37 protein-coding genes and 3 tRNA genes are annotated in these 43,401 nt (G+C 72.2%); 24 read left to right on the forward strand and 16 right to left on the reverse strand.

All coding sequences use genetic code 11. The annotated features are described in order from the left end of the window. The first annotated feature begins 122 nt into the window (after positions 1-122). Complete coding sequence (locus IG54_RS0134220) at positions 123-905, forward strand: sulfite exporter TauE/SafE family protein (RefSeq protein ID WP_030793977.1); 783 nt, start codon at positions 123-125, stop codon at positions 903-905. An 18-nt stretch (positions 906-923) separates the two neighbouring features. On the opposite strand, the gene IG54_RS0134225 is transcribed toward IG54_RS0134220, so the two are convergent. The 4 genes from IG54_RS0134225 to soxR form a co-directional block, all read right to left on the reverse strand. Further along, the gene (locus IG54_RS0134225) at positions 924-1,568 is read right to left on the reverse strand and encodes a class F sortase (protein ID WP_030793980.1); all 645 of its coding nucleotides are present in this window, start codon (positions 1,566-1,568) and stop codon (positions 924-926) included. A gap of 120 nt (positions 1,569-1,688) precedes the next feature. After that, positions 1,689-2,246 (reverse strand): hypothetical protein, encoded by a 558-nt coding sequence (locus IG54_RS0134230; protein ID WP_030793983.1) that lies wholly within the window; start codon positions 2,244-2,246, stop codon positions 1,689-1,691. Between the two features lie 284 nt (positions 2,247-2,530). Continuing rightward, positions 2,531-3,328 carry an aminotransferase class IV gene (locus tag IG54_RS0134235; protein ID WP_030793986.1) on the reverse strand — a complete coding sequence of 266 codons (798 nt, stop codon included), beginning with the start codon at positions 3,326-3,328 and terminating at the stop codon, positions 2,531-2,533. Positions 3,329-3,337: 9 nt separating this feature from the next. Continuing rightward, the gene (gene soxR, locus IG54_RS0134240; protein WP_030793989.1) at positions 3,338-3,856 is read right to left on the reverse strand and encodes a redox-sensitive transcriptional activator SoxR; all 519 of its coding nucleotides are present in this window, start codon (positions 3,854-3,856) and stop codon (positions 3,338-3,340) included. Between the two features lie 63 nt (positions 3,857-3,919). On the opposite strand from soxR, the gene IG54_RS0134245 reads away from it, so the two are divergent. Continuing rightward, positions 3,920-4,555, forward strand: coding sequence for an NADPH-dependent FMN reductase (locus IG54_RS0134245; protein WP_030793993.1), 636 nt, complete (start codon positions 3,920-3,922; stop codon positions 4,553-4,555). A 14-nt stretch (positions 4,556-4,569) separates the two neighbouring features. Here IG54_RS0134245 and IG54_RS0134250 read toward each other — a convergent pair whose 3' ends face one another. Next, on the reverse strand, positions 4,570-5,913 hold the full coding sequence (locus IG54_RS0134250) for an ATP-binding protein (protein ID WP_063756299.1): 1,344 nt from the start codon (positions 5,911-5,913) through the stop codon (positions 4,570-4,572). Beyond that, a complete protein-coding gene (locus IG54_RS0134255) occupies positions 5,913-6,635 on the reverse strand; it encodes a hypothetical protein (protein ID WP_030793999.1) in 723 nt (240 codons plus the stop codon). Before IG54_RS0134255 ends, IG54_RS0134250 begins: the two co-directional genes overlap by 1 nt. Before the next feature lie 230 nt (positions 6,636-6,865). Here IG54_RS0134255 and cutA point away from each other — a divergent pair, with 230 nt between their 5' ends. After that, positions 6,866-7,204, forward strand: coding sequence for a divalent-cation tolerance protein CutA (gene cutA, locus IG54_RS0134260; protein ID WP_030794010.1), 339 nt, complete (start codon positions 6,866-6,868; stop codon positions 7,202-7,204). Beyond that, on the forward strand, positions 7,201-7,644 hold the full coding sequence (locus IG54_RS0134265; RefSeq protein WP_030794013.1) for a gamma-glutamylcyclotransferase family protein: 444 nt from the start codon (positions 7,201-7,203) through the stop codon (positions 7,642-7,644). The genes cutA and IG54_RS0134265 overlap by 4 nt, the downstream gene beginning before the upstream one ends. Before the next feature lie 52 nt (positions 7,645-7,696). Here the strand turns inward: IG54_RS0134265 and IG54_RS0134270 are convergent, their stop codons facing one another. Further along, positions 7,697-9,910, reverse strand: coding sequence for a molybdopterin oxidoreductase family protein (locus IG54_RS0134270; RefSeq protein WP_051820331.1), 2,214 nt, complete (start codon positions 9,908-9,910; stop codon positions 7,697-7,699). A 192-nt stretch (positions 9,911-10,102) separates the two neighbouring features. Next, a complete protein-coding gene (locus IG54_RS0134275; protein ID WP_234336452.1) occupies positions 10,103-10,819 on the reverse strand; it encodes a SanA/YdcF family protein in 717 nt (238 codons plus the stop codon). A 397-nt stretch (positions 10,820-11,216) separates the two neighbouring features. On the opposite strand from IG54_RS0134275, the gene IG54_RS38585 reads away from it, so the two are divergent. The 5 genes from IG54_RS38585 to IG54_RS0134305 all read left to right on the forward strand — a co-directional run bounded on the left by IG54_RS38585 (position 11,217) and on the right by IG54_RS0134305 (position 18,396). Next, positions 11,217-12,068: a sirohydrochlorin chelatase gene (locus IG54_RS38585; protein WP_078594851.1), complete on the forward strand. Its 852-nt coding sequence runs from the start codon at positions 11,217-11,219 to the stop codon at positions 12,066-12,068. Between the two features lie 48 nt (positions 12,069-12,116). After that, a complete protein-coding gene (locus IG54_RS0134290; RefSeq protein WP_051820332.1) occupies positions 12,117-13,472 on the forward strand; it encodes a deoxyguanosinetriphosphate triphosphohydrolase in 1,356 nt (451 codons plus the stop codon). A 166-nt stretch (positions 13,473-13,638) separates the two neighbouring features. Further along, a complete protein-coding gene (locus IG54_RS0134295; RefSeq protein WP_030794028.1) occupies positions 13,639-14,901 on the forward strand; it encodes an NAD(P)/FAD-dependent oxidoreductase in 1,263 nt (420 codons plus the stop codon). A gap of 78 nt (positions 14,902-14,979) precedes the next feature. Continuing rightward, positions 14,980-16,962, forward strand: coding sequence for a DNA primase (dnaG, locus tag IG54_RS0134300; protein ID WP_078594853.1), 1,983 nt, complete (start codon positions 14,980-14,982; stop codon positions 16,960-16,962). 105 nt (positions 16,963-17,067) lie between these two features. Further along, complete coding sequence (locus IG54_RS0134305; protein WP_030794033.1) at positions 17,068-18,396, forward strand: RNA polymerase sigma factor; 1,329 nt, start codon at positions 17,068-17,070, stop codon at positions 18,394-18,396. Between the two features lie 218 nt (positions 18,397-18,614). On the opposite strand, the gene IG54_RS0134310 is transcribed toward IG54_RS0134305, so the two are convergent. From IG54_RS0134310 to IG54_RS0134325, 4 genes are all read right to left on the reverse strand, one after another. Further along, positions 18,615-20,525, reverse strand: a complete 1,911-nt coding sequence (locus IG54_RS0134310; RefSeq protein WP_030794035.1) for an ABC transporter ATP-binding protein — start codon at positions 20,523-20,525, stop codon at positions 18,615-18,617. 11 nt (positions 20,526-20,536) lie between these two features. Continuing rightward, complete coding sequence (locus IG54_RS0134315; RefSeq protein WP_030794036.1) at positions 20,537-22,270, reverse strand: ABC transporter ATP-binding protein; 1,734 nt, start codon at positions 22,268-22,270, stop codon at positions 20,537-20,539. Between the two features lie 202 nt (positions 22,271-22,472). Next, complete coding sequence (locus IG54_RS0134320) at positions 22,473-23,900, reverse strand: FGGY family carbohydrate kinase (protein ID WP_030794039.1); 1,428 nt, start codon at positions 23,898-23,900, stop codon at positions 22,473-22,475. An 84-nt stretch (positions 23,901-23,984) separates the two neighbouring features. Continuing rightward, the gene (locus tag IG54_RS0134325) at positions 23,985-24,287 is read right to left on the reverse strand and encodes a YtxH domain-containing protein (RefSeq protein WP_030794042.1); all 303 of its coding nucleotides are present in this window, start codon (positions 24,285-24,287) and stop codon (positions 23,985-23,987) included. A gap of 161 nt (positions 24,288-24,448) precedes the next feature. Between IG54_RS0134325 and IG54_RS0134330 the strand changes: the two genes are divergently transcribed. From IG54_RS0134330 to IG54_RS0134340, 3 genes are all read left to right on the forward strand, one after another. Next, positions 24,449-24,521, forward strand: a tRNA-Asn gene (locus IG54_RS0134330). A 5-nt stretch (positions 24,522-24,526) separates the two neighbouring features. After that, positions 24,527-24,599, forward strand: a tRNA-Asn gene (locus tag IG54_RS0134335). A 176-nt stretch (positions 24,600-24,775) separates the two neighbouring features. Continuing rightward, a tRNA-Ile gene (locus IG54_RS0134340) sits at positions 24,776-24,852 on the forward strand. Between the two features lie 33 nt (positions 24,853-24,885). Here the strand turns inward: IG54_RS0134340 and IG54_RS0134345 are convergent. Further along, a complete protein-coding gene (locus IG54_RS0134345) occupies positions 24,886-26,124 on the reverse strand; it encodes an MFS transporter (protein WP_051820334.1) in 1,239 nt (412 codons plus the stop codon). A 278-nt stretch (positions 26,125-26,402) separates the two neighbouring features. Here IG54_RS0134345 and IG54_RS0134350 point away from each other — a divergent pair, with 278 nt between their 5' ends. From IG54_RS0134350 to IG54_RS0134390, 9 genes are read left to right on the forward strand one after another with little or no spacing between them, the layout of a single operon-like run. Next, positions 26,403-27,977: an amino acid adenylation domain-containing protein gene (locus IG54_RS0134350; protein WP_037898280.1), complete on the forward strand. Its 1,575-nt coding sequence runs from the start codon at positions 26,403-26,405 to the stop codon at positions 27,975-27,977. A gap of 57 nt (positions 27,978-28,034) precedes the next feature. Further along, positions 28,035-29,432 carry a citrate/2-methylcitrate synthase gene (locus IG54_RS38590; protein WP_030794051.1) on the forward strand — a complete coding sequence of 466 codons (1,398 nt, stop codon included), beginning with the start codon at positions 28,035-28,037 and terminating at the stop codon, positions 29,430-29,432. Next, positions 29,429-31,981, forward strand: coding sequence for an aconitate hydratase AcnA (gene acnA / locus IG54_RS0134360; RefSeq protein ID WP_030794053.1), 2,553 nt, complete (start codon positions 29,429-29,431; stop codon positions 31,979-31,981). The genes IG54_RS38590 and acnA overlap by 4 nt, the downstream gene beginning before the upstream one ends. Further along, positions 31,978-33,360: a DUF6025 family protein gene (locus tag IG54_RS0134365; protein WP_030794056.1), complete on the forward strand. Its 1,383-nt coding sequence runs from the start codon at positions 31,978-31,980 to the stop codon at positions 33,358-33,360. Before acnA ends, IG54_RS0134365 begins: the two co-directional genes overlap by 4 nt. Continuing rightward, positions 33,357-34,400 (forward strand): mandelate racemase/muconate lactonizing enzyme family protein, encoded by a 1,044-nt coding sequence (locus IG54_RS38595; protein ID WP_051820336.1) that lies wholly within the window; start codon positions 33,357-33,359, stop codon positions 34,398-34,400. The genes IG54_RS0134365 and IG54_RS38595 overlap by 4 nt, the downstream gene beginning before the upstream one ends. 1 nt (position 34,401) lies before the next feature. Continuing rightward, on the forward strand, positions 34,402-35,361 hold the full coding sequence (locus IG54_RS0134375) for a D-2-hydroxyacid dehydrogenase family protein (RefSeq protein WP_030794062.1): 960 nt from the start codon (positions 34,402-34,404) through the stop codon (positions 35,359-35,361). A 38-nt stretch (positions 35,362-35,399) separates the two neighbouring features. Then, on the forward strand, positions 35,400-36,752 hold the full coding sequence (locus IG54_RS0134380; protein ID WP_030794065.1) for an LLM class flavin-dependent oxidoreductase: 1,353 nt from the start codon (positions 35,400-35,402) through the stop codon (positions 36,750-36,752). Then, positions 36,749-37,246 carry a flavin reductase family protein gene (locus tag IG54_RS0134385; protein ID WP_030794068.1) on the forward strand — a complete coding sequence of 166 codons (498 nt, stop codon included), beginning with the start codon at positions 36,749-36,751 and terminating at the stop codon, positions 37,244-37,246. The genes IG54_RS0134380 and IG54_RS0134385 overlap by 4 nt, the downstream gene beginning before the upstream one ends. A gap of 4 nt (positions 37,247-37,250) precedes the next feature. Next, a complete protein-coding gene (locus tag IG54_RS0134390) occupies positions 37,251-38,504 on the forward strand; it encodes an ATP-grasp domain-containing protein (protein ID WP_030794071.1) in 1,254 nt (417 codons plus the stop codon). Here IG54_RS0134390 and IG54_RS0134395 read toward each other — a convergent pair. The 3 genes from IG54_RS0134395 to IG54_RS0134405 all read right to left on the reverse strand — a co-directional run bounded on the left by IG54_RS0134395 (position 38,489) and on the right by IG54_RS0134405 (position 41,021). Beyond that, a complete protein-coding gene (locus tag IG54_RS0134395; RefSeq protein WP_030794075.1) occupies positions 38,489-39,157 on the reverse strand; it encodes a response regulator transcription factor in 669 nt (222 codons plus the stop codon). The genes IG54_RS0134390 and IG54_RS0134395 overlap by 16 nt on opposite strands. After that, a complete protein-coding gene (locus tag IG54_RS0134400) occupies positions 39,154-39,693 on the reverse strand; it encodes a sensor histidine kinase (protein WP_158708982.1) in 540 nt (179 codons plus the stop codon). The genes IG54_RS0134395 and IG54_RS0134400 overlap by 4 nt, the downstream gene beginning before the upstream one ends. Positions 39,694-39,980: 287 nt before the next feature. Continuing rightward, positions 39,981-41,021 carry a YihY/virulence factor BrkB family protein gene (locus IG54_RS0134405; protein WP_030794082.1) on the reverse strand — a complete coding sequence of 347 codons (1,041 nt, stop codon included), beginning with the start codon at positions 41,019-41,021 and terminating at the stop codon, positions 39,981-39,983. 149 nt (positions 41,022-41,170) lie between these two features. Here IG54_RS0134405 and IG54_RS0134410 point away from each other — a divergent pair, with 149 nt between their 5' ends. The 3 genes from IG54_RS0134410 to IG54_RS0134420 all read left to right on the forward strand — a co-directional run. Beyond that, complete coding sequence (locus IG54_RS0134410) at positions 41,171-41,569, forward strand: TOBE domain-containing protein (RefSeq protein ID WP_030794085.1); 399 nt, start codon at positions 41,171-41,173, stop codon at positions 41,567-41,569. Between the two features lie 15 nt (positions 41,570-41,584). After that, complete coding sequence (gene modA / locus IG54_RS0134415; protein WP_078594856.1) at positions 41,585-42,439, forward strand: molybdate ABC transporter substrate-binding protein; 855 nt, start codon at positions 41,585-41,587, stop codon at positions 42,437-42,439. A 133-nt stretch (positions 42,440-42,572) separates the two neighbouring features. Beyond that, on the forward strand, positions 42,573-43,401 hold an 829-nt coding region (locus IG54_RS0134420), incomplete at its 3' end, for an ABC transporter permease (RefSeq protein WP_063756300.1).

Below are 43,401 nucleotides of genomic sequence, written 5' to 3' on the forward strand. Positions count from 1 at the left end.
CGTCTGCCCCGCGCCGAGATGTTGCCGTAGGGACCTCGCCCCCCCCGCCCCCGGACAGGCCTCCGAGGCCCCGATGCCGGCCGCCCGCTGACCCGCGTCCTGCGCGGCATAGGGTCGCGATCATGCCTGACATACCCCTGACCACGGTCGTCGTCCTCTGCCTCGCAGCTCTCGCGGCCGGCTGGATCGACGCCGTGGTCGGCGGCGGCGGACTGCTGCTGCTCCCCGCCCTGCTGCTCGGCCTGCCGGGCGGCACGCCGGCCGCGCACGCCCTCGGCACCAACAAGGCGGTGGCGATCGTCGGAACGACCGGCGCCGCGGTGACGTACGTACGGAAGACCCCCGTCGACGTGCCCACCGCCGTCCGGGTCGGCCTCGCCGCGCTCGCGGGGTCGATGGGCGGCGCCTTCTTCGCGGCGGGGATGAGCACCGACGTACTGAAGCCCGTGATCATGGTGGTGCTCGTCGCCGTCGGCGCCTTCGTGATCCTGCGGCCCGCCTTCGGCGCCGCGCCCCCCGCCGTGCCCGCCTCGCCGCGGCGGATCCTCGCCGCGATCGGGTTCGCGGGCCTCGGCATCGGCTTCTACGACGGTCTCATCGGCCCCGGCACGGGCACCTTCCTCGTGCTCGCCCTGACCGCCGTGCTCCACCTCGACCTGGTCGCCGCCTCGGCCACCGCCAAGATCGTCAACTGCTGCACCAACGCCGGCGCCCTCGCGATGTTCGCCTGGCAGGGCGCGGTCTTGTGGCAACTGGCCGCGCTGATGGCCGTCTTCAATCTCACCGGCGGGATGTTCGGCGCGCGCACGGCGCTGAAGAGGGGCAGCGGTTTCGTCCGGGTCGTGCTCCTGGTCACCGTCTTCGGGCTGGTGACCAAGATGGCGTACGAGCAGTGGGTGGCCTGACCCCGTGCGCGCCGCGGCTCAGCGCACCGCCGTCAGATGCGCGAAGACCACCACATTGCCCTGGTAGCCGGTCCGCTCCGAGTACTTCCCGCCGCAGGTGATCACCCGCAGCTCCGGGCGGGAGGCGGCGCCGTACACCTTCTCGTCGGGGAAGTCCTTCGCGTCGTACACCTCGTTCGCGTCGACCGTGAAGACGGCCACGCTGCCGTCCCTGCGCTCGACCTCGATCGTGCGGCCCTTGCGCAACGCGCCCAGCTCGTAGAAGACGGCCGGGCCCTCCTTGTTGTCGACGTGGCCCGCCACGATCGCGGTGCCCCGCTCGCCGGGCGTGGTGCCCGCCTCGTACCAGCCCGCGAGGTTCTTCCGCTCGGACGGCGGCACGTCGAGGCTGCCCTGCCGGGTCAGGCCGAGCCCCATCAGGGGCGCGTCGACCCCGATCGCCGGGATGCGCACCCGGTCGGGCGGCGACGGCGGCAGCGGTGCGGTGCCGGGGTCGGGGCGCGGGGCGCCGGGCCGGGTCGGCGCGGCCTGCGCGGAGGAGGGCTGCGGAGGCGGGTGCGCGGCGGTGCCGCTGCTCAGCAGCCAGGCACCGGTGCAGAGCGCCACGGCGGTGACGGTCGCTATGACGGCGTTGCCGGTCCTCTTGGAGCCTGTCTCGCGCATACGGCGTCCCCCTCGGGGTCGGTCGGGCCGGGGGTCCCTCGTCCCCCTCCCGGCCCACGAGGGGACACGGGCCGGGAGGGGGCGGGGGCGGCGGTACCGGTGGACAGCGGAGGGTGTCCGTCAGATCCTGTCGCCTCTCGCCCGGCGATGCAGGAGCCAGGTACCGCCCGCGGCGGCGACGGCCAGGGCCGCCACTCCCGCCGCGGTCTGCACGGGGTCGGGGCCGAGTGCGCCGCCGACCCCCGTCTTCACATGTCCCCGCGGATGCGGGCGCGGCTGTTCCGCGGCGGCCGCCGTGGAGGTGATGGTCACCACCAGATCGCCCGCGACCTGCTTGTTCCGCACCGCCGCGCCGCCGGAACCGGAGCACTTCGCGACGATCTCGTACGTGCCGGGCTGCGCGGAGGGCGGCACCTCGAACCGCCCGGCCACATCCTCGGGCCGCGCGCCCGGCGCCAGGGTGAACGTCCCGGCCCCGACCGCGCTCGCGTCACCGGTCGCGGTCCCTCCGGAGCCGCAGGCGGTGGTGCGCACGGTGACGGTGGAGCCGGGAGTGACGGTCGAGGGCTGGACCTCCAGGCCTCCGGCGGGCGCGGCGGAGGCAGGGGCGGGGGCGGCCAGGACGCCCGCCGCCGCTACGGCGAGCGCGGTACCGGACAGCAGGCGGGCGTTGCGCATGGTGCTTGTTCCTCCGAGGCCTTCGCGGGACACGGCCCGCGGCACCCCCAAGTGCCGCTGCGTCGGTCGGACCCCGCTCTACCGAGGTAAGTGGCACTCGGCAGCCCACGCCTCCTGATGAGCCATCAGAAAGCCGCCGAACGAGCGGCTTCCGGCTCCGGTGAGGTGAGCGTTCCAGCAGGTCACCGGCTTTTCGACGAGAAGACTCCGAAGAGCGGGCGCGGCGGCTGTGAATGGGTGACTCCGCCGCGCGGCGCGCTCGGATCAGGTCCCGGAGCACATGGTCAGACCGCGTCCCAGGGCACCGCCTCGTAGACCCCGGCCACGGTCGCCATCAGCTTCTCGTCGACGTCGTACGTCACGTCGTCGATGCGGCGCACCGGGCTGACCCCCCACGCGTTGGTGACGAAGGCCGCCGAGTACGACGGCAGGTCCGCGAGGGTGACGGGGGCGTGCGAGGTGGGCAGCCCGGCGGCCGGCAGCCGCGCCTCGATCAGCCGCATCGTGACCCCGGCCAGATGAGGCGCGTCGGGCCACACGACCCGCGTGCCGTCGAAGAAGGCGATGTTCGTGACGGCGCCCTCGCTGATCTCCCCGCCGGGACCGGTGAGCAGCGCGTCGTCGAAGCCGGCGGCCCGCGCCAGCTCACGGTGGCGGGCCTGGCCGAAGCCGCCCAGATGCTTGATGTGGGCGAAGGGCCGCTGGTAGGGCACGGACGTCAGCGCCTGCGCGCGCGCCGCCAGGCCGGTGGGCAGCTCGACGGGCTCCCGCACGGTGACCATGAGGGACGGCTCCCCGTCGGGCGCGTGGACGTATACGCGTACGGACGCGTCGTCGATGTCGTCCCGCAGGATGTGCCGGACCGCGCCGCGCACCCGCTCCCCGTCGAGGTCCCGCCCGAACAGCTCGCGCGTGGCCGCGTCGAGCCGGGCCAGATGGAGGTCGATGCCCCGCACCTTGCCGCCCCTGACCTGCATCGCGGTGAAGTGCCCCGTGGTGACGAGGGCCGGCCAGAGCAGGCTTCCCGCGGTGGCCGGCTGTCCGTCGATCTCGATTCGCTGCACCAGCTCCGTGGTTGTCATGCGGCCACGCTACGAGACCGCCCCCGCCCGGCCCCTCGGCGGGCACAGGCTGCCGGCGGCGCGCGGCTCCTCCGCCTCCACCAGGCGGCGCGCCCCGGGGCCGCGCTCGCCCAGCTCGTCCGACGGGTTGGTCAGCGCGCACGTGGCGAGCGAGAGGCAGCCGCAGCCGATGCAGTCGGTGAGGTTGTCGCGCAGCCGCCGCAGGGCGCGGAGCCGGGCGTCGAGGTCGGCCCGCCAGCACTCGGAGATCCGCGCCCAGTCCTCGCGGGTCGGCGTGCGGTCCTCGGGAAGCAGGCCGAGCACCTCGCGGATGGTGGCCAGCGGAATGCCGAGCCGCTGCGAGGTGCGGATGAAGGCGACCCTGCGCAGGGTGTCGCGGCTGTAGCGGCGCTGATTGCCCGCGGTGCGGCGGGATGTGATGAGCCCCTCGCGCTCGTAGAACCGCAGGGCGGAGGGGGAGACCCCGCTGCGCGCGGAGAGTTCCCCGACGGTGGCTTCCTTGGCGTCCGGTGCGAGATGCGCGCTCATGCCGTCAGATTAACGAGAGTTCCCGCTTGACCTGAACCAAGGTTTAACTACGAGGCTTGCCCCATGACTGAAACCACCTCTCCCCAGTCCGCCTCCGCCGCCCCCGCCCTCGACGGCGGTGACACGCCGCTGCGCGTCGCCGTCATCGTCGGCAGCAACCGCGAGGGCCGCTTCGGGCCGATCGTCGCCGAGTGGCTGCTCGCCCGGGTCCGCGAGCGCTCCGACTTCGTCGTCGACGTCGTCGATCTGGCCGAGTCCGACCTGCCGACCTCCCTCTCCTTCTCCCCGTCCGCCGCCGCCTCCGCCGAACTCGCCAAGGTCACACCCAAGTTGGCCGCGGCCGACGCGTTCATCGTCCTCACCCCCGAGTACAACCACTCCTACCCGGCGTCCCTGAAGGCCCTCATCGACTGGCACAAGGACGAATGGGAGGCCAAGCCCGTCGCCTTCGTCGCGTACGGCGGTCTCTCCGGCGGCCTGCGCGCCGTCGAGCACCTGCGCCCGGTCTTCGCGGAGCTGCACACCGTGACCATCCGCGACACCGTCTCCTTCCACAACGCGGGCGCCCTCTTCGACGACGAGGGAAACCACCGCGACCCATCGGCCGCCGACGCCGCCGCCAAGGGCATGCTCGACCAGCTGGCGTGGTGGGGCTGGGCGCTGCGCGGCGCCAAGTCCGTACGCCCGTACGGAAGTTGATGCCCCCCTGGCATCTATGCGCGCGGCAGGCCGACCACCGCCACCGCGCCGCCGTCCGCCGCGTTGGCCAGGTCCACGCTCGCGCCGATCACCTGGGCCTGGCCGAACGCGATGGTCAGGCCGAGGCCGGTGCCCTGGCCGCGTTCGCACGCGCCGGTTCTGAAGCGCCGCGGGCCGTCCTCCAGGAGGTGCTCGGGGAAGCCCGGGCCGTGGTCGCGGACCGTGACCTCGGTGCCCTCGACCCGCACCTCGACCGGTTCGCCGCCGTGCCTGCGGGCGTTGGCGACGAGGTTCGTCAGGATCCGTTCCAGCCGGCGCGCGTCCGTGCGTACGAACGTGTCGTACGCGGCGTCCGTCCCCCGCGCCGTGAAACCGGCCGCCGAGCCGCCCGCGCGCTCGGCGATCGTCTCGACGAGCGGCCCCAGCGGATGCACATCCAGGTCCGGCCGCTCCACCTCCGCGTCCAGGCGTGCCACCTCCAGCAGGTCCTCCGTGAGGGTGCGCAGCGCGTGCACGCGGTCGCGCACCAGCTCGGCGGGGCGGCAGGGCGGCAGCAGCTCGGCCGCCGTGTGCAGCCCGGTCAGCGGGGTGCGCAGCTCGTGCGCGACATCGGCGGTGAAGCGCTGCTCGGCCTCCAGGCGCCGCTGGAGGGACGCTGCCATCGTGTCGACGGCGGCCGCCAGTTCGGCCACCTCGTCCTTGCCGTGGTGCGCGCCCGGCGGCCGGGGGTGGTCGATGCGGGCGTCGAGGTCACCCCGGCTGATGCGGCGCGCGATCGCCGCGGCGGTGCGCAGTTCACGGCTGAGCCTGCTGGCCAGCCCCGCGCCGCCGAGCGCGGCCAGGCCGACGACCACGGCTCCCGAGATCATCAGACGCCGGTCGAACTCGGCGACTTCCCCGGCCTGTTCGCGCAGCGACGCGCGGACGGACAGGACGTGGGGCTCGCGGCCGCCGACCGGCCTCGCCGCCCAGACGCACGGATCGTCCGCCGCCATGTCGAGGTAGGTGGTCCGCCGCCCGGCCAGCGCGGCCCGCCGCAACGGCTCGGGCAGGTCCGGGGCGTCGAGCGCCGCGTCCATGTCGCTCCTGTCGACCTCTCCCGTCAGCTCGTACAACTGGCGTACGCGGACGAGTTGCGCGGTGGCGTTGGACCGGGCGCTACCGGCGACCTGGTCGAGCCGGGCGTGGTGGATGAGCAGCCCGATGGCGACGGCGACCACGGCACAGCCGCCCGCGAGCAGCGCGGCGATCTTCCAGCGGAGGCCGAGGGCGGTGAGGGCGGCGGGCTTCCGGCGCAGGCCGAGGCGGGGGAGTGCGGCGAGGGCGCGCTCGACTCCCTGCACGGCCCGGCGCGGCATCAGGGGCCTCCCGTCGGCGCCGTCTCGGAGGGGTGCGGGCCCGGTTCCGAAGGCTCCGAGGCACCCCCCGACTTCTTGTCGTCCTTGTGGTACTCCGTGACGTCGCTGATGGTGGACATCCGCGCGCCGTCCCAGTGGAAGCGCACCGCCTGCTCGCCGCCGTCCGAGCACGGAGTGCGGACCAGCAGGTCGGAGCCGATCGTCTCGACGCTCATCCGCCTGCCGGAGGTGAACAGCGCCGGGTAGACCTTGCCGCCGCGCTCGGTGTAGACGGCCAGCACGTTCCGCCCGCTCTCCGTGTCCGCGGCCACGAGCATCTCGGGCTTCTTGTCGCCGGTCAGGTCCATGAACCGGGGCGGCCGCAGCCCCGCCCGCCCCGGCCGGTCGATCAGCCCCCGGTCCGCCAGCGGCCTCATACGTGGATCGGCCCGCAGCACCGCGTGGACGTCCAGGGAGGCGAGCCCTCCGGAACCGACCTGCCGCAACCCCTTCAACGCCTGGGGCGGCGGCTGCCGTGTGGCGGCATCGGCGCCGGGCGCCCGCGACGACGTACCCGACCAGGCGGGCCAGACCGCCTCCGGGTGCGGCTGCGCGGAGACGGGCGGGACGGCCTCACCGGGGCCGAGGCCGCCCGGACCGGCGCACCCGGCGAGTACGGACGCCGCGAGCGCGGCGAGGAGAGCGGCGCCCAGCGTGAGCGGGCGGCGGAGCTTCGGATTCATGGCGTGACTGACTGACTCACTGGTGCGGCGGCCGGTGGGCTGGTGGTGGCCGGCCCAGGGACCGCGCTGGGGATTCGGCGGAGACCGGCCACCGCTGACGACCGTAGGAACCGTCCATCACAGAAAACGGGAGGTTATGTAACAACCACGACTACGACCGTAGAAACCGGGCGGTTCGGGACCTTGGTCCAGGGCGCTCGCCTCTGGCCACGGCTGTGCACAATCGGCGTATGGACGATGAACCGACGGCGCCTGCCGTACTGACCGTGCTGACCACGACCGACGCGGAACACAAGGCGCGTGACCTCGCGCGCGGGGCGGTCGGGGCGCGGCTCGCGGCCTGCGCGCAGATCACCGGACCCGTCACCTCCGTCTACCGCTGGGAAGGCGACATCGAGACCGCGCAGGAGTGGCAGGTGCTGCTCAAAACGACCGCCGCCCGCTACGCCGCCCTGGAGGCATGGCTCACCGACGCCCACGACTACGACACCCCGGAGATCATCGCGACGCCCGTGACCCGGGGGAGCGCGGCCTACCTGGAGTGGGTGGAGCGGGAGACCGCCGAGTGACCGAGCGGGCCGCGCCGAGGCTGCCCTTCTTCGTCTACGGCACCCTGCGCCCGGGCGAGCCGAACCACGCCGCCTACCTCCGCGGCCGGGTGACGGCGGAGGAACCGGCCCTGCTGCCGGGAGCCGTCCTGTACGAGGGCCCCGGCTACCCCTACGCCGTCGAGGCCCCGGAAGCCGGACCGGTACACGGCGAGCTGGTGACCGCGGCCCCCTTCGCCCACGACGGACTGCTCACCGCCCTCGACCTCCTGGAGGAGTACGCGCCGGGCGACCCCCGCAACCTCTACGAACGCGTGACCCGCGAGGTGACCCGCGCCGCCGACGGGACGGCCACGCGCGCCTGGGTCTACCTGGCGGCCCCCCGCACGGCCGCGCGCCTGCGCGCGTCGGGGACGCTGATCGGGGACGGCACCTGGTCGAGCCACCGCCTCGGCCGATAAGGCCTGATACGGCCGCAGCTGCTGATCCCCTCCTCACTCCGTTCCGCGCCTCCTAACTCCGTTCCGCACGTTCCAGCCGCACCGCGCACACCTTGAACTCCGGCATCCGCGACACGGGATCCAGCGCCGGATGCGTCAGGGAGTTGGCGCGGCCCTCGCCCGGCCAGTGGAACGGCATGAACACCGTGTCCGAGCGGATCGACGACGTGACCCGGGCCGGGGCCACCGCCCGGCCACGCCGCGAGACCACGGCGACCGCCTCGCCGTCGGCTATCCCGAGCCCCGCGGCCAGCCGCGGATGCAGCTCCACGAAAGGCCCCGGCGCCGCGGAGTTCAGCTCATCGACCCGCCGCGTCTGCGCCCCCGACTGGTACTGCGCGAGGACCCGCCCCGTGGTGAGCAACACGGGATACTCCGCGTCCGGCTCCTCGGCGGCGGCCCGGTGCACCACCGGGACGAACCGCGCCCGCCCGTCCTCCGTGGCGAACCCCTCCAGAAACAACCGGCGCGTCCCGGGATGCGGAACCACACCGACGCCGCCCGGAGCATGCGGGGTGCCCTGAGCCTGGCCGGTGTCCGGCGCCGGGGTGGTGTCCTGCGCCGGGGCGGGGCACGGCCAGAACACCCCCTCGCCCTCCCCCTCCCTCAGCCGCTCGTACGAGATGCCCGAGTAGTCCGCGGGGCCGCCCGCACTCGCCCGCCGCAGCTCCTCGAAGACCTCCTCGGGGTCCACGGGGAAACCCTTCCCATGGCCGAGCCGAGCCGCGAGCCCGTGCAGCACGTCCAGGTCGCTGCGGACCCCGGCGGGCGCGGACACCGCCCGGCGGCGCAGCAGTACCCGCCCCTCCAGATTCGTCACCGTCCCCGTCTCCTCGGCCCACTGCGTCACCGGAAGCACCACGTCCGCCAACTCGGCCGTCTCCGACAGCACCACGTCCGCCACCGCGAGGAAGTCCAGCGACCGCAGCCGCTCCTCCACATGCGCGGCCCGCGGCGCCGACACCACCGGGTTGGACCCCATCAGGAGCAGCGTCTTGACGTCCCCGCCGAGCGCGTCGAGCAGTTCGTACGCCGACCTGCCGGGCCCCGGCAGCGCATCGGGGTCCACGCCCCAGACCTCCGCCACGTGCGCCCGGGCAGCGGGGTCCGTCAGCTTGCGGTACCCGGGCAACTGGTCCGCCTTCTGCCCGTGCTCGCGCCCGCCCTGGCCGTTGCCCTGCCCGGTCAGACAGCCGTACCCGGACAGCGGCCGCCCGGCCCGGCCCGTGGCGAGGCAGAGATTGATCCACGCCCCGACGGTGTCCGTGCCCTTGGACTGCTGCTCGGGCCCGCGCGCGGTGAGCACCATCGAGGCCTCGGCGTCGCAGAACATACGCACCGCGTCGCGCAGTTGGGGCACGGGCACGCCGGTGATCCGCTCGACGTGCTCGGGCCAGTGCGCCATCGCCGCCGCCCGCGCCCCCTCCCATCCGCTGGTCCGCTCCTCGATGAACGCCTCGTCCGTGCGGCCCTCGGCCACCACCAGGTGCAGCAGCCCGAGCGCCAGGGCGAGGTCCGTGCCGGGGCGCGGCGCCAGATGCAGATCGGCCTGCTCGGCGGTGCGCGTCCGGCGCGGGTCCACGACGATCAGCGTGCCGCCGTTCTCCCGCAGCTCCGTGAGGTACCGCAGGGCGGGCGGCATCGTCTCGGCGAGGTTCGACCCGACGAGGATCACGCAACCGGTGCGCGGGATGTCCTCCAGCGGGAACGGCAGCCCCCGGTCGAGCCCGAACGCCCGCTGCCCGGCGGCCGCCGCCGACGACATGCAGAACCGTCCGTTGTAGTCGATCTGCGACGTACCGAGCACCACCCGCGCGAACTTGCCCAGCGCGTACGCCTTCTCGTTGGTCAGCCCGCCGCCGCCGAACACCCCGCACGCGTCCGCACCGTGTTCCTCGCGCGCACGGGACAGCTCTGCGGCGATCCGGTCGAGGGCCTCCTCCCAGGAGGCCGGTACGAGCTTGCCCGTGGCGTGGGATCGGACGAGGGGCTCGGTCAGGCGTACCCGGGAGGAGAGCAGAGCGGGCGCCGTGCGTCCCTTTCCGCACAGGGCGCCCTTGTTCACGGGGAAGGACGCGCGCTCCACGACCTCCACACCACCACCGGTGCCCGCCGTCAGCCCCATCCCGCACTGCAACGCGCAGTACGGGCAGTGGGTCGCCGTCACCGCCGTGGCCGCGGGGGTCGCGGTGGTCGCCGGTGTCGCGGGTGTCGCCGTGGAGTGCATGCCGCCCAGCGTCCGCCGTTCTTGTTACGTGCCCCGACACGCTCGCGTTACGCACGCGGTAAGCCGATCTCAGCCACGCCCGCGCCCCTCTGTGAGGTGCGGGACGCAAGCCGCCGTCCGGGCGTGGACGCCGAAGGACCCAGTACCGCGTACCGCCGCTCGCACCCCGCCGCCCTCCAGGCCGCCCAGGGCCTACCGTCGCGACGCCAGCGCCTGCTCCACGCCCGGCTCCCGCGGCCCGAGGAACCGCGGATCGGGCCGGAACACAGCGTCCAGCGCCGCCTTGCCCGCCGCGAACACCTCCCGGGCGCCGCCGTAGTACCAGGTCGCGTCGTGCACGGCGTCCACCCCGACGCCGTACGACGAGACGCCCGCCGCGTCGCACAGCGCGACCGCCCTGCGTATGTGGAAGCCCTGGCTGATCAGCACCGCCCGGTCCACGCCGAAGATCTTCTTGGCGCGGACGCAGGAGTCCCAGGTGTCGAACCCGGCGTAGTCGCTCACGATCCGGCGGTCCGGCACCCCGTGCTTCTTCAGATAGGCGCGCATCGCGTCCGGTTCGTCATAGTCCTCGCGGCTGTTGTCCCCCGTCACGAGCACGACCTCTATCCGGCCCGCGCGGTACAGCTCGGCCGCCGCGTCCAGCCGGTGCGCGAGATAGGGCGAGGGCCCGCCCTCCCACAGCCCGGCGCCGAAGACCATCGCGACCCGGGCGCGCGGCGCGTCCGCGAGCGAACCGGTCCTGCCGTCCGTCGTCACGAAGAGCCAGGTCGCTGGCAGCAGCGCGAGCACGCAGAGCGCCATCGCGCCCTGGACGGCCCTGCGCCGCCCCTTCCGCGTACGCGGAAGCCGCAGCCATCCCGGCCTTCGCGGGCGCCGCGACCCCGCCAAACGCTCCCGATACGCCACCAGGTGCTCCCGGCACGCCACCAGGCGCTCCCGACACACCGCCGCCAGGCCCCGCAGCTCCGCCCACCCCGTCACATCCGTCCGGCCCGTATCCGTCCGGCCAGAATCCGCCCGGCCAGAATCCGCCCGGCCCGCATCCATCCGGTCCATGCGTCCCACCCCCGCGCCCCACCGGATCTCCCCCGATCCGATCACTGCCACCACCGTAAGTGACCCCACCGCCACCGAGCAGGCCCCACAACCCGGAAGCGACCCTGAAACTCCCCTGACCCCACCCCTTACACACGGCCCCGGAACCACGGCCCTGACCGACCCCCGCCCACCTCCGTGAGGCCGCCGAAAACAGTCGTCACGGCCATGCAACGCCCCCGCAACCTGCCCCGGCCATCCTCAGTTCATGACGCCGGACCACATCACCAGTCAGCTCGGCAGCCGGCCCAGCCTCGTACCGCTCCACGGCAACCGCCGCCCCGACCCCAGCCCCGCCCCCCACCCACACCCCACGCTCGTCCTCGTCCCCCACGGCAGCCGCGACCCCCGCGCCCTCGCCACCGTCACGGCGCTCGCCGACCGGATCCGTGAGCAGCGGCCCGGCCTCGCCGTCCGGCTCGGTCACATAGAGCTGAACCAGCCACTGCTCACCGATGCCCTCGCCGCGCAGCGAGGCGGCGGCGCCGTGCTCGTCCCCCTGCTCCTGAGCCGCGGCCAGCACGTCAAGCGCGACATCCCCGCGGCCGCCGCCGACGCGCCCCACCTGGAGACCCGCGTGGCCGCCCCGCTCGGCCCGCACCCGCTGCTCGCCGAGGCCCTGCACACCCGGCTCGTCCAGGCGGGCTGGCCCGTGCGGCGCCTGGGCGCCGCCGCCCGCCGCCGGCACGCGGTCGTCCTCGCCGCCGCCGGCTCCCGCGACCCGGAGTCGGCCCTCGGCACCGAGGCCGCGGCCGCTTTGCTCGCCGACCGCCTCGGCGTCCCCGTCGTCCCCGCCTACGCCGCCCCCACCCCGGCCTGCGCCCGCACCGTGCCCGAAGCGCTCGAAGCCCTGGCCGCCGAGGGCAGGAGCCGCGTCGCCGTCGCCGCGTACTTCACCGCCCCGGGCCGCTTCGCCACCCAGAGCGCCGCCGCCGCGCCCTGGATCGCCGCGGCCCCGCTCGGCGCCCACCCGGCGCTCGCCCGCCTCGTCCTGCACCGCTACGACCAGGCCCGCACCGCCCCGCCGGTGGCCGAACAGCGCCGCCTGACCGCGGTCTGACGAGGGGCCAGAACCCCCTTTGTCACTGCTTGCGTCTACTGTCGGTGCATGGAAGGCACAGCACCGAACGGCACAGCACCGAACGGCACGGCACCGAACGGCACGGCACCGCACGCGCGATACGAGGCCTACGAGAGCTACGACGAAGCCGCCGTCGAGCGATGGGCCGCCGAGCCCGACAAGAGGCCGGGGCGTACGGCCTTCCAGCGCGACCGCGCGCGCGTGCTGCACTCCGCCGCGCTGCGCCGCCTCGCCGGAAAGACCCAGGTCGTCACGCCCGGCACCCGCAGCCAAGCCTGGGACGCCAGCGCCCGCACCCGGCTGACGCACTCCCTGGAGTGCGCCCAGGTGGGCCGCGAGCTGGGCGCGGCCCTCGGCTGCGACCCCGACCTGGTGGAGACCGCCTGCCTCTCCCACGACCTCGGCCACCCGCCCTTCGGGCACAACGGCGAGCAGGCGTTGAACGAAGTGGCGGCGGACTGCGGCGGCTTCGAGGGCAACGCCCAGTCGCTGCGCCTGCTCACCCGCATCGAGCCCAAGCGCTTCGTGCGCTCCGAGGCCACCGGCGACCTGGTCAGCGTCGGCCTCAACCTCACCCGCGCCGCCCTGGACGCCGCCACCAAGTACCCCTGGCAGCGCGGCGCCCACCCCACCGACCCGCACTCCTCCAAGTTCGGGGTCTACGAGGACGACCGGCCGGTGTTCGACTGGGTCCGCAAGGAGGCCCCGGGGCAGCGCATCTGCTTCGAGGCGCAGGTCATGGACTGGTCGGACGATGTCGCCTACTCGGTCCACGACTTCGAGGACGGCCTGCACGCGGGCCACATCGATCCGAACGCCCTGCACGCCGAGCCCGAGCGGCAGGACATCTACGCCGTGGCCCTCGGACGCTACGTACCCGAGGACACCGACCCCGAAGAGCTGGCCCAAGCCCTCGACCGCCTCCTCGACCAGGAGTGGTGGCCGCACGGGTACGACGGATCGGCCGTCGCGCAGGCCCGGTTGAAGGACGCCACCAGCCAGCTCATCGGCCGCTTCTGTCTCGCCGCGGAGAGCGCCACGCGCGTGCGGCACGGCACGGGGCCCCTCACGCGGTACGCCGCCGAACTCGTCGTGCCCCGCGAGGCGCGGCACGAGTGCGCGGTGCTCAAGGCCGTCGCCGACCGCTATGTGATGCAGCGCCCCGCGCAGGAGCGGCTCCGCGCGGACCAGCGGATCGTGGTCGCCGAACTCGCCGAGGCGCTCATGACGCGCGCCCCCGACGGCCTCGACCCGCAGTTCCGCGCCCTGTACGACACGGCGGACGACGACCGCGCGGCCCAGCGCGTGGTGATCGACCAGATCGCGTCCCTCACGGACGCGGCCGCCCGTGCCCTGCACACGCGACTGACGGCGAGACGATAGGGAAGCAGCGGTACGTGACCATGGAGTGACCACAGGGCGTGACGGAAAGTGGCCGGATGGAGCCACGCCCCCTTCCCCCCTCACGCTCCGTGCGGGACGCTCCCTGTGGCGGCAAGCCTGTGTTCTTCCGGGGGCCACCCCCGGTCCCCCGGCAAGGAGGCATCAAGTGGTCGACGCGCATCAGACGTTCGTCATTGTGGGAGGAGGTCTCGCCGGTGCCAAGGCGGCCGAGACCCTCCGTTCCGAGGGCTTCACCGGCCGGGTGATCCTCGTGGGTGACGAGCGTGACCACCCCTACGAGCGCCCGCCCCTGTCCAAGGGCTACCTCCTGGGCAAGGAGGAGCGCGACAGCGTCTTCGTCCACGAACCGGGGTGGTACGCGCAGGCCGACGTGGAACTGCACCTCGGCCAGCCCGTCGTCGCCATCGACCGCGAGGCCAAGAGCGTGCGCCTCGGCGACGGCGCGGTCGTCCACTACGACAAGCTGCTGCTCGCCACCGGAGCCGAACCGCGCCGCCTCGACGTCCCGGGCACCGGCCTCGCGGGCGTGCACCACCTGCGCCGCCTGGCCCACGCCGACCGCCTCCGGCAGGTCCTGACGGCACTCGGCAGGGACAACGGCCATCTGGTGATCGCGGGCGCGGGCTGGATCGGCCTGGAGATCGCCGCGGCCGCCAGGGAGTACGGCGCGGAGGTCACCGTCGTCGAGCGCGAGCCGACGCCGCTGCACGCCGTCCTCGGCCCCGAGATCGGTCAGATGTTCGCCGACCTGCACGCCGAGCACGGTGTGCGGTTCCACTTCGGCGCGTCCCTCACGGAGATCATCGGCCAGGACGGCATGGTCCTCGCCGTCCACACCGACGACGGCGAGGAGCACCCGGCGCACGACGTGCTCGCCGCGATCGGCGCCGCCCCGCGCACGGCGCTCGCCGAGGCGGCGGGCCTCGACCTGGTCGAGCGGGCGCACGGCGGCGGCATCGTCGTCGACACCTCCCTGCGGACCTCGGACCCCGACATCTTCGCCGCGGGCGACGTGGCCGCACTCCACCACCCGCTCTTCGACACCAGGCTGCGCGTCGAACACTGGGCCAACGCCCTGAACGGCGGCCCGGCGGCGGCCCGCGCCATGCTCGGCCACGACGTCCGCTACGACCGCGTGCCCTACTTCTTCTCCGACCAGTACGACGTGGGCCTGGAGTACTCGGGCTGGGCGCCCCCGGGCTCGTACGACCAGGTGGTGGCCCGCGGTGATGTGGGCAAGCGGGAGTTCATCGCGTTCTGGCTGAGCGAGGGGCGCGTCCTCGCGGGCATGAACGTGAATGTGTGGGACGTCACGGAGACCGTGCAGGAGCTGATCCGCACGGGCGCGCGGCCGGACGTCGAGCGCCTCGCGGACCCGTCCGTCCCCCTGGAGTCACTGCTGGCGTGAGAGCCGGGCGGCGGTCCGGGTGGTGGCCCGGCTGGTGGTCGGGGCGGGAGTGTCACAGGCGAGCCGTAGTATTCGTACGTGGCAGGCAGGATCAATGACGAGGACGTGAAGGCGGTTCGGGACGCGGTCCCGATCGACGCCGTGGTCTCCGACTACCTCCAGCTGCGCAGCGCCGGGGGTGGAAACCTCAAGGGCCTGTGCCCCTTCCACGACGAGAAGTCCCCGTCCTTCCAGGTCAGCCCGAGCAAGGGTCTCTTCCACTGCTTCGGCTGCCAGGAAGGCGGCGACACGATCGCCTTCGTGATGAAGATCGACCACCTCACCTTCTCGGAGACGGTCGAGCGCCTCGCCGCCAAGGCCGGCATCACCCTTCGGTACGAAGAGGGCGGGTACAACCCCAGCCACCAGCGCGGCGAGCGCATCCGCCTGGTCGAGGCCCACCAGGCCGCCGCCCAGTTCTACGTGGACCAGCTGGAGAGCCCCGAGGCCGAGATCGGCCGCAAGTTCCTCGCCGAGCGCGGCTTCGACCAGGCCGCCGCCGCGCACTTCGGCGTGGGCTACAGCCCCGCGGGCTGGGACCACCTCACCCGCTATCTGCGCGGCAAGGGCTTCACCGACAAGGAGCTGACCCTCTCCGGCCTCTCCCAGGAGGGCCGCCGCGGGCCCATCGACCGCTTCCGCGGCCGACTGATGTGGCCGATCCGCGACATCGGCGGCGAGGTCGTCGGCTTCGGCGCCCGCAAGCTGCGCGACGACGACAACGGCCCGAAGTACCTGAACACCCCCGAGACCCCGATCTACAAGAAGGGCCAGGTGCTGTACGGCGTCGACCTGGCCAAGAAGGAGATCGCCAAGACCTCCCGCGCGGTCGTCGTCGAGGGCTACACGGACGTCATGGCCTGCCACCTCGCCGGCGTCACCACCGCCATCGCGACCTGCGGCACGGCTTTCGGCGGCGACCACATCAAGATCCTGCGCCGCCTCCTGATGGACAACGGCTCGGCGCGGGTGATCTTCACCTTCGACGGTGACGCGGCGGGCCAGAAGGCCGCCCTGCGCGCCTTCGAGGACGACCAGAAGTTCGCCGCCGAGACGTACATCGCCATCGCCCCCGAGGGCATGGACCCCTGCGAGCTGCGCCTGGCCAAGGGCGACGACGCGGTCGCCGACCTCGTGCAGCCCCGCACACCGCTCTTCGAGTTCGCGCTGCGCCAGATCGTCTCGCGGTACGACCTGGAGACCCCCGCGGGCCGCGCCGCCGCCCTGGACGAGGCGGCGCCCGTCGTGGCCCGCATCAAGAACAGCGGCGCGCAGCACGAGGTGGCCGTCCAGCTCGCGGGCATGCTCGGCATCCTCGACACCCAGTTCGTGGTCAAGCGCGTGGCGCAGCTGGCCCGTTGGGCCCGCGACCGCGGCGGCAGGGGCCCCGCGCAGCCGCAGGGCAGGCCCCAGCAGACGTACGCGCAAGGCCCCCCGCCGCCCAGCGGCCCCGCGCTCACCCTGCGCAGCCCCGCCCACCGCACCGAGCGCGAGCTGCTCAAACTGGCCTTGCAGCGCCCGGAGTTGGTCTCCCCGGCCTTCGACGCGTACGGAGTGGACGAGTTCACCGCTCCGCCCTACGCCGCCGTGCGCCGCTGCGTCGAGGAGGCGGGCGGCGCCGAGGCGGGCATCGCCGAGCCGCAGGCCTACCTCGCGCGCGTGCTCGACGCGGCCCCCGACGACACGGTGCGCCGCATGGTCACCGAGCTGGCCGTCGAGGCGATCCTGCGCAAGACCGTCGACGAGGTGTACGCGGGCGTGCAGCTCGTCCAGGTCCGGCTGCGCGCCGTCGACCGCCGCATCCGTGACGTCCAGGGCAGCCTCGCCCGGCTGGGCGCGGGCGGTGACCCTCAGCAACTGGCCGCGGTGCAGAACGAGTTGTGGGTCCTCCCTCGAGCAGGGGGCGCCCCCATCGCGTTGCCGCCCTCCTCCGCCTTGCATCTCGACGCACCAGACCCCGCTCACCAGCGCAGAAAGGTCACCGCCACCCGAGCACGGCCTGATCCGCCGGACAGGCCCTAGAGGCGCGGCTTACTCGTTGTGTAACCACGCGGTCACGGACCGGACTCAAAAAGTCACCGCACGCCCCTCGTGGCGGCCGTGTGTCGTACCCCACACTGGGTTGCGGTGCCTGAGTCCTCGGAGCGCGGCCGGCCCGCAGACAGCGGGCCCGACACCCCCGACGTTCCACCCATCGTGTCCGGGACGGACAGCGGCGAGGCCGTCGTCCCTCTCCCGTTGCCGCACGCCTCAGCAGCGATCACCCTGGAGGTCGCCCCCGTGCAGACCCAGACCCTCACCCAGACCGACACCGGCGCGCGCCCCGAAGCGGAAGCGGAAACGGACGTCCTGGAGGCGGTCCCCCCGCAGAGCCGTGCCACCCGGCACCCGGAGACCATCGAAGCCGAGGAGCCCGCCCTCGCCGAGGAGCCCGGCCCCTCCGAGCCCCCCGAACCGGAAGCCCCAGAACCGGAAGCGCCCGAACCGGAAGCCCTCGAACCGGAGACCCTCGACCTCCCGGCCCCCCGCAGCCGCGCCGACACCGGCGGCCCGTCCTCCGACCTGTTCCGCCAGTACCTGCGCGAGATCGGGCGGATCCCCCTGCTCACCGCGGCGGAGGAGGTGGAGCTGGCCCGCGGCGTGGAAGCGGGCCTCTTCGCCGAGGAGAAGCTGGGCACCCCCGACCTGGACTCCCAACTCGCCCTGGACCTCGACAAGCTGGTCGTCATGGGCCGGATGGCCAAGCGCCGCCTCATCGAGGCCAACCTCCGCCTGGTCGTCTCCGTGGCCAAGCGCTATGTGGGCCGCGGGCTCACCATGCTCGACCTCGTCCAGGAGGGGAACCTCGGCCTGATCAGGGCGGTCGAGAAGTTCGACTACGCCCGGGGCTACAAGTTCTCGACGTACGCGACCTGGTGGATCCGCCAGGCCATGTCCCGCGCCCTCGCGGACCAGGCCCGCACGATCCGCGTACCCGTGCACGTCGTGGAGCTGATCAACCGCGTCGTCCGCGTCCAGCGCCGCATGCTCCAGGAGCGCGGATACGAACCCACGCCCGAGGAAGTCGCCGCCCAGCTGGACCTCGCCCCCGAGCGCGTCAGCGAAGTGCTGCGCCTGGCGCAGGAACCGGTCTCGCTGCACGCCCCGGTCGGCGAGGAGGACGACGTCGCGCTCGGCGACCTCATCGAGGACGGCGACGCGGCCTCACCCGTGGAGTCGGCCGCGTTCCTGCTGCTTCGCGAGCACCTGGAAGCCGTCCTGTCCACACTCGGCGAACGCGAACGCAAGGTCGTACAACTGCGCTACGGCCTGGCGGACGGGCGCCCCCGCACCCTGGAGGAGATAGGGCGCATCTTCGGGGTCACCCGCGAACGCATCCGCCAGATCGAGTCCAAGACCCTCAACAAACTCCGCGACCACGCGTTCGCGGACCAGCTGAGGGGCTATCTGGACTGAAGCGCCCCGAAGGGGCGCGGGGAACTGCGCGCCCAGCCACACAAGACCGGCACCCGCAGAACCCCGACACCCCGACGGCGCCCCTAGGGCCTGTCCGGCGGATCATGCCGCGGGCCGCGGGGTCTGGCACTTCCCCAAGCTCTCGGCTTCGCTCGAGCAGGGGAGACCCCATCACTGCGGACCGCCACCCGAGTACGGCCTGATCCGCCGGACAGGCCCTAGTCGACCTCGGCGACGGCCTCCGCGAACTGGGCGGCGTACAACCGTGCATACGCCCCACCGGCCGCCAGCAGGGCATCATGCGTCCCCTGCTCCACAATCGCCCCGCCCTCCATGACCAGAATCGTGTCGGCGTCGCGAATCGTGGACAGCCGGTGCGCGATGACGAACGAAGTGCGCCCGTGGGCGAGGCGGGCCATCGCCTTCTGGATGAGCACCTCCGTGCGCGTGTCGACCGAACTGGTCGCCTCGTCGAGCACCAGGATCACCGGATCCGACAGGAACGCCCGCGCGATGGTGATGAGCTGCTTCTCGCCCGCGCTCACGCCCGTGCCGTCGTCGTCGATCACGGTGTCGTACCCGTCGGGCAGCGTCCGCACGAAGCGGTCCACGTGCGCGGCCCGCGCCGCCTCCTCGACCTCCTCGCGCGTGACGTCCTTCGCGGCGCCGTACGCGATGTTCTCCGCGATGGTGCCGCCGAACAGCCAGGTGTCCTGGAGGACCATGCCGACGCCGGTCCGCAGCTCGTCCCGCGACATCCTGGCGATGTCCACCCCGTCCAGGGTGATGCGCCCGCCGGTCACCTCGTAGAACCGCATCAGGAGGTTCACCAGCGTCGTCTTGCCCGCACCGGTCGGCCCCACGATGGCGACCGTGTGGCCCGGGTCCACGACCAGCGACAGGTCCTCGATGAGCGGCTTGTCCTCGGTGTAGCGGAAGGACACGTGCTCCATCTCGACCCGCCCGCGCAGCTTCGCCGGCCGCTCGCCGGGAACCGGGTCGGCCTCCTGCTCCTCCGCGTCCAGGATCTCGAAGATCCGCTCGGCCGAGGCGACGCCCGACTGTACGAGGTTCGCCATCGAGGCGACCTGCGTGAGCGGCATCGAGAACTGCCGCGAGTACTGGATGAAGGCCTGCACATCACCGATGGACAGCGCCCCGGACGCGACCCGCAGACCACCGACGACGGCCACGAGCACGTAGTTGAGGTTGGACATGAAGAACATCAGCGGCTGCATGACACCGCTGTTGAACTGCGCCTTGAACCCGGCCTCGTACAACTGCTCGTTCTGCTCGGCGAACGCCTTCGCCGACTCCTCCTGCCGGCCGAACACCTTCACGAGCGCGTGACCGGTGTACATCTCCTCGATGTGCGCGTTCAGCTTGCCGGTGGACTTCCACTGCTGCACGAACTGGGGCTGCGACCGCTTGCCGACCTTCGTCGCCACGAAGAACGACAGCGGCACGGTGATCAGCGCCACCAGCGCGAGCAGCGGCGACACCCAGAACATCATCACCAGGACACCGATGATCGTCAGCAGCGAGTTGATGAGCTGGCCCATCGTCTGCTGCAACGTCTGGTTGATGTTGTCGATGTCGTTCGTGGCCCGGCTCAGCACCTCGCCGCGCTGCCGCTTGTCGAAGTACGACAGCGGAAGGCGCGACAGCTTCTCCTGGACGTCCCCGCGCATCCGGAAGACGGTGTTGTTGATGGCGCGGTTGGACAGCCGGGTGGCGACCGCCATCAGCAGGCCCGCCGCCAGGAACGTGCCGAGCGCGAGCAGCAGGACCTCGCCCATCGCCCCGAAGTCGATGCCCTCGCCGGGCGTGAAGTCGACGCCGGTGAGCATGTCGGCCTTGCTGCCGTCGCCCCTGTCGCGCAGGCCCTCGATGACCTGTTCCTTCGTCAGGTCGTCCGGCATGTCACGGCCGACGATGCCCGCGAAGAGCAGGTCGGTCGCCTTGCCGAGGATCTTCGGGCCGAGGACCGTGAGCGCGACACTCAGGACTCCGGCCGCGAGCATCCCGTACATCGTGATCCGTTCCGGCCCGAACTGCGCGAGCAGCCGCTTGCCGGAGCCCTTGAAATCCATCGACCGGGAGTCGGGGCCCATCATCGGTCCACCCATGCCAGGGGGCATTACGCGGCCTCCGCTTCCGTCAGCTGGGAGAGGACGATCTCCCGGTAGGTCTCATTGCTCTCCATCAGCTCGTGGTGCCGTCCGGCGCCCACCACCCGGCCCTCGTCGAGCACGAGGATGCGGTCGGCGTCGCGGATGGTGGCCACGCGCTGGGCGACGATGACCACGGTCGCCTCGGCGGTCTCGCGGGCCAGGGCGCCGCGCAGCGCCGCGTCCGTGGCGTAGTCGAGCGCGGAGAACGAGTCGTCGAAGAGGTAGATCTCCGGGCGCTGCACCAGCGTGCGCGCGATGGCCAGGCGCTGGCGCTGACCACCGGATACGTTCGTGCCGCCCTGCGAGATGGGCGCGCCGAGCCCCTCGTCGAGACCCTCGACGAACTCCTTGGCCTGGGCGACCTCAAGGGCGTGCCACAGCTCGTCGTCCGTCGCGTCCGGATTGCCATAGCGAAGGTTGCTCGCGACGGTGCCCGCGAAGAGGTACGGCTTCTGCGGGACGAGGCTCACCGTCCTGGCGAGCAGCGCGGGGTCGATCGTGCCCACGTCCACGCCGCCGACCAGGACCTGCCCCTCCGTCGCGTCGATCAGTCGCGGTACGAGGCTGAGCAGCGTCGACTTGCCGCTGCCGGTGGAACCGATCACGGCGGTCGTCTCACCGGGCCTGGCGAGCAGGTCGACGCCCTTCAGGACGGGCTCCTCGGCGCCGGGGTAGCGGAACCCCGCGCCCCGGACCTCCAGGTGTCCGTGGCTGCGCAGCTCGCGGACCGGGGCGGCCGGGGGCACCACACTGCTCTCGGTGGCCAGGACCTCCTCGATGCGCTCGGCGCAGACCTCCGCGCGCGGCACCATCATGAACATGAAGGTGGCCATCATCACGGACATCACGATCTGCATCAGATAGGCGAGGAACGCGGTGAGCGCGCCGATCTCCATGCCGCCGCCGTCGATGCGGTGCGCGCCGAACCACACCACCGCGACCGAGGAGATGTTCACGACGGTCATCACGATCGGGAACATCAGCGCGAGTAGCTTGCCGGTGCCGAGCGATACGTCGGTCAGGTCGGCGTTCGCCTCGCGGAACCGCTCCTTCTCGTACGCGTCACGGACGAAGGCGCGGATGACGCGGTTGCCGGTGATCTGCTCGCGCAGTACCCGGTTCACGGTGTCGAGGCGCACCTGCATGGTGCGGAACAGCGGCCGCAGCCGCCGCACGATCACGCTCACACTGACGCCGAGCACGGGTACGACGGCGATCAGGACAGCGGAGAGCGGCACGTCCAGGCCGAGCGCCATCACGATGCCGCCGACGCACATGATGGGCGCGGTCACCATCAGCGTGAACGACATGAGGACCAGCGTCTGCACCTGCTGGACGTCATTGGTGGTCCGTGTGATCAGCGAGGCGGCGCCGAACTGGCCCACCTCGCGCGCCGAGAAGGACTGCACGCGGTCGAAGACGGCGGCCCGTACGTCCCGCCCGAGCGCGGCGGCGGTCCGCGCCCCGTAGAAGACGGCGCCGATGTTGCACGCCATCTGCACGACCGTGACGGCGATCATGATGCCGCCGAAGGTCAGGATGTAGCCCGTGTCCCCGTCCACGACACCGTTGTCGATGATGTCGGCGTTCAGGGTGGGCAGATAGAGGGAGGCGCAGGTCTGCAAGAACTGGAGGAGCACCAGCAGGGCGATCGGTTTCTTGTACGGGCGCAGGTACGTCCGCAGGAGTCTTATGAGCACGCTCGGTCTCTCGAGGAGTCGGGTGTCGGCAAGTTGGCGAAGACGCCACCTATCCTGCGACACCCGACCCCTCAGGGTGCAAGCGATTAACCCATGACTGAGTCAAAAATAAGCCTGGGTAAAGAAGTGTGCTCACTCAAGAATTGAGAAGCCCTGCTCCGGTGGGGCTCAGGAGCCCGGGAGGCTCACGAGCCGGCGGGGCTCAGGAGAACGCCCCGGGGTGCGACTGCTCCCGCACCGTCGCGTACTGCTGCCGCACCGCCTGACCCACCGCCAGCTCCTCGCCCGCCTCGAAGACCTGCGCCGCGGCCCCCTGCCAGAGCGGCAGTTGACCGGTCAGCGCCCACGCGGCCTGGCGCGCGGCGCCGATCGCCGCGTAGTCCGCGGGCTGCGGCACCACGACCTGCGTACCGAAGAGCATCGGGGCCGCCGCCTGTACGGCGGGCAGCTCGGCGGCGGCGCCCAGCAGGAACACCCGCCGCACCTCGACGCCCCGCCCGCGCAGCACGTCCAGCGCGTCCCCGAGCCCGCAGAGCATGCCTTCGAACGCGGCCCGCGCCAGATGCTCGGGCTTCATCGACTCGCGCCGCAGCCCGGTCAGCGTCCCCGCGGCGTGCGGCAGGTTGGGCGTCTTCTCGCCCTCCAGATAGGGCAGGAGTACGAGGCCGTGCGCCCCCGGCGTCGACTTCATCGCGAGCGCGGACAGCTCCTCCAGATCCGCGACGCCCAGCATCTCGGCGGTGCCGCGCAGCACCCGCACGGCGTTCATCGTGTGCACCACCGGCAGGTGCAGGCCCGTGGCGTCCGCGAGCGAGGTGATCATCCCGTAGGGGTCGGCCAGCGCCTCGTGGTGGACCGCCATCACCGACCCGGAGGCCCCGAGCGAGACCACGGCGTCGCCCTGCCGCACCCCGAGCCCGAAGGCGGCCGCCATCGTCTCGCCGGTCCCCGCGGATATCAGCAGCCCCTCGGGCGTGGTCCCCGCGGGTTCGGCGGGCCCGATCACCTCGGGCAGCATCGCCTGGTGCCCGAGGGCCATCTCGACCAGCTCGGGGCGGTACGAGCCGGTCGCCGCCGACCAGTAGCCGGTGCCGGAGGCCCCGCCGCGGTCGGTCGTACGCCGCGCGGGGCGGCCGAGGAGCTGCCATACGAGCCAGTCGGGGGCCTGCATCAGGGCGGCCACGTGCCGGGCGGCCTCCGGTTCGGTCCGCGCCAGCCAGCGGAGCTTCGTCACCGGCTGCGCGGACTGCGGTACGCACCCCACGGCCTGCGCCCAGGCCTCGCGGCCGCCGAGGGCGTCGATCAGGTCGACCGCGGCCACCTGCGCCCGCCGGTCGTTGCCGACGAGCGCGGGCCGCACGGTGTTGCCGTGGCTGTCGAGCGGCACGAGGGCGTTCTGCTGGGCGGAGACGCCGATGGCCTGCACGCCTTCGAGCAGCCCGCCGCCCGCCGCCTCGCCGAGGGAGAGCAGCCAGGCCTGTGGATCGACGTCGGCCGGCCGTCCGCCGCCCTCGGCGCTCTCGAGCGGATGCGGGGCATAACCCTGCTTGAGTACGGCGCCCGTGTCCGTGTCACAGACCACAATGCGCGTGAAATCGGGCGAACTGTCCAACCCTGCGACTATCCCCATGCCAGGAATTCTGCCGCACCGCGGGACGTGTCCCGTACCTGTGTTTGCTACCCGTGACCGCTACGAGGCCCCCGGGGTCGACGGCTATGTGTTGGTCGTGCCCCAGTCGTCCCCGCCGGGCCCCTGCCCCCGCTCGCGCAGCGACCGCACCCGGTCGGCCACCGAGTCGGGCATCTTGTCCCCGACCTTCTCGGACACCGTGTGGAAGGCCTTGCCCGCCACCTCGCGGCCCTGCTGGCCCGCCGACTCGACGGTGTTGCGCACGGCCGGGTTCTGCGCGATCTCGCGGGCGGACTTCTTCAGCTTCTCGTAGCGCTCGCGTCCGGCCCGGGTCCCGAGTACGTACCCGAGGGCCAGTCCCGCCACGAATGTGAGCCGGTACCGCATGGCTGCCACCCTTCCCTTGCCTCGTCTGCCACTCGCCTACTGATCGGCTGAGGGATACCGATTGGCGGAGCACCCCCCTGCTTGCGCTAATGTATGTGTCGCAGCGAGCGCCCGCCGCCCGGAGAGTTCCCAGCTAGGTGCGTTCGATGCAAACGAGACGATCCCCTGTAGCTCAATTGGCAGAGCAGCCGGCTGTTAACCGGCAGGTTACTGGTTCGAGTCCAGTCGGGGGAGCTCGGTCTCCTGTAGCTCAATTGGCAGAGCAGCCGGCTGTTAACCGGCAGGTTACTGGTTCGAGTCCAGTCGGGAGAGCTGTGAGGAAGGACCCCTGTGAGATCTCTCGGGGGTCCTTTTTCGTGCCCGGTGGAACCACGCGGGCAGCCCTGTGGTCCTCATCGTCGAGCGTTGCCGACCATCCGAAGCAGGAGATCGTATGAGCGGCTATGCTGCGGCAGACGGCGCGCACAAATGTGCGCGACGCGCCGTTAGGGGCGGTAGCTCAGCCGGTTAGAGCAGCGGACTCATAATCCGTCGGCCGTGGGTTCGAGTCCCACCCGCCCCACCACGGCGTCAGGGCGCAGGAACGATTCCACCTGCGTCAACTGTGCGCCTGCGGCGGTCGCTCCCTTTGCAGCGACACGCCAAGAGATCGAGCCCGGACGGCAAGGGTGACCACAGGAGAGATCACCGCTCCGAGGATCGCGTAGACCGCCGCGAGCGCCACCCATCCCAGGGCCCCGTGTTCGAGCACCAGCCAGGTGAACGCCGCGGGCGCGATGAGCTTGCCGACGTCCTGGCCCATGGCGTGAGTGGCCTGGTACTGGCCCTGGGCGTGATCCGGGGCGAGGTCGAAGGCGATGCCCCAGCTGCCGGCCGCCTGACGTACCTCGCCGAGGGCGTGGGCGACAGCGCCGGTCACGAGGAGTACACAGGTCGCGATCATCGCGGTTCCGTCGCTCAGGGCGAAGAGCAGGCAGGCGGCCGCGACGCAGCCCGCTCCCTGGAAGCTGGCGCGCGCGGCGGCCGCGGGGGAGTCGGCGCCCCGTGCGGCGCGGCTCTGGACGGCCACCACCAGGATGGTGTTGACGAGGAGGATGGCCGCGCTCATCCAGCGCGGCGCCCCCGTGTGCTGGAGCACCCACAGCGGCAGGATGATGTCCAGGAGGATGGTGTGGGTGGTCAGCAGCCCGTCCAGCGCGGCGAACGACAGGAACGGCACGTCGCGCAGTACGGCGAGCGCGGCACCCGCCGACGCCGGGACCGGTGGGACGGGCGGTTCCTTCGCGGTGAGCACTCCCGTGAGCAGGAAGGCGGCGGTGATGAAGAGGACCGCGCCCTGATACGCCCCGCGTGAGCCCACCGCCAGGACGAGACCGGCGAGGCAGGCACCGACGGAGATGCTCGCGTTGGACGCCGCGCGTACCTGGGCGAGCACCTGCACGCGTTCCGCGGCGGGGACCAGTCCGGCGATCATCGCCTTGCGGGCGCTGCGGCCGGATCTGTAGGCGATGCCCTGCGCGGCGACGATGACGAGGTAGGCCCAGAAGTCGGTCGCGAGCAGCAGCGCCGCGGTCAGGGCGGCCAGGGCCAGGAAGGACCACATCTGCACGGTGCGGGGACCTGCCCGGTCGGCGAGGTGGCCCAGAGGGATGCTGCACAGCAGGACGATCGCCGCGGCGACGCTCACACTGATACCGAGCTGGCCGGGGGTCAGGTGCAGCATCGTGACCGCGTAGATCGAACTGAGCGCCATCCACAGCCCTTGGCCCAGCGACATCACCATCGTGATGACGGTGAGCAGCCGGGTCGGGCCCGGTGGGGGCAGGAGGGACTTCATACGGGCGGGCTCCTCCCTGTGGCTCACGAGAGGCTAGATGACCCCTTCACCGCCGGGTGGTTCTGACGGGGAAGGGAGTAGATCCCGTAAAACCCACGACGCTCGGCACCCGGCCGAGGGCTCGGGCGCTCTCGGAGCGCGGGCCGGGCGGAGGCAGGCAAAAACCTTTGGCAGAAAGGGATTTGCTCGCTTTGGAGGAAGTGCTCCCACGAGGGGCTGTCCGGTAGCGACCCGGGCTATGTTCGGCCGGACCTCCCGCCAACCGAGTTCGGACGGACATGACCACAGCACTCACCCGGCGCCTGGGCGCCGGACTGCTTGAGCAGGCGAGTACGCGCCCGGGCAATGTCGCGCTCACCCTGGGACGCCGTACCTACACGTACGAGGAGTTCACGGCCACCGCGCGACGCTGGGCTGCGGCACTCGTCGAGACGACCGGGGGCCGCCCCCGGCGGGTCGGGGTGTTCGCCGCGCGCAGCCAGGTCTCCTATCTGGGCGTGGCGGCCGCGCTGTTCGCGGGCGCCGCCTTCGTGCCGCTGAACCGGAAGTTCCCGCTGTCCCGGACCCGGACCATGCTGGAACGCGCCGACGTCGACGCCGTCCTCGTCGACGCCGCTTCCGCGCCCCAACTCCCGGAAATCCTCGCCTCCATGGCGTCCCGGCCCGTCATCGTGCTGCCCGAGACGCCGCGCGCGGACGTTCCCGCACTGCACGGGCACCGGGTGCTGGACGCCGCCGATCTCGCCGCCTTCGCGCCCCTGGCGGAACTTCCCGAGCCGGCCCCGGACGACCTCGCGTATCTGCTGTTCACCTCGGGCAGTACGGGCGTGCCCAAGGGGGTGCCCGTCACGCACGCCAACGTGCGTGCCTTCCTGGACGCCCATCAGGACCGCTACCACCTGACGGCCGACGACCGGCTCACCCAGACCTTCGACCAGACCTTCGACCTGTCGGTCTTCGATCTGTTCATGGCGTGGGAGCACGGCGCCCGAGTCTGCGCCATGGACCCCATCGAGCTGCTCGCGCCCTTCAAGTACGTGGAGCGCAACGGCATCACGGTCTGGTTCTCCGTGCCGTCGGTCGCGGCTGTCCTGCGCAAGCGCGGCGTGTTGCTGCCGGGGACGATGCCGACCCTGCGCTGGAGCCTGTTCTGCGGTGAGTCGCTGCCCAGGGCCACCGCCGAGGCATGGCAGGCGGCGGCGCCGCATTCCGTCGTGGAGAACCTGTACGGGCCGACCGAACTGACCATCGCCTGCACCGCCTACCGCTGGGACCCGGCCACGAGCCCCGCCGAGTGCGTGCACGACAACGTGCCCATCGGAAGGCCCCACTCCGGGCTCGACGCGCTCGTCGTGGACGAGCACGACAACGAGGTCGCGGACGGTGAGGCGGGCGAACTCTGCGTCGCGGGCCCACAGACCACCCCCGGCTACTGGCGTGCTCCGGAGCTGACGGCCCAGCGGTACTTCGAGCGGGACGGCAGGTCGTACTACCGCACCGGCGACCTCGTGCGGCACATCGACGGCCAGTACGTCTGCCTCGGCCGCAACGACCAGCAGGTCAAGGTGGGCGGCCACCGGGTCGAACTGGGCGAGATCGAGGCGGCGGCGCGCAGGGCGGGGGCTCTGGAGGCCGTGGCCCTGGTGTGGCCGGACGCGGGGACCATCACCGCGGTGGTGGTCGGCGTCGACGATCCGCGGGCCCTGAGCGACGCCTGCGCGCGGGAGCTGCCCGCCTACATGGTCCCGAAGGCCGTTCACGTCATCGAGGAGATGCCCGTCAACTCCAACGGCAAGGTGGACCGCGCCGCCCTGCGCCGGTTCCTGGCCGACCGGGCCGACGGCTCCCGCTGACCTCCCCGGCCGTTTGACGAACCCCGCCCCCACCCGTGTACCGCAGGAGGGAACCCCATGCGCAGTGTCGACGCCCTCATCGCCCATACCCTGGGCCTGGCCGAAGACCGGATCACCGACACGCTGGAATACCAGTCGATCAGGGAGTGGGACTCCCTCGGTCATGTCTCGCTGATGGTGGCGCTGGAGAGCGAGTACGGCGTGACGATCGATGACGAACTCACCCTCTCCTTACGGTCCGTGGCCGCGATACGTGACTTCGTGGAAGGCCAGCGGCAGCCCGCCGCACACCCTGCCGCGGCCCCGCCCCGCACCGTGAGGCGCGGGCTCGACGGCGTCAGCTTCGACGAGACCACCATCACGCGGATCGACGGAGTGGCGGGCACTTTGGAGTACCGCGGCTACAGCATCCACGACTTGGCCGAAAACGCCTCCTTCGAAGAGGTCGCCCACCTGCTCGTGCACGGCGAACTTCCCGACGACTCGGCCCTGGCCGCCTTCGAGAAGGAACTGCGTGCCGCGCGGTGCCTACCGGACCAGGTGCTCGCGCTCGCCCGGTCGCTCGCCCACGCGCACCCGATGGACGCCCTGCGCACCTGTGTGTCAGCCCTCGGCGCGTTCGCGCCGAGGCGTGACGTATCCCTCGACGAGACGTACGAGCAGGCCCGCGACACCGGGATCGCCCTGATCGCCCAGGTGCCCATGCTCGTCGCCGCCCACCACGCCTACCGCAGCGGGCGTGAGCCGGTCTTCTCCACCGAGGAGAACTCCTACGCGCACGCCTTCCTGAGCGCACTGCTCGGCGAACCGCCGAGCGAGGCGGCCGTGCGCTTCATGAACAAGGGCTTCATCGTCCACGCCGACCACAGCTCCAACGCGTCGGCGTTCGCCGCGCGCGTCGCGACCGGCTCCCGGGCGGGCATGACGGCCGCGTTCACCGCCGCCATCGCCACCTTCGCGGGATCGGTCCACGGCGGCGCCGCCGAACGCGTGGTCCGGATCATCGACGAGGTGGGGTCACCCGAACGGGCCGAGCAGTACGTGGCCGACCTGCGCGGCCGGGGAGAGCCGGTCATGGGGTTCGGTCATCGCGTCTACCGCACCGAGGACCCCCGCGTGCGTCATCTGCGCGCCACCGTCGTGGAACTGAGCCAGGAGCGCGGCGACCACGACGGCCTCGCCATCCTCGACGCCGTCGCCGAGGCGATGCGCCCGTACAGCCGGCACGGCCTCGCCCCCAACGTCGATCTGTACGCGGGACTCGCCTACCGCCTCCTCGGACTGCCCGACGACCTGGCCGTGCCGCTGTTCGTCGTGGGGCGCACCGCGGGCTGGGTGGCCCAGGCGCTGGAGCAGCAGGCCAACAACGTGCTCATCCGGCCCCTTCTCGACTACGTCGGGCCGACGGGGCTCACCCACCCCGCAGCCGCGGCCGCGAAGGGACGGGGCCGATGACGGCCGTGAGCAGCACACAGCTGGAGGGCCGGCGCGTCGAGTTGTACGACCTGCCCGCGTTCGCCGCGAACCGCGGGTTCGACCTGGGAGCCGTTCCGTACAGCGGGCGCGTCCTGCTGGAGTCCCTGCTGCGCTCGGGCGACCCCGCGACCGCGGCCACGCTGGGGAAGCGGCTGGCGGCGGGGGAGGACCCCGACGTCGAGATGGTGTTCCAGCCCGCCCGGATCCTCGTACAGGACTACACGGGAATCCCGCTGCTCGTCGATCTCGCCGCGCTGCGGGACCGAGCCGCTGTGCCCGGCCGTATCAACCCGGCGCTGCCCGTGGACGTGGTCGTGGACCATTCCGTCCAGACCGACTTCGCGGGCAGGCCCGACGCGATCGTCCGCAACGAGGCGCTGGAGCTGGATCGCAACCGGGAGCGGTACGCGTTCCTGAAGTGGGCCGAGGGCGCCTTCGACGGGCTGCGGGTCATCCCGCCGGGCCGGGGCATCGTCCACCAGGTCAATCTGGAGCAGCTCGCGACCGTCGTCGCCCGCGGCCCCGGCGACCTGTTCTTCCCCGACACGGTGATCGGCACCGACAGCCACACCACCATGGTCAACGGGCTCGGCGTGCTCGGCTGGGGTGTCGGCGGCCTGGAGGCGGAGTCCCTGATCCTGGGACTCGCCCAGCCCCTGCGCGTCCCGCCCGTCGTCGGGGTCCGGCTCACCGGCACCGCACCCCCCGGCACCACACCCACGGATGTGGTCCTCGCTCTCACCGAGCGCCTGCGCCACGAGAACGTCCGGGGCCTCATGCTCGAATTCACCGGCCCGTCGGTCGGTGCGCTCTCGGCGCCCGACCGGTGCACGATCGCCAACATGGCCCCCGAGTACGGGGCGATGTCCGCGTACTTCCCCGTGGACCAGGAGACCCTGGACTACCTGCTGCGCACGGGCCGCCACGACGCCGATGTGGCGCTCGTGGCCGCGTACTACAGGCACCAGCGACTGTGGAGGGAGGACGAAGAGCCCGCCTTCGGCCGCGTGATCGAGTTCGATCTGTCGCGGGTCGGGCCGAACCTCGCCGGCCCCAGCCGCCCCGACCAGCGCATCTCGCTGTCCGAACTGCCCACCTCGTTCGCCGCGTTGTCCCCCGGGGCCCCGCGCTCGGACAGCGGGGTCACCGACGGCGACCTCGTCATCGCGTCGATCACGTCCTGCACCAGCACGTCCAACCCGAAGGCGATGCTCGCGGCGGGCCTGCTCGCCCGCCGGGCGGTCCGGCTGGGGCTCTCCGTACCCGCGCACGTCAAGACCAGTCTGGCTCCCGGCTCCAGGGCGGTGACCCGGTACCTCAAGGACGCGGGGTTGCTTCAGGACCTGGAGAAGCTCGGCTTCCACCTCGTCGGATACGGCTGCATGACGTGCAACGGCGGCAGCGGACCGCTCAACGAGGGAGTCGGTCAGGCCGTCGACCGGGCAGGTCTGACCGTCGCGGCCGTCCTGAGCGGCAACCGCAACTTCGAAGCCAGGGTGCACGCTCAGGTCCGTGCCGGCTATCTGGCCTCACCCGCACTCGTCGTCGCCCTGGCCCTGGTGGGGCACGTCCGCGCCGACCTGGCGCGCGAGCCGCTGGGTACCGGCCCGGACCTGCGCCCCGTCTTCCTGGCCGACCTGTGGCCCACCGACGCCGAACTGCGCGCGCTGGAGGCCGAGTTCGTCACGCCCGGCGTCTTCGCCGACGCGCCGGGGCCACAGCCCGGCTGGGACGCCGTGACCGCCCCGGACACCGACGCCTTCTCCTGGGACCCGGACTCCACCTACATCCGGCCCCCCGCGTACGCGGACGCGGCCCGCCCAATCCGGGGGCCGCTCACCGGCGCACGGGCGCTGCTCGCCCTCGGCGACGACGTCAGCACCGACCACATATCGCCGGTGGGCGCCATCTCCGCCGACTCCCCGGCAGGCCGCTTCCTCAAGGAGAGAGGGGTGCGGGCCTTCAACTCGTACGGCTCGCGGCGCGGTAACCACGAAGTGATGGCCCGAGGCACCTTCAGCAACCCGCGGCTGACCAACCACCTCCTCGCGGAGGGCCCCTCGGGCGGCGACACGCTGCACCTGCCGAGCGGGGAGCGCCTGCCCGTGTACGAGGCCGCCCGCCGCTACACGGACGCGGGCACCCCGCTGATCGTGCTGGCCGGACGCTCCTACGGCATGGGTTCCTCGCGGGACTGGGCCGCCAAGGGGCCCTGGCTGCTGGGCGTGCGCGCCGTGGTGGCGGAGAGCTTCGAGCGCATCCACCGCGCCAATCTCTGCGCGATGGGCATCCTCCCGCTGCTGCTGCCCGAAGGGCACGGCTGGCGCGACCTCGGCCTGACCGGACACGAGACGTTCGACCTGGGTCTCGACCAGGTGCGCGAGAGTGGCCGCGCCGAGGTGGTGGCCGACGGCCGCTCCTTCACCGTACGGGCCGACGTGCGCTCGGCGGGTGAGTGGGACGTCCTGCTGGCGGGCGGCATGCTGCCGCATCTGCTGACGCGGCTGGCTGCGGGTGATGCCCGGTGAACCGGCCCGTCCTCGACGAACTCGGCCTGGCGCACGCCGCCCACGCGGACGCGCTGGCCCGCGGTGACAAGGCCTTCGTCCCCGTGCACACGGGCACCCACGACGTGCGGATCGGCACCCTGGTGGACCTGCTGGACCGGCACACGGGCCTGGTGCCGCCCCGCACCGGCCACCTCGGCAACTGGGAGGACATCGCACTCGGGCGGTCCGGGCCCATGGATTTCAACACGGCGATCTGCCGCGCCGGGTACGGCTATCCGTTGATCTACGGGTTCACGCGGACCGAGGCCGAGACGGAGGGCGGGGACGAGGCCTACCAGCCGGGCTCACTGATCCGGCACGGGCGACGCGAGGTCCTCACCCTGCGCACCTGGGACGGGACCGGATTCGTCCGCCGGGACCGCGGCCGCCCGCTGTTCTGCCCCGTGGTCCAGGCGGAAGTCGACGGGGAACTGGTGCCGCTCGTCGACCTGCACTGGCGGCGCATGCGCCAGATCCCGGAATTCCGCTTCCGGCAATGGGCGGACGTCCTCGTCGAGAACGACCGGCTGGTGACCGACATGCTCACCCTGCTGATCGAACAGGCGGACCGCACGGCCAAGCAGGGCACCCGGCTGTCCGAGCTGATCAGCCAGGCCGCACGGCCCGACGGCACGGTCGGCCGCTGCGATGTCATCCGTGACGGTTCGGCATACGTGCTGGACGGGCACCGCTTCCCCTCCGCCCGCGCGCTCGCCGAGGCGGTGCTGGAGCTGGTCCGGGCGCTGGTCGAACCGGCCGCGTTCTTCGCCCGGCTGGGCGAGCTGCCGCCCGTGCTTCCGGTGATGTCGCTGCCGCTGACCAATGTGCTCTTCGGCCTCCTGGACACCCACCACCCCGAGGGCGCGGCAAAGGCGGCCGAGAGCCCCTTCGTCACCCACCTCCACTGGGGCGCCCGCGCCATGGCCGGCTGCCCGCCCCGGCGCGGCGGCTATCTGACCCGTCGCTCCACCGTCCGCTCGCTGCGCGCCATCGCCTCGCCCCTGGTCCACCACTTCGACGAGGCACGTCCGTTGGCGTTCGTCCTGCTGCCCGCCCAGGCCTTCATGCTGTGCCCGCCCAGCACCTCGCCCGCCGACACCGAACTCGTGGAAGGCCTGCTGGCCGGCCTGCGCGCGACGGATCCGGACGACGCCTACGAGGCCACGCTGGGCTGGCTGGCACGGTACGGCGAACGCCTCTCCCCGTACCTGCGGGGCCGGTTCCGCGGTGGCAGCGGAGTGCCCGCCGACGGCACCCCGCGCCCACCCGCCGTCCCGGTGGAACCGGACGGGTTCCGCGACCTCACCTTCCGCCAGGCCTGCGCCGCCGTGGCCGCCTTCGAGGAGGCCTACGGATGAGGTTTCACCATCGCGTCATCTCGGTGCGCCTGGCACGGCCCTTCGTCAGCAACGCGGGGGTCACCACGCGGGTGCGGCAGAGCGTGGTCGAGGTGGGCTGGCGAGGACTGACGGGCCTCGGCGCCGCGCGCGGCGCCGACCCGGACGCCGTCGAGGCCTGCGCCGAGGTGCTCCGGGACGCCGCGACGCCGTACGAACTCCGTCGCGTGATGGGGCTGCTGACGGCAGGGGGCATCGAACCGGCGGCCCGGTCCGCGGTCGACATGGCCCTGCACGATCTGCTCGGCAAGGCCTGCGGACAGCCGCTGCGTCACCTCCTCGGCCTGGCCGGGCTGCCCGTCCCGCCGACCGCCGTGTCCATCGGGGCCTGCGCCGACGACGAACTCGTCGCGGCGGGCCGCTCCCTCGCGCACTGGCCGGTGCTGAAACTGAAGTGCACCCCGGACGACGACGGGAGCCGCGTCCGCGTACTGCGCTCGGTGTACGACGGCCGGATCAGGGTCGACGGCAACGGTTCCTGGGAACCGGAGCAGGCGGTGCGGGTCGCCCACGAGCTGGGCCGGCACGGCGTCGAGATGCTCGAACAGCCCGTGCCGCCGGGTGACGCGGACGCCCTGCGGTACGTGAGCGACCGCGCGCCGCTGCCCGTCTACGCGGACGAGGACTGCCACGGACCCGAGGACGTAGCGCGCCTGCGCGGCCAGGTGGCCGGCATCAACATCAAGCTCGTCAAGTGCGGCGGCCTGCTCGCGGCCCGGGAGACCATCGCCCTGGCCCGGCACGCCGGGCTCGCCGTCATGCTCGGCTGCAAGCTGGAGAGCGCGCTCGGGGTGACCGCCATGGCCCAACTCGCGCCGCTCGCCGACCATCTGGACCTGGACGGCCATGTGGGTCTGGCCGATGATCCCTTCACCGGCGCCGACGTCACCGCCGGTGTGGTGACCCTGCCGCCCGGCCCGGGGCTCGGTGTCACCGCGAACCAGATGAGCGACCAGATGAACGCCGAGATGTACGCCGAGATGAACGACGGAGAAGAGTGACATGCGACTGCGCTGTGCCGTACTCGACGACTTCCAGAACGCCGCGCTCGACGCGGCCGACTGGGGCCCGGTCCAGGACCGGGTGGAGATCGTCTCGTTCGCCGACCACCTGACCGACGACGACCGGCTCGCCGAGCGGCTCGCCGACTTCGACATCGTGGTGACGCTGCGCGAGCGGGTGCCCTTCCCGGCGACGCTGCTGGAGCGGCTGCCCCGGCTGAAGCTGCTCGTGGCCTCGGGCATGCGCAACTCCGTCATCGACTTCGAAGCCGCCCGGCGGGCCGGTGTCACGGTGTGCGGCACCGCCAGCTCCTCCACGCCGCCGGTGGAGCTGACCTGGGCACTGCTGCTCGGACTGGCCCGGAACGTCGTCGGGGAGTCCGTCGCGCTCCGCGACGGCGGCCCCTGGCAGTCCAGCGTCGGCGCCGATCTGCACGGACGCACCCTCGGCCTGCTCGGCCTCGGGAAGATCGGAAGCCGTGTCGCCCAGGTGGGACTCGCCTTCGGCATGCGGGTGTGCGCCTGGAGCCAGAACCTCACCGGGGAACGGGCCGCCGAGTGCGGCGTCGAACTCGCGTCGAGCAAGGAGGAACTGCTCGGCGCGGCCGACTTCGTCTCCATCCACCTGGCACTCGGCGAGCGCACCCGCGGCCTCGTCGGGGCCGCCGAGCTGAAGCTCCTCAAGCCCACCGCCTACCTGATCAACACGTCGCGTGCGGCGATCGTCGACCAGGACGCCCTGCTCGCCGCCCTGCACGAGGGCCGGATCGCGGGCGCCGGTGTCGATGTCTTCGACGTGGAACCCCTCCCCGCCGACCACCCGCTGCGCACGGCACCGCGCCTGCTCGCCACCCCGCACCTCGGCTATGTCTCGCAGAGCAACTACGCCACGTACTACAGCCAGGCGGTGGAGGACATCCAGGCGTACCTGGCGGGCAGTCCTGTCCGCCGACTCGACTGAACCAAGGCCGTATCTCAGCTCTTCCTGGGAGAAACAACGTGAGTTCGCAACGCCGCATGATGAAACTGGGTGCCTTCCTGCCCGCTCCCGGGCATCATGTCGCCGCCTGGCGGCACCCCGACGCCCGCCCCGACGGCGGACTCGACTTCGACTACTACCGCTCCCTCGTGCGGACGGCCGAGCGCGGCCGCTTCGACATGGTGTTCCTCTCCGACGGAGCGGGAGTACGCACCAAGTACCGGGACGCCGACGAGCTGAGCAGGCAGGGGCGCATGGTGCACTTCGAGCCGCTGACGCTGCTGTCCGCGCTCGCGGTGCACACCACGCACATCGGCCTCACGGCCACGGCGTCGACGAGCTACAACGAACCGTTCACCGTGGCCCGCCAGTTCGCCTCGCTCGACCACCTCAGCGCCGGCCGGTCCGGGTGGAACGTGGTCACCTCGGCCACGGACGCGGAGGCCCGCAACTTCAACCTCGACCACCAACTGCCCCACGCCGCCCGCTACCGCCGGGCGCACGAGTTCATGGAAGTCGTCACCGGCCTGTGGGACAGCTGGGAGGACGACGCCTTCCTGTACGACAAGGAGGGCGGGCGCTTCTTCGACCCGGCGAAGCTGCACGTCCTGGGGCACAAGGGCGAGCACTTCCAGGTGCGTGGACCGCTGAACGTCGCCCGCCCGCCCCAGGGGCACCCCGTGATCGTGCAGGCCGGCTCGTCGCCCGACGGACAGGACTTCGCCGCCCGCTGGGCCGAGGTCGTCTTCACCGTGCAGCAGACACGCGAAGGCGCCCAGGCCTACTACCGGGGGCTGAAGAAGCAGGTGGCCGACCACGGACGCGACCCGGACCAGGTCAAGGTCCTGCCCGGCGCGTTCGTCGTCGTCGGCCGGACCCGGGCCGAGGCCGAGGACAAGTACGCCACGCTCCAGGACCTGGTCGACCCGGTCGTCGGGCTCGGCATGCTCTCGTACCAGCTCGGCATGGTCGACATATCCGGCTACCCGCTGGACGGCCCGCTGCCGGAGCTTCCGGCGACGGAGGGTTCCACGAGCAAGCAGCAGCTTCTCTACGAGAAGGCCCGCAGGGAAGGGCTCACCATCCGCGAGCTGTATCTGTCCGTGGCCGCGGGCCGGGGCCACCGCTTCCTGCTCGGAACACCGGAGTCCATCGCGGACGAGCTGGAGGACTGGTTCGTCAACGAGGCCGCCGACGGCTTCAACATCATGCCCGACTACCACCCCGGGGGCCTGGACGCCATCGTCGACCTGCTGGTGCCCGAACTGCGGCGGCGCGGGCTGACGCGCACCGAGTACGAGGGCACCACACTCCGCGACCATCTCGGCCTGCCCCGCCCGCCGTTCACCACTTCCACGACGGCGGCGCTGTGACCGTCGAACCGCCGGCCCTGCGCTCGGTGCTGCGCGCCCACGCCTGCGGGGTGGCCGTGCTCACCGCGATGGGCGAGGCCGGGCCCGCGGGCGTGACCATCACCTCGTTCACCTCGGTCAGCGCCCGCCCGGCCCTGGTGTCCTTCGCGCTGGCCGAGACCTCCGGCACCTGGACGCTGATACGGAACGCCGACTGGTTCGGGGTGCAGTTGCTCGGGGCCCATCAGGCCGAGCTGGCCCAGCGGTTCGCGACCCGCGGAGCCGACCGGTTCGCCCCGCCCACCGTGTGGCACACGGGCCCGCACGGCGTACCCCTGCTCGACGGCTGTCTGGGCTGGCTGGTGTGCGCTCCTCGCCAGGTCATCCGGGCCGGCGACCACCATCTGGTGCTGGCCGCCGTCGAGCACGTACAAGAGGGAGAGCCCGGGGCCGGGCTCGTCCACGTCCACGGAGGACTGCGGCCGGTTGCCGACACGACTGCGTCAAGGATCTGAACTGATGCCCAAGGCTCTTCTCTTCTCCCGCCAGCCGTTCACCAGCCGCCCGTTGCACGAGTGGCTGGACGACACCGCGGACGGCGTCGTCCTCATCACCACCCCGAAGGCCGTGCAGGGCGCGGAGGACATCCTCCGCGAGTACTTCCCGATGCATCGCCTGGTGGACGACTACCACGCGTGGGCCACCGAGCACGTCGCGGAGGCGGCCGCGCGTGAGTACGGCGTCGACCTGATCGCCAGCACGAGCGAGAGCGACATCCTGCGGGCGGCCCGGCTGCGGGGCAGGCTCGCCCTGCCCGGGCAGGACGTCGCCTCGGCGACGGCGTACCGGGACAAGGTCGTCATGAAGCGCATCGCCCGCGACGCCGGGATCCGGGTCCCCGCCTTCGCGCCGGTCGACAGCCCGGCGGACCTGCTGGACTTCCTCGACCTGGCGAGTTTCCCGGCCGTGGTCAAGCCCCGGTTCGGAGCGGGCTCGGAAGGCGTCCTCGTCTTGCGTGCCCCGCAGGACATCGCCTCCTTCCTCGCCCGGCAGCGCGACACCGACGTGCCGTTCGTGCCGGGGCAGTGGATGGTGGAGACCTTCGTGCACGGCGACTTCCTGCATCTGGACGGCATGATGCACAACGGACGTGTCCTGCACGCCTGGCCGTCCGTCTACAACACCGAAGGCATCGCCCAACGCCTGCGGGACCACTCCCACATGAGCAGCGTCATGCTCGGGGCGGACGATCCCCGCTTCGGAGCGATCACACGACTCGGCCACGACCTGATCGCCGCGCTGCCGCCGGCCGCGCTGCCGCTGGCCTTCCACCTGGAGGCCTGGATCGGGAGCGACGGGGACCCGGTGCTCTGCGAGATCGCCAGCCGGTCCGGCGGCGCCCTGGTCGCCGAGGCCTACGAACGGATCTTCGGTGTGCATCTGGCGAAGGAGGGGGTCAGGGCCCAGTGCGGCAGCGCCCTCACCCTACGCGCGCAACCGGCGCCCCCGGCGGAGCTGTCCAGCTGGATCCTCTTCCCGCCCGGCCGGGGGGCGTTCGCGCCACCGGAGCAGCCCTGCCCGGTGCCGGCGGCGGAGCTGACCGTGCGGTTCCCACCGGGCGCCGTGGGGCGCGGTGTCGAGCACCTCACGCAGTCCGCCGCCGACGCGCTGGTCACGGCGGGCAGCCCGGAGGAGATCCGGGCGTACCAGGACGAGTTGGCGCGGTGGTGGTACGCGAACGCGCGGTGGGAACAGTGTCACCGGGTGGAGTAGTGGTGCTCCGGGCGGCCACCGGCCCCGTACCTGAGCGTGAGCTGCAACTGCCCACGCTCCTCAAGGAACTTGAGGTACCTCTGCGCGGTGGAACGGCTCACTTGGGCGGCCTCCGACACCTCCTGGGCGGACACGGGCGCGGGCGCCCGTGCGACGACCTGCCGGATCAGCTCGGCGGTCTGCTCCGCGAACCCCTTGGGCATGGCGTCGGAGGGCGGACAGGCGCGCAGCGTCCCGAGCACGCGGTCGATGTCGTCCTGGTTCAGATCCGTGGTGTCGAGGGCGGTGCGCAGCCGCGCGTACGCCTCCAGCTTCCGGCGCAGACCGGCGAACGTGAACGGCTTGAGGATGTACTGGAGCACCCCGGCGCGCAGCGCCTCCTGGACGGTGGCCGGCCGGTCATCGGCCGTCACCATGATCACGTCCACGTCGGTGCGCTGGAGACGCAGCCGTCGCGTGAGAGCCAGCCCGTCCTCGCCCGGCATGTAGTGGTCGAGAAGGACGAGGTCGATGCCGCCGTCGCGCACCGCGGCGAGAGCGGAGGCCGCGTCGTGCACCTGCCTCACCACGCGGAAACCGGGGATGCGCGAGACGTACCGTGCGTTGATCTCCGCCACATGGAAGTCATCGTCCACGACCAGGGTGTCGATCATGACGGGCTCCACGCGTCGGCCTGTGCCGAAGCGCGGGGAAGGCGCGCCGTGAACTCGGCGCCACCGCCGGCACGTTCGCCGACCGCGATGCCGCCGCCTCGCCGGGACAGCACCTCGGAGACCATGGCCAGGCCCAGGCCTCGATGGCCGGCCGCCCGCTGTTTGGTGGAGGCGCCTTCGGTGAAGATCCACTCGCGTGCGTCCGGCGGGACACCGGGGCCGTTGTCCGCCACCCGCACTTCGGTGAGGGCGGCCCGCTCACGGATGTCGACCTCGATCAGGGGCCTTTCCCGCATCGCCGTCGGCCGGTGGGCGAGGACGGCGTCCTGGGCGTTGTCGATCAAGTTGCCCAGGACCGTCACCAGGTCCTCCGGGCGCTCCATGCCTCGGCGAAGGCGGGAGGTGGTGCTGAGGGAGAGCTGGACGCCGAGTCGGGCGGCGGCCACGGTCTTGCCCACCAGCAGCGCCCGTACCAACGGCTCGTGCACCGCTTCCGTGGCGAAGGGCGGCCGGTCGTGCCGGGCGAGTTCGAGCATTCCTAAGATGGTGTGGAGCGCGTTGCGGCGCCGGTGTCTCTGCGCATCCCGTGTCGGCTGTACCGGACCGGCCAGCATCGGTACTTGATTGGTCATCGCCCCCCCCGATTCCTTCTGCGCCCCGCCTCCCGGAGGATCATTTATCCCGGTGGTCGGCAGGGCAACAAGGTTCTTTCAGTAAAGAGAGATTTTGGCCTCTTTTTGCTTGCGGGTGATTACAGCTGAAACATGGTCACAACGCGCGCCCGGCGGCCGGGAGGGCACCGGGCGCCGCGTCTGGCCTGCGGTCAGGACGCCGGGTCCGGGCGGGAGTCGGGCCAGGTGCGGGTGTCGCGAGGCTCCACGTACGGCTCCTCCTCGGGGGGCATACCGCCCGCGATCGCGCGCTGGCGGGCGAGTTCCGCGTCGAATTCCAGGCCGAGCAGGATGGCCAGGTTCGACAGCCAGAGCCAGACGAGGAAGATCACGACACCTGCCAGGGTGCCGTATGTCTTGTTGTACGAGGCGAAACCCGCGACGTACAGCGCGAAGCCCGCGGAGGCCACCAGCCACAGGAGTACCGCGAGCACGCTGCCGGGGCTCAGCCAACGGAAGCCCGGGCCGTGGACGTTCGGGGCCCGCCAGAAGAGCAGGGCGATCATCGACATGACGATGACCAGCAGCACCGGCCACTTCACGAGGGACCAGGCGGTGAGCGCCTCGTCGCCCACGCCGATGGCGTCGCCCGCGCGCTCGGCGATCGGGCCCGTGAAGACCGCGAGCAGCGCGCTGGCGGCCAGGAGGACCATCAGGGCCAGGGTCAGCGCGATCCGCAAGGGCGTCAGTTTCCACACCGGGCGGCCTTCGGGGAGGTCGTAGACGGCGTTCGATGCGCGGATGAAGGCCCCCACGTAACCGGACGCCGACCAGACCGCGAGCAGCAGGCCGCCGATCGCCACCACGCCGCTGGTGCTCCCGCTGCCCTCCAGCTGCCGTACGGCGTCGCTCAGCAGGTCGCGGACCGGGCCCGGCGCCAGCTTCTCCAGGTTGCCGAGGACCGAGTCGGTGGCCGACTTGCCGATCACGCCGAGGACCGAGACCAGGACGAGCAGCGCGGGGAAGAGCGACAGCACGCCGTAGTAGGTCAGGGCCGCGGCCCGGTCGGGCAGGTCGTCGTCCATGAACTCCTTGCCGGTGCGGCGCAGGACCGACCACCAGGAGCGGGCGGGCAGCTCGGTGGGTTCGTCGGGGGCCGCCGCCTCGACCTCGGGGCCCGGGCCCGGATCGGTGTCGCGGTCGCGGTCCTGGTCGTGCTCATGTTCGTGCTTGTGCTTGCCGAAGAGGTCCATGCGGGGAGAGTTGGCCGACTGGGCCGAGGTATGCCTGTCAGGGGTGGGCCTGTCAGGTCTTGGGGGTTCCTCCATAGGGGGCCGCATCTGCCATGGAGATTTCCATCAAATATTTCAGATGCGAGGCAAACACGCTTATCTTGTCGCACATGCAGTCCTACACGATTGGGCAGGCCGCGCGTCTGCTCGGGGTCAGTCCCGACACCGCCCGCCGCTGGGCGGACGCGGGGCGCGTCGCCACGCACCGCGACGAGGGCGGGCGCCGGCTCATCGACGGACGGGATCTGGCCGCCTTCTCCGTCGAGGTCGCGCGCAGCGGCGACGCGGGCGAGGAGGACGTGCCGTACACCTCCGCCCGCAACGCCTTTCCCGGCATCGTCACCGCCGTGAAGCTCGGTGACGTGGCCGCCCAGGTGGAGATCCAGGCGGGCCCGCACCGCCTCGTCTCGCTGCTGACCCGTGAGGCGGTGGAGGAACTCGGCCTGGAGGTCGGCATGCAGGCCACCGCCCGGGTGAAGTCCACGAGCGTGCACATCGACCGCGCCTGAGCCAGGAGCCCCGCCATGTTCCCGAAGCCCCCCGCCCCCGCCGCCGTCCGCCGTGGGGCGTCCGTCCGCCGTAGCGCCTCGGTCCGCCGTAGTGCCTCGGTCCGCCGTGGTGCCGCCGCGGTCGTGACCGCCGCGCTGCTCGTCCCGTTCGCCACCGCGTGTGGCGGCGACGACGACAGCGAGGGCAAGAAGGGCGGCGGCGAGGACGTGAACCTCACCGTCCTCGCCGCCTCCTCCCTCACCGATGTCTTCGCCACCGCCGAGAAGGCGTACGAGAAGGACCACCCGGGCACGAGGCTGACGGTCTCCGCCGCCGGGTCGCAGGAGCTGGCCGCGCAGGTCAAGCAGGGGGCGCCCGCCGATGTCCTCGTGACCGCCGACACCAGGACCATGGACGGGCTCAAGGCGGAGACCGGGACGCCCACCGTGATCGCCAGGAACCGGCTCGTGATCGCCACCCGGGAGGGCAACCCGGAGGGGATCAAGGGGCTGAAGGACCTCGGCGACAGCGAGTTGAAGGTCGTGCTCGCGGACGACACGGTTCCGGTCGGGCGCTACAGCAAGCAGGTCCTGGACCGGCAGCACGTCGAGGTGAAGCCCGTCTCGAAGGAGGCGAACGTCCGTTCCGTGCTGAGCAAGGTGGAACTCGGCGAGGCCGATGCCGGTCTCGTCTACCGGACGGACGCCGCGACCGCCCCCGGCAAGGTCGACGCCGTCGCGATCCCCGACGCGCAGAACGCCGTGGCCTCCTATCCGGCGGCCACGCTCAAGGGCTCCGAGCACGGGAAGGCCGCGGCGGAGTTCGTGAAGTGGCTCAGCACGCCGAAGGCGCAGAAGATCCTTCGGGACGCGGGCTTCCAGCAGCCGTAGCGGGCACCCCCGCGGCCACCGGCTTCCGGGCGCCCGACGCCTCCCCGCCACGGGCGCCCGGTCGTACGCGTCGCACGGACGGGGTTCCGTGCCACGGTCGTACGCGTCACCACCACCGACCCCAGGACCGCCGATGAGCCGCCTCCGCCTCCGCCTTCGCCCCCGTGCCCCGGGCCGCCCCCGGACGCCGGTCATCCTCGGGCTGCCCGCGCTGCTCGCGATCGCGTTCCTGCTGATGCCGCTCATCGGCATCCTCGCCCGTACCGAGTGGGGCGAGCTGGGCGGTCATCTGTCCGCGCCCGGCGTGACCGAGGCGCTGAAGCTGTCCATGCTCGTGTCGTTCTGGGCGCTCGGGCTCTCCCTGCTGCTCGGGGTGCCGCTGGCCTGGCTGCTCGCGCGGGTGGACTTCCCCGGGAAAACGTTCGTACGGTCCCTCGTGCTGCTGCCGATGGTGCTGCCGCCGACCGTCGGCGGCGTCGCGCTCCTGCTCGGCTTCGGGCGGCGCGGGCTGCTCGGGCCCTGGCTGGAGAGCACCTTCGGGATCGTGCTGCCGTTCCACACGTCCGGCGCGGTGGTCGCGGCGACCTTCGTGTCGATGCCGTTCCTCGTGATCAGCCTGGAGGGCGCGCTGGGCGGGCTGCGGCCCGGCTTCGAGGAGACGGCGGCTTCCCTGGGGGCGTCTCCCGTACGGGTGTTCCTCACCGTCACCATGCCGATGGTCGCCCCCGGCCTGGTCGCGGGGGCGGCGCTGACCTGGGCGCGGGCACTGGGGGAGTTCGGCGCGACGATCACCTTCGCGGGCAACCTTCCCGGGACCACGCAGACCCTGCCGCTCCAGGTGTACCTGCTGCTCCAGGACTCACCGGAGGCCGCGACCTCCCTGTCCCTGCTGCTGCTCGCCATCGCCATGGCCGTGCTGGTGGGGCTGCGGGGGCGGTGGTCGGCGACGGGGGCGTCGGGGG

It is taken from the genome of Streptomyces sp. NRRL S-920, assembly GCF_000717945.1.
Classification (GTDB): domain Bacteria; phylum Actinomycetota; class Actinomycetes; order Streptomycetales; family Streptomycetaceae; genus Streptomyces; species Streptomyces alboniger.

Coding starts and splice junctions, on each gene's coding strand:
- IG54_RS0134220 (WP_030793977.1), top strand. CDS start 123: ATGCCTGACATACCCCTGACCACGGTCGTCGTCCTCTGCCTCGCAGCT.
- IG54_RS0134225 (WP_030793980.1), bottom strand. CDS start 1,568: ATGCGCGAGACAGGCTCCAAGAGGACCGGCAACGCCGTCATAGCGACC.
- IG54_RS0134230 (WP_030793983.1), bottom strand. CDS start 2,246: ATGCGCAACGCCCGCCTGCTGTCCGGTACCGCGCTCGCCGTAGCGGCG.
- IG54_RS0134235 (WP_030793986.1), bottom strand. CDS start 3,328: ATGACAACCACGGAGCTGGTGCAGCGAATCGAGATCGACGGACAGCCG.
- soxR (WP_030793989.1), bottom strand. CDS start 3,856: ATGAGCGCGCATCTCGCACCGGACGCCAAGGAAGCCACCGTCGGGGAA.
- IG54_RS0134245 (WP_030793993.1), top strand. CDS start 3,920: ATGACTGAAACCACCTCTCCCCAGTCCGCCTCCGCCGCCCCCGCCCTC.
- IG54_RS0134250 (WP_063756299.1), bottom strand. CDS start 5,913: ATGCCGCGCCGGGCCGTGCAGGGAGTCGAGCGCGCCCTCGCCGCACTC.
- IG54_RS0134255 (WP_030793999.1), bottom strand. CDS start 6,635: ATGAATCCGAAGCTCCGCCGCCCGCTCACGCTGGGCGCCGCTCTCCTC.
- cutA (WP_030794010.1), top strand. CDS start 6,866: ATGGACGATGAACCGACGGCGCCTGCCGTACTGACCGTGCTGACCACG.
- IG54_RS0134270 (WP_051820331.1), bottom strand. CDS start 9,910: ATGCACTCCACGGCGACACCCGCGACACCGGCGACCACCGCGACCCCC.
- IG54_RS38585 (WP_078594851.1), top strand. CDS start 11,217: ATGACGCCGGACCACATCACCAGTCAGCTCGGCAGCCGGCCCAGCCTC.
- IG54_RS0134290 (WP_051820332.1), top strand. CDS start 12,117: ATGGAAGGCACAGCACCGAACGGCACAGCACCGAACGGCACGGCACCG.
- IG54_RS0134310 (WP_030794035.1), bottom strand. CDS start 20,525: ATGGGTGGACCGATGATGGGCCCCGACTCCCGGTCGATGGATTTCAAG.
- IG54_RS0134320 (WP_030794039.1), bottom strand. CDS start 23,900: ATGGGGATAGTCGCAGGGTTGGACAGTTCGCCCGATTTCACGCGCATT.
- IG54_RS0134325 (WP_030794042.1), bottom strand. CDS start 24,287: ATGCGGTACCGGCTCACATTCGTGGCGGGACTGGCCCTCGGGTACGTA.
- IG54_RS0134345 (WP_051820334.1), bottom strand. CDS start 26,124: ATGAAGTCCCTCCTGCCCCCACCGGGCCCGACCCGGCTGCTCACCGTC.
- IG54_RS0134350 (WP_037898280.1), top strand. CDS start 26,403: ATGACCACAGCACTCACCCGGCGCCTGGGCGCCGGACTGCTTGAGCAG.
- IG54_RS38590 (WP_030794051.1), top strand. CDS start 28,035: ATGCGCAGTGTCGACGCCCTCATCGCCCATACCCTGGGCCTGGCCGAA.
- acnA (WP_030794053.1), top strand. CDS start 29,429: ATGACGGCCGTGAGCAGCACACAGCTGGAGGGCCGGCGCGTCGAGTTG.
- IG54_RS38595 (WP_051820336.1), top strand. CDS start 33,357: ATGAGGTTTCACCATCGCGTCATCTCGGTGCGCCTGGCACGGCCCTTC.
- IG54_RS0134375 (WP_030794062.1), top strand. CDS start 34,402: ATGCGACTGCGCTGTGCCGTACTCGACGACTTCCAGAACGCCGCGCTC.
- IG54_RS0134390 (WP_030794071.1), top strand. CDS start 37,251: ATGCCCAAGGCTCTTCTCTTCTCCCGCCAGCCGTTCACCAGCCGCCCG.
- IG54_RS0134395 (WP_030794075.1), bottom strand. CDS start 39,157: ATGATCGACACCCTGGTCGTGGACGATGACTTCCATGTGGCGGAGATC.
- IG54_RS0134400 (WP_158708982.1), bottom strand. CDS start 39,693: ATGCTCGAACTCGCCCGGCACGACCGGCCGCCCTTCGCCACGGAAGCG.
- IG54_RS0134405 (WP_030794082.1), bottom strand. CDS start 41,021: ATGGACCTCTTCGGCAAGCACAAGCACGAACATGAGCACGACCAGGAC.
- IG54_RS0134410 (WP_030794085.1), top strand. CDS start 41,171: ATGCAGTCCTACACGATTGGGCAGGCCGCGCGTCTGCTCGGGGTCAGT.
- modA (WP_078594856.1), top strand. CDS start 41,585: ATGTTCCCGAAGCCCCCCGCCCCCGCCGCCGTCCGCCGTGGGGCGTCC.